A 56,318-nucleotide genomic window follows, 5' to 3' on the forward strand; every position below is an offset into this window, starting at 1 on the left:
GCCTGCGGCGCCGCCTCCGGACTCCAGCTCCTGCTCCGCCCGAAGATCACCCTGTCCCCGTACACCACGGCCCACCCGGCGGTGTTCCTGTGCTCCTCGGCGACCCCGCCGGGACCGGGAGTCCACGGCATGTCCGGCCACAACGCCGCCAAGGCCGTCTGGCGCCACCTGCGGAAGGGGTCCTGATGCCGCCCCGCATCACCCTCGTCCAGGGCGACATCACCGCGGAGCACGCCGACGCCGTGGTCAACGCCGCCAACTCCTCGCTGCTCGGCGGCGGGGGAGTGGACGGCGCCATCCACCGGCGCGGCGGACCGGAGATCCTCGCCGCCTGCGAGCAGCTGCGCCGCTCCCACTACGGCAAGGGCCTGCCGACGGGCCGGGCCGTCGCCACCACGGCGGGGCGGCTGCCGGCCACCCACGTCATCCACACCGTCGGGCCCGTCCACTCGCGCGACGAGGACCGCTCCGGCCTGCTCGCCTCCTGCTACCGGGAGTCGTTGCGGGTCGCGGACGAGCTCGGCGCCCGTACCGTCGCCTTCCCGGCCATCTCGACGGGGGTCTACGGCTGGCCGATGGACGACGGCGCCCGGATCGCGGTGGAGACGGTGCGCGCGACGCCGACCTCCGTGGAGGAGGTCCGCTTCGTCCTCTTCGACGCCGCCGCCTACGCCGCCTTCGCCGCCGCGCTGGGCTGACCCCGCCGGGCGGGTTGGGGGGGGCGCCCCGGCATGACAGGGTAGGGCCATGTCCGTCGAACACGCGTACGCTTCCGCCGTTCCGACGGCGCGGTGGGACGCCGGAACCCACCCCGACCTCCGCGCGGCGAAAGCGCTCGTCTACGACCCCAGCGGGTTCACCTGCACGCAGCCGGTCCCCGAAGCCGAGAGCGCCGACTACGCCGCCCACCACTACACGCTCGACGGCCTTTCCGTCAGGTTCCGCGCGGCGCGGACGACGCCCACCAAGGCGGGCCAGTTCGTCACCGCGTGGCAGCGGTCCCCGGGCGGCCCCATCCGGCCCTTCGACGCCACGGACGCCGTCGACCTGTTCGTCATCAGCAGCCGCGACGGCGACCACTTCGGCCAGTTCGTCCTGCCCCTCGACGTGCTGCGCCGCCGCGGCGTCGTATCGGTGGACGGTTCCGGCGGGAAGCGGGCCCTGCGCGTCTACCCGCCCTGGGTGACCGTCACCAGCCGCCAGGCCGAGCGCACCCAGGCATGGCAGGCGGAGTACTTCCTGCACCTGCGCCCGGACACCCCCGTGGACCCCGCCCGCGCCCGGGAGCTGCACCACCCCCGGCGAACGTGCTGAATTCCCCCGGGGCATATCCCGCGGGCGGTATTCACCCCCAGCTGTTTTCGGCGGAAACCGACGATCCGTGGCCGAATAGAACCCACAACGGGCGAGGGGGAGTTGGGCGTATGACATCATGACCGCGTCGTCTGCCCCGGAGATCAAGAAGCCCGGGCAGGGGAGGGCAGCCGCCGAGTTCCGCCGGAGGACTGAGGGATGAAGATACCGGGCTCAGAGTCGCCGGGATCGGAGGACAGACGGCTCAGGCGCCGGCTCAGGAAGGTCCGCCGTACGTGCGAGGCGATGCTGGTGGAGTGGGGTATGGAGCACGGCTGCGGAATCGACGAACTCCACCGCTATCTCAGCGAGAGCCGCAAGCGCACCATTCATCTGATTCCGACGTCCTTCCCGGAACGCCATTTGCTGGGCCTGTGGCTCAAATTGGACGACTTCGACGTCGTCGCGTTCGAGAAGTCGGCTTCGCCGGCGCACAAAGAACACATCATCACCCATGAACTGGCCCACATCGCCTTCGAGCACCGCGGCTCCGTACCCCTGGACCGCACCCCTTCCGGGCCGCTCCTCCCCAACGTCGACCCGGCCGGCGTACGGGGGCTGCTGATGCGCTCCCGCTACAGCGACGACGAGGAGCAGGAGGCCGAGACCATGGCCTCCCTCATCCTGGCCCGCGCCACCAAGCGCTGGGTCGAACCCGCGTGGGCCGTCCCCGCGGAAGCCGCCGACGTCGTCGCCCGCATCGAGCAGGGCCTCGGCAAGGCGGATCCGCAGTGACCGCCGTCTACACGGCCCTCGCCTGGATCTGCGCCTTCGTCGGGCTGGCCGCCTTCGCGTACCGGCTGCCGGACCTGGTGCGCCGCAAGCACGACATCGCGCTGTGGGCGCTGTGCGTCTACTTCCTGTGCTCCGGGATCAGCTTCCTGGTCGACCTGGACCAACTGCGGCTCCACATCTCGGGATTCTTCGGCGTCCCCAACATCACCTCGCTGATCACCCAGGTCGCGGTCGTCGTCCTGACCGCCGCGCAGCAAGTGGTCCTCGTCCACTGGTCGTCGCCGCCCGCGCAGGCCCGGCGGATGGCACGCCGGCGCGTCCTGTTCTTCGGCGCCGCCCTCTGCGTGCTCGTGACCTCGTCCTTCGTGGTCGGCCCGGTGGCACACTCCGACACCGCGACGTCGACGATCCTGTTGAGCATCCACCACGGCGGATACGCCCTGTACATGTCCTTCTACCTGCTGATATGCGCCGTGGGGCAGGCCGAGACGGTACGGCTGTCGGTGCGCTTCACCAGGGTGGCCAACCGGCAGTGGCTCGCGGCGGGCATGCGGACCGTCACCGTCGGCGCGACGCTCATCCTGGTCTACTGCGTCACCCGGGGCATCCAGATCGCCGGCACCCGGCTGCACTTCGACGGCGCGGGCCTCGACCCGGTCCAATGGGCCTGCGGCAGCATCGGCGCCCTGCTCCAGATCACCGGATGGACCATCCCCGCCTGGGGCATCCGCCTCACCCGCGCCCGGGCCTGGGGCCGCAGCTACCGCGCCTACCTCCGCCTGCGCCCGCTGTGGTGGGCCCTGCACCAGGCGTCCCCCGACATCGCGCTGGACCCGCCCAGGTCCTGGGCACGGGACCTGCTGCCGCCCCGGGACCTGCACTACAGCCTCTACCGGCGCGTGATCGAGATCCGCGACGGGCAGCTGATCCTGCGCACCACGCTCTCCCTCGCCGACTTCTCCCGGGTCGCCCGCTCGCTCGGCCTCCCGGAGGACCCGACCTCGCCACTGGGCGAGGCCCTCCAGGTGTGCGCCGCCCTCAGCCGGAACCCCGACGAACGGGCCGAAGAGGCGGACACCCCGGAGATCCCCGCGCGGCCGCCCTGCGAGGACTTCCGCGACGAGTTGGAGTGGCTGACCGAAGTGGCCTCCTCCTTCACCGCACTCGGCCGCAGCGGCCGCCGGCCCGAAGCGTGGGCGGTGACCCGGTGACCGCCCCGGCGGCGGCACACACCGTGCAGCGGCTGGTGACCCTCGACGCCACGCAGGGCGCGCGGGCCGCGGTCCCCGCCGCCCGCGAGGCCGTACGCCGCCACCCGGAACTCTCCGCCGCGCCCGGCAGCCTGCGCGGCCGGGACAGCGACCGGCTCGCGGCGCTGGCCGAGCTGGCCGAGGTGATCGGCTGGATCCTCTTCGACGCGGGCCTGCACCGGCAGGCGTACCGGGTCAACGCCCACGCCCTCGCCCTCGCCGAACTCTGCGGCGACCGTTGGACCGCCCGGCTGGTACGGCTGAACCACAGCATGCTCCAGACCCACACCGGGCACCCGCGCGCCGCCCTGGAGACCGTCTCGCGCGTCGCCGGACCGCGCCCGCTGCCCGCCCGCGTCAGCAGCCTCGTACTGATCCGCCAGGCCCACGCGACCGCCCTGCTCGGCGCCCACCGGGAGCCCCTGGAGCTGATCGCCCGGGCCCGGAGCCGCTTCCTGGACGGCGTGTCCCGCCGCGACCCGCACTGGGCCTGGTGGATCGACCAGGCCGAGCTGACCGGCCACCAGGGCTGGGTGCTGGCCCGGCTGCGCCAGTGGGACCGCGCCCTGCCCCTGCTGCACTCGGCGGCCACCGCACCCGGCCCCTCCTACCGCCACCTCTTCGCCGCGGAACTCCTCGCCGCCCAGGCCCGGGCCGGGGCCTGGAGCGAGGCGGAGGACCTCATCACCGACCTCGCGCCCCGCGCCGCCCGCACCGGCTCCGCCCGGACGGCCGAGTCGCTCCACCGGACCGCGCACCTCCTGCGCCGGGCCCCGCGCGTCCCCGCGCGGCTGCGGGACGCGGCGGTGTTCCTGCGGGAGCACCTGCCCGGTCCGGCGCCCCTGCGCACCCCGTAGACCACCCCCCAACGACCACCGCCACAGACAGGGACCCCATGCGCCCCATTCGGATATCGATGCCCGCGGCCGCCGCCGTACTCACCGCGGCCCTGCTCTTCTTCGCCTCGGGAAGCCCGGCATCGAACGCCACCTTCGAGTCACCCGCCGCCTCGGCGGTGAGCCAGGACGCCGCCGCGGAACGGGGCAGACCGTACGTCTCCACTTCGCTCTACTTCGGCACCGGCCGGCACAACGGCAACCCGCCGATCACCGAGGAGCAGTTCAACAAGTTCATCGCCGACGTCGTCACCCCCCGCTTCCCGGCCGGACTGACCCTCCAGGAGGGGCGCGGCCAGTGGAGGGACAAGGAGGGTGACATCAACCGCGAGAAGTCGTACGAACTGACGGTGCTCTACCCGGTGACGGAGGCCAGGGCCCGGGACGCCGACATCGAGTACATCCGCAACCTGTACTGCGCCACGTGGGAGCTGGAGTCCGTCGGCCGCGCCGACGCGCGGGTCCAGGTCGACTTCTGACCCGCCCCGGCGGACGGCCCCGGCCGGGCCGTCCGCCGGGAGACGACCGCAGCGCCCCGCGCCGGGCACTCGGCTAGGGTGAACCGGTAGGAAACGGGCCCACCCGGGGTGAGGTCGGTGCATTGGACACTTACCGGTTGACGAACGGTGTACCGGACCAGCCGCCAGGCGTGGTCGGGTACGCGGGCGTCCTGCGGGAGCTGCTGCCGATCGCCCTGTGGCGCGAGGACGCCGACGGACGCGTCGTGGAGTGGTCCCTGGCCGCCCAGGACCTGCTCGGCCACCGACCCGCGGACATCCTCGGCCGCCCCGGCAGCGCCGTCCTCGTCCCCGACGCCAACCGCGAGCTCGCCGACCAGCTGACCCGCCGGGTGCAGGCGGGCGAGACCGTCGTCGGGACCCTGCCCGTACGCCACCGCGACGGGCACCGCGTGACGATGGAGATGTGGATCGTGCCCGCCGCCGATCCGCGGGGCCGTCCGGGCGCCATGCTCATCGCCGTGGAGACCTCCGAGGTCCTCCACATGCGGGACTCCCTCGCCGCCCTGCAGAGCCTGTTCACCCAGTCCCCGATCGGCCTCGCCACCCTCGGCACCGACCTGCGCTTCCTGCGCGTCAACGACGCCCTGGCCCGGATGAACGGCGTCTCGGCCGCCGCCCACCTGGGCAAACGGCTCACCGAGGTGGTCCCCGGCGTCAACGCCGCCGCCCTGGAGGCGACGATGCGGCAGGTGCTGGAGCGGGGCACCGCCGTCGTCGACGTCCGCCGCACCGGCCGCACCCCCTCCGATCCCGACCACGACCGGACCTGGTCCTGCTCCTACGCCCCGCTGCTCGACGCGAGCGGCCGCCCCCTCGGCGTGATCGCCTCCCTCATCGACATCACCGAAGGCCAGCGGGCGCAGCTGGAGGCCGAGCGGGCCCGCAGGCGGTTCGCGCTGCTCGCCGAGGCCGGCACCCGCATCGGGACGACGCTCGACCTGGGCCAGACCGCCCGGGAGACCGTGGACCTGCTGGTGCCGCAGCTCGCCGACTCCGCCGACGTACAGCTCCTGGAAGCCGTCCTCGGCCCCGACGACGCCGCGGTCTCCAACCGCGGGGTCCTGCGCCGGATCGCCGTCACCTTCCCCGACCCGGCCGCGCCGACGGCCGTCCTCGCCCCCGGCCAGACCTTCCGGATCCCCGCCGGGACCGTCTACGAACGGGTCATCGCCGAAGGCCGGCCCATGAACCTGTACGCCACCGACGTGCCGGCGCTGATCACCGACGCGCGCGCCGAACCCCTGCGCAGGTACCTGGCCGGCCTCGGGTCGGCGCGGCTGGTCCCGCTGGTCGCGCGCGGCACGGTGCTCGGCGCGGTCACCGTGACCCGGCTGCGCGGGCGCGGGCCCTTCGACGAGCAGGACTGCGTCCTGATCGACGAGCTGGTGGCCCGCGCGGCCCTCAACATCGACAACGCCCGCATGTACACCGCCCAGCGGCGGGCGGCCCTCACCCTCCAGCGCAGTCTCACCAACAGCGCCCTGCCCCGGGTCACCGGCCTGGAGCTGACCGGCCGTTACCAGCCCGCCAGCGCGCACGACGTCGGCGGTGACTGGTTCGACGTCATCCAGCTGCCCCGGGGCCGGACCGGACTGGTCATCGGCGACGTGATGGGCCACGGCATCCACGCGGCGGCCGTCATGGGCCAGCTCCGTACGGCGGTACGGACCCTCGCGCGCCACGACGTGCCACCCGAGCGGATGCTGCGCTCACTGGACGCAGCCGTGGCGGACCTGGGCGAGGACGAGATGGCGACCTGCGTCTACGCCGTCCACGACCCGGTGGCCGGCGGCTGCGTGATCGCCCGGGCCGGCCACCCGCCGCCCGCGGTGGTCGGCGCCACGGGGACGGTGACCTTCCTGGACGGGCCGCCCGGTACCCCGCTCGGCTCCGGCGGCACGGACTTCCGCACCGAACTGGTGCCGCTGCCGCCCGGCAGCCTCCTGGCGCTCTACACGGACGGGCTGATCGAAGCCCGCGACCGGGACCTCGACCAGGGCCTGGACCAGCTGGCGCGGGCCCTCGGGCAGCCGGGCCGGCCGCTGGAGCAGCTGTGCGACGAGGTCCTGGAGCGGCTGCTGCCGGCCGCGCCGCAGGACGACGTGGCGGTGCTCCTGGCCCGTACGACGGCCGCGTAGCCGCCCGGCCCCGGCACCTGGCCCGGGCGCCGTCACCAGGCCAGCCCCTCCAGTTCGTCCAGATCCAGGGTGAGCGCCGCCAGCGGCTCCGCGCTGCCGCCCGTCAGCGGCAGCTCCGCCCAGATCACCTTCCCCCGTTCGGTGTACCGGGTGCCCCACCGTTCGGCGTACTGCGCGACGAGGAACAGGCCGCGGCCGCCCTCGTCGGTGGAGGCCGCGTACCGCAGGTGCGGGGCGGTGCTGCTGCCGTCGGACACCTCGCAGATCAGGGTGCGGTCACGCAGCAGCCGGACCCGGACGGGCTCGGACCCGTACCGGATGGCGTTGGTGACCAGCTCGCTGAGGATCAGTTCCGCGGTGAACGCGATGTCGTCCAGACCCCAGGCCTGGAGCTGCGCCGCACCGGCGTTGCGCACCCGCGAGACGGCGGCCGGGTCGTCCGGCACCTCCCACTCCGCGATCCGGTCCGCCTCCAGGATCCGGGTGTCGGCGACCAGCAGGGCGATGTCATCGCTGGGCGAGGGGAACAGCAGCGCCGCCAGTACGTCCGCGCAGGCCTGCTCGGGACTGCGCCCGGTCCCCGACAGGGCCTCCCTGAGCAGGGCCAGTCCGGCGTCGAAGTCGCGGTCGCGGTCCTCCAGCAGCCCGTCGGTGAACAGGGCGAGCCGGCTGCCCTCCGGCAGCCGCAGCTCGGCCGTCTCGAAGGGCATCCCGCCCACGCCCAGCGGCAGCCCCGTCGGCAGCTCGGGGAACTCCACCCGGCCGTCGGGGTGGACCAGCGCGGGCCCCGGATGGCCCGCGCTCGCCACCGAACACCGGCCGGAGACCGGATCGTAGACGGCGTACAGGCACGTCGCGCCGGTGACGCCGGCCGGATCGTCGCCGATGTCGGCGGCCTCTTCCGGGGAGCCGGTCTCGTCCCGGTCGATCCGGTCGATCAGCTCGTCCAGGTGCCCCAGCAGCTCGTCCGGCGGCAGGTCCAGCGTCGAGAAGTTGTGCACGGCGGTGCGCAGCCGGCCCATCGTCGCCGCGGCGTGCACCCCGTGCCCGACCACGTCACCGACCACCAGCGCCACCCGGGCGCCCGGCAGCGGGATCACGTCGAACCAGTCGCCGCCCACCCCCGCCTGCGCGGGCAGGTACCGGAACGCCACGTCCACCGCGCTCAGCTCCGGCAGCACCCGGGGCAGCAGACTGCGCTGGAGCGTCACCGCGGTGGCGTGCTCGCGGGTGAAGCGCCGGGCGTTGTCGATCGAGACGGCGGCGCGCGCCCCCAGCTCCTCGGCGAAGGACAGGTCCTCCTCGTCGAAGGCGTCCGGGGTGTCGGCCCGCCAGAAGTTCGCCATGCCCAGCACCACCCCGCGGGCCTGGAGCGGCACCGAGATCAGCGAGTGGAACCCGTACTCCAGCGCCAGCCGGGTGCCCTCGGCGTCCTGGGCCCGCCAGCCGAAGGCGGTGTTCAGGTCCGCCGCCAGCACCGCCCGCCCGGCCGCCAGCGCCGCCGCCATCGGCGCCGTCGGCACCACGAACCGGATGATCTCGCCGACCGACTGCAACGGCTGGTCGGAGCGCACCCCGGTCATCGCGGCCCGCCGCATCTCGCTGTAGGCCCCCGACACCGCCGAGGGCTCCTCCCCGTGCAGCACCGGCTCCAGCAGCTCGACGGTGACGAAGTCCGCGAAGCGCGGCACAGCCACCTCCGACAGCTCCTCGGCGGTGCGCACCACGTCCAGGGTGGTACCGATCCGTACCCCCGCGTCGTACAGCAGCTGGAGCCGCCCCCGGGCCACCTCGGCGCGGCCGGAGAGGGCGGCGAGCTCGGTGGAGTCGCGCAGCGTCATGACGACGCCCTGGGGCATGCCCCGGTACGGCTTGGTGGGCCGGACGTTGACGGCGAGGAGGCGGTCCCCCGACAGGTGGACCTCGTCCGTCACGGTCCGCCCGGACACCAGGAGGTCCGCCGTACGGGGATCCAGGCCGAGGTCGGTGACGTGCCGCTGCTCGGCGTCCGGCGGCAGGTCCAGCAGCCGCCGCGCCTCGTCGTTGGCCAGCACCAGCCGGTGATCGGCGCCGATGATGAGCACGCCCTCGCGCACGGCGTGCAGGACCGCCTCGTGGTGCTCGTTCATCCGGGTCATGTCGGCTTCGCCGAGGCCCCGGGTCTGGCGCCGCAGCCGGCGGCTGACCAGGGCCGCGCCGCCGGTGCCCAGCAGCAGCGCGCCGGCCGCCGAGCCGAGCAGCAGGGGCAGCTGTTTGCCCACCACCTCGCCGACGTTGGCGACCTCGATTCCGGTGGAGACGAGGCCGACGACCGCGCCCGAGGCGTCCCGTACGGGGACCACCGCCCGCACCGCGTCGCTGGGGGCGCCCTTGAACGTCTCGGTGAAGGCCTGCCCGTGGACCGCGCGCGAGAGGTCGCCGGTGGCGCGCTTGCCGATGAGATCGGGCCGGGCGTCGGTGTAGCGGATCCCGTCGGTGTTCAGCACGGCGATGAAGTCGACGCCGGAGCCCAGGCGGGCGGCGTTGGCCAGGGGCTGGAGTGCGGCCGTAGGGTTCGGCGAGCGCAGTGCTGCGGGCAGCCCGGGAGCGTGGGCGAAGGCTTCTGCGGCCGCGAGGGACCGGTTGCGGGCGTCGCGGGTGCTGTCGTACCGGGCCTGGAACACCAGGGCCAGGGTGGCGGCGGTGATCAGCACGAGCACGATCACGGCCTGGAGCAGGAACACCTGGCCCGCGACGCTCCCGGGGACGTGCGCGAAGCGCGCGAGCAGGCCCGAGCCCGCCGGCGGCGATCCCCTGGGGCGACCCGAACGTCCGGTCATGAGCCATTTCTAACACTGTCGCGGTGATTGTGGATGGCGGCCGCCGCCGCGCGGTAGGCGCGCGGGCTCTGGCCGACGTGGGCGGTGAAGTGCTGGCGGAAGGTGACCTCGCTCCCGAACCCGGCCCGGCGGGCCACTTCCGGGACCGGATGGTCGGTGCGCTCCAGGAGCCTGCGGGCGGCGTCGAGACGGTGGCCGAGCAGCCACTTGTGCGGGGTGGTTCCCGTCGCGGCGGCGAAGTGCCGGGCGAAGGAGCGCGGTGACATCCCGGCCCAGCCGGCCAGCGTGGCCACGTCCAGCGGCTCGTGCAGCCTGCGCAGCGCCCGCTCCCGTACGGCGGCCAGCGCCTCGGCCGTCCGGTCGGCGGCCGGGGTGGGCCGGTCGAGGTACTGGGCGTGGTCCCCGGTGCGGAAGGGGCCCGTCACCATGGAGCGGGCGACCGCCGCGGCGGCCTCCGCGCCGTGGGCCCCGCGCACGAGGTGCAGGCACAGGTCGATGCCCGAAGCCACCCCGGCGGAGGTCCAGATGCCCCCGTCCTCCACGTACAGCGGGGCCTCCTCGACCAGGATCCCGGGGTAGCGGGCGGCCAGCCGCGGGGCCAGCCACCAGTGCGTCACCGCCCGGCGGCCGGTCAGCAGCCCCGCCTCCGCCAGGACGAACGCGCCGGCGCACAGCGCGGCCACCGGCACGCCCCGGGCGTGCGCCTCCCGCAGGGCGGCCAGCACGGGCCCGGGACTCGGGTCGTCGGGCTCCGCCAGCGCCGGTACGACGACCAGATCGGCCTCGAGGAGCCAGTCGAGGCCCCGGTCGGGCGTGAGGGTGAGCCCGCCGGGCAGGGCCACCGGGTCGGGCGTCGGCGCGCAGCGCCGCAGCTCGAAGGGCGGGACGCCGGAGCGGCTGCGGTCCGGGCCCCACACCTCGGTGATGACGGCGAGGTCGAAGGCCCTGATCCCGGGCTGGATGACGATCGCTACGCGCTGCATGCCGTGATCCTTCCAGAGTCCGCACCGGAACTGCCAGCCTGGCGGGATCCCATCGTTCGGGGACGTCGGTGGCCCTGTCGGGGCGGGGCGCGCGGCGACAGCATGGAGCCATGACGACGAACGAGATCGAGATCGCCCCGAACAGTGCCCTGCTGGTCATCGACGTACAGCGGGGGTTCGACGACGCGTCCTTCTGGGGGCCGCGCAACAACCCGGCCGCCGAGGCCAACATCGCCGCCCTGATGGACGCCTGGCAGGAGTCCGGACGCCCGGTGGTGCTCGTCCAGCACGCCTCGCGGACCGGCTCCGTCCTCGCCCCCGACCAGCCCGGTCACGCCTTCAAGGAGTTCGTCGAGGAGCGCTGCGCGGCGGCCGCGCTGCACATCACCAAGACGGTGAACTCCTCCTTCTACGGCACCCCGGACCTCGCCGAGTGGCTCACCGCCCAGGGCATCGGCCAGCTGGTCGTCGCCGGGATCCAGACCAACATGTGCGTCGAGACCACCGCCCGGATGGCGGGGAACCTGGGCTACGACGTCCTCGTGCCCCTCGACGCCACGCACACCTTCGACCTCGCGGGCCCCGACGGCGTCCGGCTGAGCGCCGACGAGCTGGCCGCCGCCACCGCCGTCAACCTGCACGGCGGCGGCTTCGCCCGCGTCCTCGCCACCGCTCAGCTGCTCGCCGCGTCCCGGGCCCAGCTGACCGCGTAGTACCGCAGCCGGCCGTCCTGGCGTACGCACCGCATCCCGGCGGCGGTCATGACCCGCTGCGAGGCGGTGTTCGCCCGGTCCGTGTCACCGTCCACACCGCTGGCGCCGTGCCGCCGGGCGTGCTCCAACAGGCCGCGCAGGGCTTCGGCGGCGTACCCCAGGCCCCGTGCGGCGGGGATCAGTCCGTAGCCGACGGTGACCCGGCCGCGTGCGTCGGCGGGGCCGTGGAAACCGGCTCCGCCGATGGTCGTCCCGTCGGCGCGGAGCTCGATCTCGTAGGCGCCGAACGGCCCCGGACCGCCATGGTCCGCCAGTACCCGCAGGAACCGTTCGGCCCCGGCCCGGTCACCCGGTTCCGGATAGCCGGGCCCCCAGCGGGCCGCCGGGCCGGGCCTGCCGGTGATGATCCGCCGGGCCCCGGCCGCTTCGAGCGGGCGCAGCAGCAGGCGGGGGGTCGGGATCGGGTCGGCGCTCGGTTCCTCCATGCCCCCTGCCTAGCACGGCGGGCCGCCCGGGCGCGGCCGGTTTTCCGCCACCGGACACGAAAAGGGCCGGCCCCGCCCGGGACCGGCCCTTCGTCCTGTGCGAACGGACCCGTCGGTTGCGAGCGACGTATCCGGACGGGTCAGAGCATGTCGGCCGCGATGTTGGCCGCCACCTGCTCCAGCAGGGGACCGGCGTTCGCGATGCTCTTCGCCGGGTCCGGCTCGATCTCCGTCAGCGGGTACGCGCGCCGGATCCCGGCCGCGCGCAGCGCCTCCGGCTCCAGCAGCAGCCGGCCGCACACCGCCACGACCTCCTTGCCCGCCGCCCGGGCCGCCGCCGCGACCCCGGCCGGGGCCTTGCCGTGCAGCGTCTGCTCGTCCAGCGAACCCTCGCCGGTGATGACCAGGGTGGCCCGCTCCAGCGCCGGGGCGAAGCCCAGCACCTCCAGCATCAGCTCGATGCCGGGCCGGAACGTCGCCCCGAGCAGCAGCGCACCGTAGCCGATGCCGCCCGCGCCGCCGGCGCCCGGCAGCAGCGCGCACTCGGCGGCCTTCGTCCCGATCGCCTTCTCCAGCACCACCGCGAAGTGCGCCAGCGCCGCGTCCAGCGCCGCCACGTCCTCGGGGGAGGCGCCCTTCTGCGGGCCGTACACCGCCGGCGCGCCCTTCGGCCCCGTCAGCGGGTTGTCCACGTCGCTGGCCAGCACGAACTCCACGTCCGCGAAGCGCGGGTCGATGCCGGACAGGTCCGCCGAGGCCAGGGCGGCCAGCGCGCCACCGCCCGGGCCGACCGGTTCGCCGTTCGCGTCCAGGAACACCGCGCCGAGCGCGGCGAGCATGCCCGCGCCGCCGTCGGTGGTGGCGCTGCCGCCCACGCCGAAGACGATGGAGCGCGCGCCCGCGTCGAGGGCGGCCTTGAGCAGCTCGCCCGAGCCGTACGTGGTCGCCGTCAGCGGGGCGAAGACGCCCTGGGGGAGCAGCTGGAGCCCGGAGGCCTCCGCCATCTCGACCACGGCGGTTCCGTCGCGGAGCGCGAAAGCGGCCGTGACCTGGTCGCCGAGTGGCCCGGTGACCCGTACCTCACGGCGTTCGAAACCGGCCGCCACGGCGGCCGCGACCGTACCGTCGCCGCCGTCCGCGACGGGGAGGGTCTCGATCTCCACGCCCGGTACGGCCTTGCGAAGGCCGGCCGTCACCCGCTCCGCGACCTGTACGGCCGTGAGCGAGCCCTTGAATTTGTCCGCGGCGATGAGTACGCGCGCGGCCTCAGTTACTGCTCCGTCCGTCACCTTTGCTGATCCCTTGCTATCGAACAGTGCAGTCGCGCCCCCATGAGCCTATCCGGAGGATCCTCCTATGCCCATGGGTGGCCTGAGCCACACCGGCGCGCCATGCCCCCAAATGGGGACATAAGGTTGCATAGTGTGGCCGCATGAGCGCGGATTCCCTGGACGAGGCGTCCGGACAACCCGGGCGGGCCCCCGACGAGCCGGCGGCCGACGCCCCCGACCGCACCGTGGCGTCAAGGACTCCACCGGCGTCGAGCTGATCATCATCGTCTCGCTCGCCGCCGCTCTCGTGCTCTCCGCCTTCTCCGCCCTGCACAAGGGCGTGAAGTGGCTCAGCACCGTCAACATCGTGCTCGCCGCCGCCCTGGTGCTCTTCGTCTTCGTCCTCGGCCCCACGGTCTACGTCCTCGACGTCATCCCGGCGAGCGTCGGCAGCTACCCGCACAACCTGCTGCCCATGGCCACCCGGACCGGCGCCTTCACCGACAGCGCCTGGCTCGGCGCGTGGACGATCTCCTACTGGGCGTGGTGGCTCTCCTGGGCCCCGTTCGTCGGCACCTTCACCGCCCGCATCTCCCGCGGCCGGACCATCCGCGAGTTCCTCATCGGCGTCCTGCCGGTCCCCAGCGGCGCCACCGTCGTCTGGTTCTGCGTCATGGGCGGCACCGCCGTCCGCCTCGACTCCACCGGGGCCTCCGACCTCGCGGGCAAGGCCAAGGAAGGGCCGGAGGCCGCGCTGTTCGCGATGCTCGACGCGATCCCGCTCGGCACGCTCACCTCCTGGTTGGCGATGGCCCTCGTCATGACGTACTTCGTCACCAGCGCCGACTCCGCCTCCCTCACCGGCCGCGGCTCGCTCCACCCGCCCACCTGGCTCGTGGTGACCTGGGGCGTGCCGGTGGCCGCGGTGGCCGCGGTACTCCTCGTCGCGGGCGGCCTGAGGACCCGGGCGCGGGGCCGGCGCGCGCCCGCCCGCTGCACGGCGTGCGCGACGCCGTGACGGCGATGGTCGGCGACGCCGTCAGCGAGCAGGGCCAGGCCCGCCACGTGCGGCTGCGGCGCCTCGCGCAGTCCACGGGCCGGGACCGCGGGGACGGCGGCCCCGGTATGCCGGAGGCGTGAGCCGCGCCCCTCGGACGTCCGGTTAGGGTGGCGGCGTGACCACGACGGATGACTACGCCACGTACATCGCGAGCCTGCCCCGGGTGCTGGCCGGCGCGGCCGCCCTCTTCCGGGACGCCGAGGGCCGGGTGCTGCTCGTCGAACCCAATTACCGCGAGGGGTGGGCCCTGCCCGGCGGCACCATCGAGTCCGACCGGAACGAGTCGCCGCGGACCGCCGCCCGGCGCGAGAGCGCCGAGGAGATCGGCATCGACCAGCCGCTCGGCCGGCTGCTCGCCGTGGACTGGAGCGTGGGGGTGGGCCGTCCCCCGCTGGTCGCGTACCTCTACGACGGCGGTGTGCTCGACGCCGGGCAGCTCGCCTCGATCAGGCTCCAGGAAGCGGAACTGCTCTCCTGGAAGCTGGTCGCGCCGGCCGAACTGCCCGCGTACCTCCTCGGATCGCTCGCCCGCCGGGTCCAAGAGGCCTACCGGGTGCTGGAGTCGGGCGGGAGCACCGTCGAGCTGGAGAACGGCCGCCGCCCCGTGGAGGCGTAACACCCGTTACCCGAGGCCTACTCCGGTCAGGACAGAATGCAGCACATGATCACGATGTACGCCTGGCCGAGCACGGCTGAGGGACCGGACGCCCTCCCCATGGTCCACTTCACCACCGACGAGCAGGCCGGCGGCGAGGTCACCCCCGAGGGGACGCCGGTCTGGATGTTCGACGGAGCGATCCGCGACGGCGGCTGGGCCGAGTTCGCCGACTTCGAGGCGTGGTCGGTCCCGGCCACCGACTGGCAGGCCTTCTACCGCCGCGAGGACGACCTCCTCGCCGTGACCGGGCCCGGCAGCTGCGAGGGCTGGTACCAGGGCAAGCTGGGGGCCGACGAGGAATGGGTGGCGGCGGCGGCCGGGCAGGGGAGCGTGGTGCTGCTGGCCGCGCCGGTCCAGCACCCCTCGCTGTACGCCTACGCGGTCGAGGCGGGCGCCGGCTTCGCCCTGCTGGTCCCGCTCGCGGTCATCTAGACGTAGGCCGGCGCAGGGGGGTTCAGACCGGCAGGGACCGCTCGCCCGCCTCGAAGGCCAGCAGCCGGACCTTGCGCTCGACGCCGCCGCCGTAACCGGTCATCGAACCCGAGGCGCCGATCACCCGGTGGCACGGGACGATGATGCCGACCGGGTTCTTGCCGTTGGCCAGGCCCACGGCCCGCGACGCCCCCGGCTTGCCGAGCCGCGCGGCGAGTTCCCCGTAGGACCACGTCCGCCCGTAGGGGATGCGCACGAGCTGCTCCCACACGCTGCGCTGGAACGCCGTGCCCTCCAGCCGGACCGGGACGGTGAACTCGGTGAGCTCCCCGGCGAAGTACGCGGTCAACTGCCGTACGACCTCGGGGAACGGCTCCTCGGCGGGCGGGACCCGCTCGCCGAAGGACTCCTCCTGCGGGCGGTGGCGCTGGCCGGCCATGTAGAGGCCGCTGAGGACGCCGTCCGTGGCCACGAGGGTCAGCGGGCCGTAGGGGCTGTCGACGACGGTGTGCTGCTTGCTGCTGCTGTTCATGACTGGTCGTACTCCTCAGACGGGCAGGTGGTTGATGGGGTGGCCGTCGGTGGCCCACAAGTACTGCACGGCGTACGCGCGCCAGGGCCGCCAGCCGGCCGCCCGCGCCGTGAGCGCGGCGGGGGTCGACGGCAGCCCCAGCCCGGCGGCGGCGCGGCGGACCCCGAGGTCGGAGGGGAGGAAGGCGTCCGGGTCGCCGAGCGCCCGCATCGCGATGACCTCGGTGGTCCACGGGCCGAAGCCGGGCAGCGCGGCCAGCTGCGCGCGGGCCGCCTCCCAGTCGCTGTCCACGCCCAGCGGGAGCGAGCCGTCCGCGAGCGCCGAGACCAGGGTGGTCAGGGTCGCGCGGCGGCTGCGCGGAAGGGCGAGCGACTCGGGATCCAGCGCGGCCAGCGCCTGCGGCGACGGGAACAGGTGGGTCAGCCCGCCTTCGGGGTCGGGGTCGGCGATGGGCTCGCCGTGCGCGGTGACCAGCCGGGCCGCGTGCGTACGGGCGGCCGCGGTGGACACCTGCTGGCCGAGCACGGCCCGGACGGCGAACTCGGCCGCGTCGACCGTACGGGGGACCCGGCGCCCGGGGGCCTTGTCGACCAGCGGAGCCAGCAGCGGGTCCGAGCGGAGCTGCTCGTCGACGGCCTCGGGATCGGCGTCGAGGTCGAGCATCCAGCGGCAGCGGCTGATCGCGATGGTGAGGTCGCGCAGGTCGGTCAGGGCGAGCTGACAGGCGATGTGGTCGGGGCGCGGGGCGAGCGCGACGACGCCGGTGCCGTACGGGAGGCGCAGCGTGCGGCGGTACGCGCCACCGCGCCACTCCTCGACGCCGGGCACGGCGGTCGCGGCGAGGTGGCCGAAGAGGTTGTCGGGGTGGAGGGGTGCGCGGAAGGGGAGGCGCAGGCTGATCGTGCCGGGGATCCGGGGCTGATCGCGGCGGGCGCCGGCGGTGCGGGTGCGCAGCTCGCTCGGGGAGAGCGCGAAGACCTCGCGGACGGTGTCGTTGAAGGCGCGGATGGAGGAGAACCCGGAGGCGAAGGCGACGTCGCCCATGGGGAGGGCGGAGGTCTCGATCAGCAGCCGGGCGGTCTGCGCGCGCTGCGCCCGGGCGAGGGCGAGGGGGCCGGCGCCGAGCTCGGCGTTGAGCTGCCGCTCGACCTGGCGGGTGGAGTACCCGAGCCGGGCCGCCAGCCCCGGTACGCCCTCGCGGTCGACCACGCCGTCCTGGATGAGCCGCACGGCGCGGGCGACGGCGTCGGCGCGGGCGTTCCACTCGGGGGAGCCGGGGCTGGTGTCCGGCCGGCACCGCTTGCAGGCCCGGAACCCGGCCTGCTGGCAGGCGGCGGCGCTGGGCAGGAAGGTCATGTTCTCGACCTTGGGCGGCACGGCGGGGCAGCTGGGCCGGCAGTAGATCCGGGTGGTCAGGACGGCGGTGAAGAACCAGCCGTCGAAGCGGGCGTCCTTCGACTGCACGGCCCTGACGCAGCGGTCGGTGTCGGTGTACATGGCTCCAGCATCCCGGCCGGGCCCGTGCGGGGCTGGCGGTTTTCCGACATCAAGCGTAGCCCGCCGGGGGTGTCCGCCCCGCCGTGCGCCTCAATCGCCGGCGGGGCTGGTTGAAGCTGCGCCCCCGGGCTCCGCGTCGGCGCGGGTGGGCCCGTGCCTGCGGGCGTGCTGCGGGGCTCCGCCCCGCGCCCCGCGCCTCAATCGCCGGCGGGGCTGGAAGGGTCCGCCGCCGGGGCTGGGTGGTCCACTGGCCAGGTTGGGTGGTCCGCCGAGGGGGCTGGGTGGGAGCTGCGCCCCGGGCTCCGCGTCGGCGCGGGTGGGCCCGTGCCTGCGGGTGTGCTGCGGGGGCCCGGCTGCGCCGGGTTCTGCGGGGCTCCGCCCCGCGCCCCGCGCCTCAATCGCCGGCGGGGCTGGAGGGGTCCGCCGGCGGGGCTGGGTGGTTCGCCGGTCGGGCCGGGTGGTCTGGCGGTGGGGCTGGGTGGTCCGGGCACCCCGGGCTCGAGCCAGGCCGGGTGGTCCGCCGGGGGGGGGGCTGGGTCCGGGCGGGGCCGGGATGGGCGAGGGCCCCCGGGCGCCGAAGCGGCCGGGGGCCCTGACTGCACGAACAGCGGCCAGCGCTACGGCTGGGCCGCCCGCGCCTCGCGGCGGTTGTGGCGGAACGTGTTCGCGCGACGGGTCGTCGCGAACAGCGGGATCGTCGCCGCCAGCGCGATCTGCAGCGCGCACCCCGTCTGGAGCAGCAGCTGACCGCCCGGGGCGTCGAACGCCCAGGCCGCCAGCAGCCCCATCGCCCCGACGATCCAGCTCAGCATCGCCACCGCGAGAACGCCCCGCGGCTTGGGGTACTCGACCCGGCTCACCATCAGCCAGGCCACCCCGATGATCGCCAGCAGCGTCGGGATGAACGGAAGCCCCAGCAGCACGACGGACACGACCGTCAAGGCTCCGAAGGGGCTCGGCATGCCCTGGAACATGCCGTCCTTCATCGTCACGCAGCTGAATCTCGCCAGGCGCAACACGACGGCGAGCAGGACCACGATCGCCGCCAGTGCCGACATCTTCTGGTGCGCGTCGTCCGCGACCATGCCGTACACCAGCACGAAGTACGCCGGCGCCAGGCCGAAGCTGATCAGGTCCGACAGGTTGTCCAGCTCCGCGCCCATCGGCGAGCTGCGCAGCTTGCGGGCCACGATGCCGTCGAAGAGGTCGAAGACCGCCGCGAGCAGCATCAGTATCACCGCGGTCGCCGCGCTGTGCCGGGCCATGCCGGACTCGCCGCTGCCGGTGAGGTGCGGGATGAGGATCCCGGTGGTGGTGAAGTACACCGCCATGAATCCGCAGGTCGCGTTGCCGAGGGTGAGGGTGTCCGCTATCGACAGCCGCAGGGAGAGCGGCATGTCTTCCGCGTCCGCGTCCTCGTCCTTGGCCTCGGGCACCCAGCCTGTGGCAGGGGTCTCAGGGTCAGTCACGGTCAATTCGGGTCACCCCCGCGGTGGTGGCCTGACCGACCTCGACCGCGACCTCGACGCCCTCGGGGAGGTAGATGTCGACGCGCGAGCCGAAACGGATCAGACCGATGCGTTCGCCCTGCTCCACCTTGGTGCCGGCCGGCAGGTAGGGGACGATGCGACGCGCGACGGCTCCGGCGATCTGCACCATCTCGATGTCGCCGAGCTCGGTGTCGAAGTGCCAGACGACGCGCTCGTTGTTCTCGCTCTCCTTGTTGAACGCCGGGACGAACCCGCCGGGGATGTGCTCCACGGACGTCACCGTGCCGGCCAGGGGCGCACGGTTGACGTGGACGTTCAGGGGGCTCATGAAGATCGCGACGCGAGTGCGCCCGTCCTTCCACGGCATGATGCTCTGCACCACACCGTCGGCGGGCGAGATGACGCGGCCCTGGGCGATTTCGCGCTCCGGGTCGCGGAAGAACCACAGCATGCCCGCCGCGAGAGCGGTGGCGGGCACGGCCGCCGCGGCCCAGCGTCCGGACTTGCGGGCCCGGGTGAGGCTGAGGGCCGCGGTGGCGACGGTCGGCAGGAGCCACGGCGATGCTCCGCGCGCGAGGCGTCCACCGAGGAGGCCGACGCGAGGTGCAGAGGTTTGGCTGTGGGGCATGGATGACCTTCGTAGCGGGTGATGCCGCGCCGCAAACGGGGGGACGGGACGGCGGCTTTACTGGAATGCTATCGGTTGCACGCAACAACTGGGCAAGCCAGAAGCCGAGTCGATGACCGTCGGCCAGTGACTGCTAGTGACCCTGCTGCGGAAAATCTTCCTGCGATTCACCGCAAAAGGGACTTTCAACCCTGGAGCCGGTACTCCTCGAGCAGGCGCCGCCCGATGATCATTTTCTGGATCTCGGCGGTACCTTCACCGATCAGCAGCATCGGGGCTTCCCGGTAGAGGCGCTCGATCTCGTACTCCTTCGAGAACCCGTACCCGCCATGGATACGGAAGGCGTCCTCCACCACCTCCTTGCAGTACTCGGAGGCGAGGTACTTCGCCATACCCGCTTCGAGGTCGTTTCGTTCCCCGGAGTCCTTTTTGCGTGCTGCGTTCACCATCATCGCATGGGCGGCTTCGACCTTGGTAGCCATCTCGGCCAGCTTGAACTGGATGGCCTGGTGCTCGGCGATCGCCTTGCCGAAAGTATGACGTTGCTGGGCATAGGAGACACCCAGCTCGAACGCACGCTGAGCGACGCCGCAGCCACGCGCCGCCACGTTGACGCGGCCGACCTCGACCCCGTCCATCATTTGGTAAAACCCTCGGCCCGTCTGTCCGCCCAGGACGCGATTGGCCGGAATGCGCAGTCCGTCCATGATGAGCTCGGTCGTGTCGACGCCCTTGTAGCCCATCTTGTCGATCTTGCCCGGGATGGTCAGGCCCGGACGGACCTCACCGAAGCCGGGCTCCTTCTCGACCAGGAAGGTCGTCATCGACTTGTGCGGGGCGGTGCCCTCCGGGTGTCCTTCGTCACTCCGGACGAGCACGGCCACCAGCGTGGACGTGCCGCCGTTCGTGAGCCACATCTTCTGGCCGTTCAGGACGTACTCGTCACCGTCCTTCACCGCCTTGGACGTGATGGCCGACACGTCCGAGCCCAGGCCCGGCTCGGACATCGAGAAGGCGCCGCGGACCTCACCCAGCGCCATGCGCGGGAGGAAGTGGTCCTTCTGCTCCTGCGTACCGTGCTGCTTGAGCATGTACGCCACGATGAAGTGGGTGTTGATGATGCCCGAGACGGACATCCAGCCGCGTGCTATCTCCTCGACGCACAGCGCGTAGGTGAGCAGCGACTCACCCAGACCGCCGTACTCCTCGGGGATCATCAGGCCGAACAGGCCGAGTTCCTTGAGACCGTCGACGATCTGCTGCGGGTACTCGTCGCGGTGCTCCAGCTCGGTCGCGACCGGAATGATCTCCTTGTCGACGAACTCGCGGACCGTCTTGAGGATCTCGCGCTGGACCTCGTTCAGGCCGGCGGTCTGGGCAAGTCGGGTCATGGCTCTTACTTCCCCTGTTCCTTGAGCTGCGGGCGCCCGGGCTGCTCGCCGCCGCGCTCCTTGATGTACGTCTCGGTCGGGACCATCACCTTGCGCCGGAAGACGCAGACCAGGGTGCCGTCCTGCTTGTAGCCCTTGGTCTCCACGTAGACGATCCCGCGGTCGTTCTTCGACTTCGAGGGCGTCTTGTCGAGCACCGTGGTCTCGCCGTAGACGGTGTCGCCGTGGAAGGTCGGCGCCACGTGCCGCAGGGACTCGATCTCCAGGTTGGCGATGGCCTTCCCGGAGACGTCGGGGACCGACATGCCGAGCAGCAGCGAGTAGATGTAGTTGCCGACGACCACGTTCTTGCCGAAGTCGGTGGTGTTCTCGGCGTAGTTGCTGTCCATGTGCAGCGGGTGGTGGTTCATGGTCAGCAGGCAGAAGAGGTGGTCGTCGTACTCCGTGACCGTCTTCCCGGGCCAGTGCTTGTAGACCGCCCCGACCTCGAACTCCTCGTACGTGCGTCCGAACTGCATGGCCCTACGCCTCCGCCGTCTTCTCGATCGAGGGGTGTTCGAACTTGGTGGTCCGCTGCATGCCCGCCGCGCGGCCCTTGCCCGCGATGACCAGGGCCATCTTGCGGCTGGCCTCGTCGATCATCTCGTCGCCGAGCATCGCCGAGCCCTTCTTGCCGCCGGCCTCGGACGTGCACCAGTCGTACGCGTCGAGGATCAGCTCCGCGTGGTCGTAGTCCTCCTGGGACGGGGAGAACACCTCGTTCGCCGCGTCGACCTGACCGGGGTGCAGCACCCACTTGCCGTCGAAGCCGAGGGCCGCGGCCCGCCCGGCGACCTCGCGGTACGCGTCCACGTCGCGGATCTGGAGGAAGGGGCCGTCGATCGCCTGGAGGTCGTGCGTACGGGCCGCCATCAGGATCCGCATCAGGATGTAGTGGTAGGCGTCCGCCGGGTAGCCGGGCGGCTGCATGCCCACGACCAGGGACTTCATGTTGATGGAGGCCATGAAGTCGGCCGGGCCGAAGATGATGGTCTCCAGCCGGGGGGAGGCGGCGGCGATCGCGTCGACGTTCACCAGGCCCTTCGCGTTCTCGATCTGCGCCTCGATGCCGATCTTGCCGACCTCGAAGCCCATGGTCTTCTCGATCTGCGTCAGCAGCAGGTCGAGCGCCACGACCTGCTGGGCGTCCTGCACCTTCGGCAGCATGATGCAGTCGAGGTTCTGGCCGGCGCCCTCGACGACCGTGATGACGTCACGGTAGGTCCAGTGCGTGGTCCAGTCGTTGACGCGCACCACGCGGGTCTTGCCGGTCCAGTCGCCGTTGTTCAGCGCGTCCACGATCGTGTGGCGCGCGCCCTCCTTGGCGAGGGGGGCGCAGGCGTCCTCCAGGTCGAGGAAGACCTGGTCGGCCGGCAGGCCCTGGGCCTTCTCCAGGAAACGCGGGTTCGAACCCGGCACCGCGAGGCAGGAGCGGCGCGGCCGCAGCCGGTTCACCGGGGAAGCGGGCGTGGTCATGCGGGAACCTCCATGGGGTCGAGCTTGTTCGCTTTGCGGATCTCGTCGACGATACGGCCGATGATCTCCGTGATGCCGAAGTCCTTGGGTGTGAACACGGCGGCGACTCCGGCCGCCTTCAGTGTCACCGCGTCGGCGTTCGGGATGATGCCGCCCACGATGACGGGTATGTCGCCCGCCCCCGCGAGGCGCAGGCGTTCCAGCACGTCCGGGACGAGCGCGCAGTGCGAGCCGGACAGGATGGACAGTCCCACGCAGTGCACGTCCTCGGCCAGCGCGGCCGCGGAGATCTCCTCCGGCGTCAGCCGGATGCCCTGGTAGACCACCTCGAAGCCGGCGTCGCGGGCGCGGACCGCGATCTGCTCGGCGCCGTTGGAGTGCCCGTCCAGGCCGGGCTTGCCGACCAGCAGCCGCAGCCGGCCGGAGCCGAGCTCCTCGGCCGTCCGGGCGACCTTCTCCCGGACGAGGGCCATCGGGGTGCCCTCCTCGGCGGTGACCGCCACCGGGGCCGAGGAGACCCCGGTCGGGGCGCGGAACTCGCCGAACACCTCGCGCAGCGCGCTCGCCCACTCCCCGGTGGTGACACCGGCGCGGGCGCACTCCAAGGTGGCCTCCATCAGGTTCTCGGTCCCGGCGGCGGCCTCCTTCAGCCGCTCCAGGGCCTGCCGGGTGGTGGGAAAGACGAACGGGTCGCCGTTGCCCTGGCGGTCCGAGGACTCCTCGCGCTCGGCGCGCCAGCGGCCGATGCGCTCGACGATCTGCGCCTCCACCGCCCCGTCCACCGTCATGATGGCGCCGTCCAGGTCGGCGGTGAGCGGGTTCTCCTCCGTCTGCTGGAAGCAGTTGACGCCGACGATCTTGTCCTCGCCGGCCTCGATCCGGGCCCGCCGCTCGGCGTGCGAGGAGACGAGCCGGGACTTGAGGTAGCCGGACTCGACGGCGGCCATCGCGCCGCCCATCTCCTGGATCCGGTCGATCTCCGCCAGGCACTCGGCCACCAGCGACTCGACCTTGGCCTCGATGACGTGGGAGCCGGCGAAGATGTCCTCGTACTCCAGCAGGTCGCTCTCGTGCGCGAGGACCTGCTGGATGCGCAGCGACCACTGTTGGTCCCAGGGCCGGGGCAGGCCCAGCGCCTCGTTCCAGGCGGGCAGCTGCACCGCGCGGGCGCGGGCGTCCTTGGAGAGGGTGACCGCGAGCATCTCCAGCACGATGCGCTGGACGTTGTTCTCCGGCTGGGCCTCGGTCAGGCCCAGGGAGTTGACCTGGACGCCGTACCGGAAGCGCCGCTGCTTGGCGTCCTGGATGCCGTAGCGCTCGTGGGTGACCTGGTCCCAGATCCGGCCGAAGGCGCGCATCTTGCACATCTCCTCGATGAAGCGGACGCCCGCGTTCACGAAGAAGGAGATCCGGGCGACGACCTCACCGAAACGTTCCTCCGGGACCTGCCCGGAGTCGCGCACCGAGTCCAGGACGGCGATCGCGGTGGACATCGCGTACGAGATCTCCTGGACCGGGGTCGCCCCCGCCTCCTGGAGGTGGTACGAGCAGATGTTGATCGGGTTCCACTTCGGGATGTGGTTGACCGTGTACGCGATCATGTCCGTCGTCAGGCGGAGCGAGGGTCCGGGCGGGAAGACGTGCGTCCCGCGCGAGAGGTACTCCTTGACGATGTCGTTCTGGGTGGTGCCCTGGAGCTTGGAGATGTCCGCGCCCTGCTCCTCGGCGGCCACCTGATAGAGCGCCAGCAGCCACATGGCCGTGGCGTTGATCGTCATCGAGGTGTTCATCTGCTCCAGCGGGATGTCCTGGAACAGCCGCCGCATGTCGCCCAGATGGGAGACCGGGACCCCGACCCGGCCGACCTCGCCGCGGGCGAGGATGTGGTCGGGGTCGTAGCCGGTCTGCGTCGGCAGGTCGAACGCGACCGACAGGCCGGTCTGGCCCTTGGCGAGGTTGCGGCGGTACAGCTCGTTGGACGCCTCGGCCGTGGAGTGGCCGGCGTACGTCCGCATGAGCCACGGACGGTCTTTCTGGCGCTCTGTCATCTCAGGCTGTCCCTTTGGCCCTCGAACGGTCTCAGATGTTCCGGAAGCGGTTGATGGCGTCCAGGTGCGTGGCGCGCATCTCGTGGTCGCGCACGCCCAGGCCCTCCTCGGGGGCCAGCGCGAGGACGCCGACCTTGCCCTGGTGGAGGTTGCGGTGGACGTCGTAGGCGGCCTGGCCGGTGTCCTCCAGGGAGTAGACCTTGGACAGCGTGGGGTGGATCTTGCCCTTGGCGATCAGGCGGTTGGCCTCCCACGCCTCGCGGTAGTTGGCGAAGTGCGAGCCGATGATCCGCTTGAGCGACATCCACAGGTAGCGGTTGTCGTACTCGTGCATGTAGCCCGAGGTGGAGGCGCAGGTGGTGATGGTGCCGCCCTTGCGGGTGACGTAGACGCTCGCGCCGAAGGTCTCGCGGCCCGGGTGCTCGAAGACGATGTCGATGTCCTCGCCGCCGGTCAGCTCGCGGATGCGCTTGCCGAAGCGCTTCCACTCCTTCGGGTCCTGGGTGCGCTCGTCCTTCCAGAACTTGTAGCCCTCGGCGTTGCGGTCGATGACCGCCTCGGCGCCCATGGCGCGGCAGATGTCCGCCTTCTCCGGGCTGGAGACGACGCAGATCGGGTTGGCGCCGCCGGCCAGGGCGAACTGGGTGGCGTACGAGCCGAGGCCGCCGCTCGCGCCCCAGATCAGGACGTTGTCGCCCTGCTTCATGCCGGCGCCGTTGCGGGAGACCAGCTGGCGGTAGGCGGTGGAGTTCACCAGGCCGGGCGAGGCGGCCTCCTCCCAGCTGAGGTGGTCCGGCTTGGGCATCAGCTGGTTCGACTTGACCAGGGCGATCTCCGCGAGGCCGCCGAAGTTGGTCTCGAAGCCCCAGATGCGCTGCTCGGGGTCGAGCATCGTGTCGTTGTGGCCGTCGGAGGACTCCAGCTCGACCGACAGGCAGTGCGCGACGACCTCGTCGCCGGGCTGCCAGGCGTTGACGCCGGGGCCGGTGCGCAGCACGACGCCCGCGAGGTCGGAGCCGATGACGTGGTACGGCAGGTCGTGGCGCTTGGTGAGCTCCGACAGCCGCCCGTAGCGCTCCAGGAAGCTGAAGGTGGAGACCGGCTCGAAGATCGAGGTCCACACGGAGTTGTAGTTGACCGAGGAGGCCATCACGGCCACCAGGGCCTCGCCCGGGCCGAGTTCGGGGACCGGGACCTGGTCGAGGTGCAGGGACTTGCGCGGGTCCTTCTCGCGCGTGGTGAGCCCGGCGAACATCTCCGCCTCGTCCTTGTGCACGGTTATCGCGCGGTACGAGTCGGGGAGCGGCAGGGCCGCGAAGTCGGCGGCCGTTGCGGCCTGCGACTGGATCGCGTCCAGGATGTCCTTCACGGTGTTGCCTCCGGCTAAGCGCTGATGAGGGTGCGCTGAGGGGATACGCGGCTGCGTGGTGCGGGTGTGGTGTGGTGCCGTCGGTCCGGCGAAAGCGGTGGTGCGGCGACGCCCGTGGTGGGGCGTACGTGGCCTGGTGACGCAGGCATCCGGGGCGCGGTCCGTGCCGGGTGGACGTGGACCGCGGGGACATCCGGACCACTTCAACGTATGGCACCCCGTGTCACTCAGCAAGGCACCGCGTGCCAAAACTTTCTCTCATTTGCCTATTGACCTGCGCAGATGAGCGATGATCGATCAGAGTTACCGGCGAGTAGGGGCAACCCGGACAAACGGAAGGGCCGCCCCCGGATCGGGAGGCGGCCCTGTGTGACCGGAGTCGCTACTTGTTCCTGAGCGCCTCTTCGATGGTCCGCATGACCTCGTCGAGGGGCGCGTCCGTGCGGGCCACCGCCACCAGCACCTCGCCCTCCGTGCGCACCGCCGCCGGGGCGGCCGGCGGACCCGTCAGGGTGCGGCCCGCGCCGATCCCCGAGCCGAAGGTCTTGCGCACGATCGAGAAGGCGTGGTCCAGCTGCGCCTCCACGTCCCCCTGGCCGCCCGCGCGCAGCCAGCGCCGCAGCACGTGGTTGTGGGCCGTGACCACGGCCGAGGCCGCGACTTCCGCGAGCAGCGGGTCGTCGTTGCCGTCGTTGTGGTCCTGCTCGTCGAAGTGGGCCAGCAGGTAGCGGGTGAACAGCCGCTCGTACCGGGCCACCGAGGCGATCTCCCGCTCCCGCAGCGCCGGTACCTCACGGGTCAGCCGGTAGCGCTCCACCGACACCGCGGGCGAGGCGGCGTACATCTTCATGACTTCCTTGATCCCCCGGCACACCGTGTCGAGCGGGTGCTCGTGCGCCGGGGCCACGTCGAGGACGGCCTCGGCGCGGGTCAGGGTGTCGTCGTGGTCCGGGAAGATCGCCTCTTCCTTGGACCGGAAGTGCCGGAAGAAGGTCCGGCGGGCCACCCCGGCGGTCGCGGCGATCTCGTCGACCGTCGTGGCCTCGTACCCCTTCGTCGCGAACAGCTCCATGGCGGCAGCCGCCAGCTCGCGGCGCATCTTGAGCCGCTGAGCGGCCGCCTTGGTGCCGGCCGCGCTCTCCGGGGCGTCGGAGGCCGTGGCGGCGCGGGGCGAGGTCTTGGCGGGCTGGGACATAGAGCGAAAGTACTTCATTCGCGCAGGAGAGCGCGCCTGAGGGGGGTGGGACAGGGGTGGATGCGGGGGAGGACCGGCACTGGGCACACAGTGCTCATCGGGAGGGTTCGTCCGCCGTGAGGGTCCGGCGGACCCGAGGAGCCCTCCCCACGCATCCGGCTCGCGGGCCCGGGCGTCAGGGCGCCCGGGCGGCTGATCACCGGCGGGCGTACTCACGGAATCCGCGGCCGGTCTTCCGGCCCAGGCAGCCCGCCGCGACCAGGTGCTCCAGCAGCGGCGAGGGCGCCAGGCCCGGGTCGCGGAACTCCTGGTGGAGGACCTTCTCGATGGCCAGGGACACGTCCAGGCCGACCACGTCGAGGAGCTCGAAGGGCCCCATCGGGTAGCCGCCGCCCAGCTTCATCGCGGCGTCGATGTCGTCGATGCCCGCGTAGTGCTGCTCGACCATCTTGATCGCGTTGTTCAGGTACGGGAACAGCAGCGCGTTGACGATGAAACCGGCCCGGTCCCCGCAGTCGACCGCGTGCTTGCGGACCTTGCCGCAGACCTCGCGGACCGTGGCGTGCACGTCGTCCGAGGTCAGGACGGTACGCACGACCTCGACCAGCTTCATGGCCGGCGCCGGGTTGAAGAAGTGCATGCCGATCACGTCCTGCGGACGAGAGGTCGCGCGCGCCACGGCGATCACCGGCAGCGAGGAGGTGGTGGTGGCCAGCACCGCGCCCGGCTTGCAGACCTTGTCCAGGCCCGCGAACAGCTCCTGCTTGACCGCCAGGTCCTCGGCGACGGCCTCCACGGCCAGGTCCACCTCGGCGAAGGCGTCCAGCGAGCCCGCCGGGGTGATCAGCGCCAGGGTCTTCGCCGCGCCGTCCTCGGTCAGCCGGCCCTTGGACACCGCACGGCCCAAGGACTTGCCGATCGCGGCCTTCGCGGCCTCCGCCTTCTCCTGGCTGCGGGCCGCCAGCACCACCGGGTAGCCGGCCTGCGCGAAGACCTGCGCGATACCGCTCGCCATGGTGCCGGAGCCGGCCACGCCGACCGAGGCGACGGCGCGGCCCGCGCCCAGCAGCGCCCCGTCCAGCGGGGTCTGTAGGTCCCGCACGATCACCGGGCTGCCCGGCGCCTCGTAGGTGTAGAAACCGCGCCCCGCCTTCTGTCCCGTCAGGCCCGCCTCGGCGAGGTGCCCGAGGATGAGGGCCGGGGCGTGCAGCCGGTCGCCGGAGGAGGCGTACATGGCCTCCAGGACGGTCCGGGCGGTGTCCACGCCGATCAGGTCCAGCAGCGCCAGCGGGCCCATCGGCAGGCCGCAGCCGAGCCGCATCGCCGCGTCGATGTCCTCGCGGGAGGCGTACTTCGACTCGTACATGGCGGCGGCCTGGTTCAGGTAGCCGAAGAGCAGGCCGTCCGCGACGAAACCGGGACGGTCGCCGACCGCGACCGGCTCCTTGCCGAGCTCGCGGGCCAGTTCGGTGACCGCCTGGACGGCGGGCGGGGCCGTCAGCACGCAGGAGACGACCTCGACCAGCTTCATGGCCGGCGCCGGGTTGAAGAAGTGCAGGCCCAGGACCCGCTCGGGGCGCTGGGACTCGGCGGCCATCCGGGTCACCGACAGGGCGTTGGTGCCGGTGGCCAGGATGGTGTCCGGGCGGACGATCGCGTCGAGCTCGCGGAAGAGCCGCTGCTTGAGCGCGTAGTCCTCGGGGACGACCTCGATGACGAGGTCGGCGTCGGCGGCGGCGCTCAGCTCGGTGAACGTGCGGAACCGGGCGAGCACGCTGTCGCGCTCGGCCTCGGTGAGCCGCTGCCGGGCGACGGAGCGGGCCGTCGCGGCGGCGAGCGCGGCGCCGGCCCGGCGGGCGGCGGCTTCGCTGACGTCGATGCCGATGACCTCGCGGCCGGCCCGGGCGAGGACCTCGGCGATGCCGGTGCCCATCGTGCCGAGACCGATGACGGCGACGGTCTGGAGGGTGGGTTGACTGGACGTGGACGGACGGTCCATCGCGGGACTCCAGTGGAAGAGGGTGACGACTTGAGGGCGCGGCGCGCGGCGCACAGCACGCGGCCGGGGTGCGCACGGAGAAGCCCGGAGGGCTGAGAACGGCCGACCCTGTCCCGGGGCCGAGCCGTACCTGAAACGCCGTACCCGGACCTGCGGTACGGAACGCGCGGTACCTGGGGTACCGGACCGACTGGTACGGGGCGGCTGCGTCACCAGGCCGGTCCCGTACGTGTTGAGGGGAGCGTAACTCGTCGGTAACCCGTTGGCCAGAGCACGGGAACGGGGAACGGGTGTGACGTACACCGCTGCGGCCCTAGGGTGGCAGCGTGAACGACGTACTGGAGCGCCTGCGCGGCGAAGCGGTCGGGTCGGCGGAGTACGAGGCGCTGCTGGCGGCCGGCCCCGACGGGCTGGCGGCCGCGCTGACTTCGCCCGGGCGGCCGCTGTGGGCCCGCGAACTGGCCGCGTACCGGCTGGGGATGGCGGGGGACCGGCGGGCCTTCGAAGCGCTGGTGCTGCTGCTCAACCACCGCGACCCGCCCCGCTGCGAGGCCGCCGCCCAGGCGCTGGCCGTGCTCGGCGACCCGCGCACCGCCCGCGCGGCGGCGGCCCTGGCGACGAACGAACTCCGCACCGCCTACGCCCTGCACCCGGTCCGCCTGCTCACCGCCCTGCGGGCACCCGAGTCGGCCCCCGCGCTGATCCGCACCCTCTCCCGGCTCCTCGCGCCGCACGACCCGTACTGGCGCGTGGCCCTGGCCTGCGTGGAGGGCCTCGGTGCCCTGGCCGACCCGCGCGCCCGCGAGGTGCTGACCCGCGCCCAGTCCCACCCCCGCCTCGCGGTGGCGGCCACCGCGTCCCTGCGCGCGCTGCCCGCCCCCGAGGGGGCGGGCAGCTGACCGGCCGGCCCCGCCGGCGTCAGCCCCGGAAGCCCAGCAGCCCGTGCAGGGCCGCGCCGCCCGCCGAGTGCGGGAGCGCGCGGGTGGCCGCGGCCGGCGTCGGGGCGGGCAGGGCCGGGCAGGTGGCGTCCGCCGCCCTGCCCGTCCGCAGGTAGGCCGCCAGCTTGTCGTCCAGGCACTTGTTGCCGCTCAGCGCGATCCCGTGGTTGCCGCCGCCCTCCTCGACCACCAGGGCCGCGCCCTTGAGCTTCTCCCGCATGCTCAGCGCACCGCCGAACGGCGTCGCCGCGTCCTCCGTCGCCTGGAACAGCAGCGCCGAGGAGAGCCCGGTGGTGGTCACGTCCGGGGCGGCCAGCGGGTCGGTCTTCCAGAACGCGCACGGCGCGTTGTACCAGGCGTTGTTCCAGGTCATGAAGGGCGCCTCGGCGTGCGTGCGCCACATGTCGGCCCGCCAGGTGCCCCAGTCCTTCGGCCACGCCGAGTCCCGGCACTGCACCGCCGTGTACACGCTGTAGCCGTTGCCCGCCGCGGGTTCCACGGCGCCGAACCGCTCGTACGCGGCGACCAGCGGCTTCTCGTCCCCGGCCACGGAGTACGCGGAGAACGCCTCGGCCAGGTTGGGCCAGTAGCCGTTGTAGTAACCGCCCGGCATGAAGGTGTCCTCCAGCTCGGACGCGCCGACCTTCCCGCCCGCAGGCGATTCCCGCAGCGCCTCGCGCATCTCGTACCAGCGCCGCTCGACCTCGGCCGGGTCGCCGCCGAGCCGGTACTTCTCGTCGTACTGGGCCACCCACGCCGTGAACGCCTTGTGGCGGGCGTCGAAGGCCCGGTCCTGGGCGAGGTTGTCCTCGTACCAGACCCCGCCCGGGTCGACGACGGAGTCCAGGACGAGGCGGTGCACCCGGTCCGGGTGGAGCTTGGCGTACACCGCGCCCAGGTAGGTCCCGTACGAGTAGCCGAAGTAGCTGAGCTTCGCCGCGCCCAGGGCGGTGCGCAGCACCTCCAGGTCGCGGGCGGCGGAGATGGTGTCGATGTACGGGAGCACGTCCGCGTGCTTGGCCTGGCAGGACTCGGCGAAGGACTTGACCCGGTCCAGGTTGGCCTGCTCGGCGCGCCCGTCGGTGGGGACGGAGTCCGGCCGCACCGGGGCGAAGTACCCGTCGGCGCAGTCCAGGGCCGGCTCGCTCCTGCCCACGCCCCGGGGGTCGAACCCGATCACGTCGTAGGCGGCCGCCACGTCCTTGGGCAGGGCGGCGGCGACGAAACCGGCCAGCGCCCGGCCGCTGCCGCCCGGCCCGCCGGGGTTGACCAGCAGCGGGCCCTGTGACTTCGCCGCGGTGTGCGGGACGCGGGTCAGCGCCAGGGTGATCTGCCGGCCGCCGGGGTCGTCGTGGTCGAGCGGGACCTTGAGGGAGGCGCACTGGAGCGAGGGGTAGCGGGCGGTCGCGCAGCCGGTCCAGCGCGGCGCCGCAGCCGAGCCGGCCGGGGCCGCCGGGGCCGCCGGGGCGGCCGTGACCGGCGTGGCCAGGGCGGCGGCGACGGTCGCGACCGAGAGCAGCACGGCGGCGCGGCTCCTGAGCGCGCCGCGCCGCCCGGGCCCACCGGTCGCCGGGCCGCCGTCCGTCGGGCTGCTGTTCGTCGGTCCGCTCTCCTTCATGGAGCCGCGCGGGTTCAGGGGGTCGAGCATGGGGCCTCCCAGCCGAGGGTTCTGGGCGGAATCGTCCCGGAAACCACGCCCCGAAACCCGGATTGCGCCGCCCATTGGCCCGATCTGATGAGCGTTCAGGGGCCGTACGGGGCGCCCGGAGCCGGCCGGACCCGATTTGGGCGCCCGCCCCCGAGGTGGTTGGCTTGCCGCGACGAGCGGACACAACTGCTGGAGGAACAGCTATGGCGCAGGTCGAGGCCACCACGGAGCGGATCATCGCGGCCGACGCGGAGACCGTGTTCGACGCGCTTGCGGACTACACCGGGACCCGGGGCAAGCTGCTGCCCGAGCACTTCAGCGAGTACGAGGTGCGCGAGGGCGGCGACGGCGAGGGCACCCTGGTCCACTGGAAGCTCCAGGCCACCAGCAAGCGCGTACGGGACTGCCTGCTGGAGGTCAGCGAGCCCACCGACGGGCAGCTCGTGGAGAAGGACCGCAACTCCTCCATGGTCACCACCTGGACCGTGACGCCGGCCGGCGAGGGCCGGTCCAGGGCCGTCGTCTCCACCGTGTGGAACGGCGCCGGAGGCATCGGCGGCTTCTTCGAGCGCACCTTCGCCCCCAAGGGCCTGGGCCGCATCTACGACACGGTGCTCACCAACCTCGCGGCCGAAGTCGAGGGCTGAGCAAGGCCGTTGCCGCGAGGGCCACCGGGCGGCTCACCGGTTCGGGTGGAATTCCCGGAGACCGGCGAGTACGCCCGGGCCCCGGGCGTGGCCCCGGGCTTTCGGGGGGAAGACGGCCTAGGCTGGACCGTCCGCGACCCGACCGACCGGGGGCCCGATGAAGATCCTCATCTCCGCCGACATGGAAGGCGCCACCGGCGTCACCTGGCCCGCCGACGTACTGCCCGGGACCCCGCAGTGGGAACGCTGCCGCTCCCTGTTCACCTCCGACGTCAACGCGGCCGTCCTCGGCTTCTTCGACGGCGGGGCCGACGAGGTGCTGGTCAACGAGGCCCACTGGACCATGCGCAACCTGCTGCTGGAGCAACTCGACGAACGCGCCGAGATGCTCACCGGCCGGCACAAGTCCCTGTCCATGGTCGAGGGCGTCCAGCACGGCGACGTCGACGGCATCGCCTTCGTCGGCTACCACACCGGCGCCGGCGCCGAGGGCGTACTCGCCCACACCTACCTCGCCAACACCATCACCGGCGTCTGGCTCAACGGCGTCCCCGCGAGCGAGGGCCGGCTGAACGCGCACGTCGTCGCCGAGTACGGCGTCCCCGTCGTCCTGGTCACCGGTGACGACCTGACCTGCGCCGACGCCGCCGGTTACGCGCCCGCCGCGGAGTGCGTCGCCGTCAAGGACCACGTCTCGCGCTACGCGGCGGTGTGCCGCACCCCCGCCCGGACCGCCGCCGACATCCGTACCGCCGCCGGGCGGGCGACCCGGCTGGCCGCCCGCCACGAACCGCACGCGCACGGTCCCTACACCGTCGAGGTGGAGTTCGACGCCGCACACCTGCCGGCGGCCGCCACCGTGATCCCCGGCGTCGCCCGTTCCGGCGAGCGCCGGGTCGCGTACACCAGCGAGACCATGTACGAGGGCATCCGCACCTTCAAGGCGGTCACGACGGTCGTCTCCGCGGCCGTGGAGGAGCAGTATGGCTGACATGCAGCCCATGCGATCGACCGCCGGCCCCACGGACGACAGCGTGGACCGGGCGGCGCTCGACGAAGCGGTCGAGTTCACCTCCGGCCTCATCCGCATCGACACCACCAACCGCGGCGCCGGCGACTGCCGGGAACGGCCCGCCGCCGAGTACGTCGCCGAGCGGCTCGCCGCCACCGGGCTGGAGCCGGTCCTGCTGGAGCGCACGCCCGGGCGCACCAACGTGGTCGCCCGGATCGAGGGCAGCGACCCGTCCGCCGAGGCCCTCCTCGTCCACGGCCACCTCGACGTGGTCCCGGCCGAGGCCGCCGACTGGAGCTTGGACCCCTTCTCCGGGGAAATCCGCGACGGTGTGGTCTGGGGCCGCGGGGCCGTCGACATGAAGAACATGGACGCGATGGTGCTGGCCGTCGTACGGGGCTGGGCCCGGACCGGCACGAAGCCCCGCCGGGACGTCGTGCTCGCCTTCACCGCCGACGAGGAGGACAGCGCCGTCGACGGCTCGGGTTTCCTCGCCGACCACCACCCGCACCTGTTCGAGGGCTGCACGGAGGGCATCAGCGAATCCGGCGCCTTCACCCTGCACACCGGCCCGGGCCGCCCCCTCTACCCGATCGCCGCCGGCGAGCGCGGCACCGCCTGGCTGAAGCTGACGGCGCACGGCACCGCCGGCCACGGCTCCAAGCCCAACCGTGCCAACGCCGTCACCCGCCTCGCCGCCGCCGTCGCGCGGATCGGCGCCTACGAATGGCCCGTCCGGCTCACCGGCACCGTCGCCGCCTGCCTCACCGAACTCGCCGCCCACCAGGGCCTGTCCGTGAACCCGCGCGCCCGCGGCTTCGACCTCGACGCGCTCCTCGGCAAGCTCGGCCCGGCCGCCGCCCTGGCCGAGGCCGCGCTGCGCAACAGCGCCAACCCGACCATGTTCAGCGCCGGTTACAAGCTGAACGTCATCCCGGAGCACGCCACCGCCTACGTCGACGGACGAATGCTGCCCGGCGGCGAGGAGGAGTTCATCGCCACCCTCGACGAACTCACCGGCCCCGACGTGCACTGGGAGTTCCACCACCGGGAAGTGGCACTCGAAGCGCCCGTCACCGGCCGGACGTACGGGATCCTGCGCGAGAGCGTCGAGCACTTCGACCCCGAAGGGCACGTGGTGCCGTTCTGCATGGCGGGCGGCACCGACGCCAAGCAGTTCTCCCGGCTCGGCATCACCGGCTACGGCTTCTCCCCGCTCAAGCTGCCGCCCGGCTACGACTACTGGTCCCTCTTCCACGGCGTGGACGAGCGGGTGCCGGTGGACGCCCTGCACTTCGGGGTCCGGGTGCTCGACCGCGCGCTGCGCACCCTGTGACGGGGGCCGGGCGATGACGGCACTCCCGGCCGGGCCCTACGGGAGCTGGCCCTCGCCCATCGACGCCGCGCTGGCCGCCTCGCTCGACGGGCGGCCCGAGTACCTGGGCACCGTCGGCCCGGAGGTGTGGTGGACCGAACCCCGCCCGGCCGAGGGCGGCCGCCGCACCCTGGTCCGCAGGCCCGCCGGCGCAGGCCCCGAGCGGTCGGTGCTGGACGCGCCCTGGGACGTCCGCAGCCGGCTCACCGAGTACGGGGGCCGCCCTTGGGCCGGTACCGAACGCGCCACCGGCGGGCCGCTGGTGGTGTTCGTCCACCACGCCGACCAGCGAATGTACGCGTACGAGCCCGACGCACCCGGCGGCCCCGCGCCCCGGCCGCTCACCCCGCCCGGCTCGCCGCCGGCGGGCCACGGCGGGCTGCGCTGGGCCGATCCGGTGCTGCGCGGCGGCGAAGTCTGGTGCGTGATGGAGGAGTTCACCGGGCCGGCGCCCACCGACGTGCGCCGCGTGGTGGCCGCCGTACCGCTGGACGGGTCGGCCGCCGCCGACCGGTCGCTGGTACGGGAACTGACCGACGACCGGCACCGGTTCACCACCGGACCGCGGATCTCCCCGGACGGGCGGCTCGCGGCCCGGCTGGTGTGGGACCACCCGAGGATGCCCTGGGACGGCACCGAACTGCTGCTGGCCGACCTCACGGACGACGGCCTCGCGCGGGCCCGCACCGTGCTCGGCGGACCCGACGAGGCCGTCGCCCAGGTGGAGTGGGCCGCCGACGGGACCCTCCTCGCGGTGAGCGACCGCGGCGGCTGGTGGAACCCGTACCGCGTCGACCCGGACACCGGCGAGGCCGTCAACCTCTGTCCGCGCGAGGAGGAGTTCGGCGGCCCGCTGTGGAAGCCCGGCCTGGCCTGGCTCGCCCCGCTCCCGGACCGGCTGATCGCCGTCCTGCACGGCCGGGGCTCCTCGGTGCTCGGCGTGCTCGATCCCGACACCGCGGACCTGGTCGACGCGGCCGGGCCGTGGACGGACTGGCGGCCCACCCTCGCGGTCCACGGCACGCGGGTGTACGGGGTCGCCGCCAGCCCGCGCAGCGGGTACGAGGTGGTCGAGCTGGACACCGCCTCCGGCCACGCCCGGGTCATCGGCGCCCGGGCCGCCGATCCCGTGGACCCGGCGTACTACCCGGAACCGCAGAGCCGCACGTTCCCCGGCCCGGGCGGCCGGGAGATCCACGCCCACGTCTACCCGCCGCACCACCCCGACCGCCCGGCGCCCGCCGACGAGCTGCCCCCGTACGCGGTGTGGGCACACGGCGGCCCGACCGACCACGTGCCGCCCGTACTCGACCTGCACATCGCCTACTTCACCTCGCGGGGCATCGGCGTGGTCGAGGTGAACTACGGCGGCTCCTCCGGCTACGGACGCGCCTACCGCGAGCGGCTGCGCGAGCAGTGGGGCGTGGTCGACGTGGAGGACTGCGCGGCCGTGGCCCGGGCGCTGGCCGCCGAGGGCACCGCCGACCCGGACCGGCTCGCGATCCGCGGCGCCAGCGCGGGCGGCTGGACCGCGGCGGCCTCCCTGGCCGCGAACGACCTGTACGCCTGCGCGGCGATCAGCTACCCCGTGCTGGACCTGAGGGGCTTCGCGGCGGAGACCCACGACCTGGAGTCCCACTACGTCGACGGCCTGGCCGGGCCGCCGCAGACCCTGGGCGTGCGCTGCCGCGAACGCTCCCCGGTGGCCCGCGCCGACCGGATCACCGCCCCCTTCGTGCTGCTCCAGGGCCTCGACGACCCGGTCTGTCCGCCCGCCCAGGCGGAGCGCTTCCTCGCCGCGCTGCGGGGCGGCTCGGTGCCGCACGCCTACCTCACCTTCGCGGGCGAGGGCCACGGCTTCCGGCGCGCGGACACCATGGTCCGCGCCCTGGAGGCCGAACTCGCCCTCTACGTGCAGGTGTTCGGGATCGAGCGGGCGGACCTGCCGAACCTGCCCCTGGAACCCTGAGACCGACGGCGGCACGGGGCGCGGCCCCACCCGCCACCGTAGGCTGGGCCGATGGCCGGTCTCCACTACCTCCGCGAGGGGCCCCGCGTCGGGATCCGCGGCTACCGCGCCGCCGACGGGCCCGAGTTCACCACCCGGGTGCAGGAGAGCCGGGACCTGCACCGGCCCTGGCTGTTCCCGCCCGACACGGTCGAGGCCTACGAGCCCTACGCGGCCCGCCTCACCGGTGACGGGCACGCCGGTTTCCTCGTCTGCGAACGCGCCACCGGCGCGCCGGCCGGGTTCGTCAACATCAACAACATCGTCCGCGGCGGGTTCCAGTGCGGCGCCCTAGGCTACGGGGCCTTCGCGCACGCGGCGGGCCGCGGACTGCTCGGCGAGGCGCTCGGCCTCGTCCTGGCCCACGCCTTCGCCCCGGCCGGGGCGAACGGCCTCGGCCTGCACCGGCTCGAGGCCAACATCCAGCCCGGCAACACCGCCTCGATCGCGCTCGTACGCCGGCCCGGCTTCCGGCTGGAGGGTTTCTCCCCCGCCTTCCTGCACGTCGACGGCGCCTGGCGGGACCACGAGCGCTGGGCGCTGACCGCACCGTAGGCCACCGCTTTGCGTAATCCTGACCGGTGGTGATCCGCGGAACCCCTGTGCACCGGCCGGTGCGGCGTGTTCCATTCCTTCATGGCCACCACCGTCCGACGTGCCCAGCTGACCCTCCCCGCCGCCCCGCTCGGCCCCGAGAACCCACTGCCCGCCCTGCGCGCGCCCGCCGAGGTACACGTACTGGACGAGCGGGCGCGGCAGGGGCTGCCGCGCGACATGGCCCGGCAGATCGGCTACGAACCGCTGCGCTCGCTGCTGCCCGTACGGCTCCGCGACGGGTACGAACGCGCCCGGCGCAGGCGCGACTTCGAAGCCGTCGTCATCGAGAACGCCCACCTGCGCGTCACGGTGCTGCCCGGGCTCGGCGGCCGGATCCACTCGCTCCTCCACCTCCCGACCGGCCGCGAACTCCTGTACCGCAACCCGGTGTTCCAGCCCGCGAACTTCGCCCTCAACGGCGCCTGGTTCTCGGGCGGCGTGGAATGGAACATCGGCGCCACCGGGCACACCACCCTGTCCTGCGCCCCGCTGCACGCCGCGCTCGTCCCGGCCCCGGACGGCGGCGTGATGGTCCGGCTGTGGGAGTGGGAGCGGCTGCGCGACCTGCCGTTCCAGGTGGACCTGTGGCTGCCGCAGGAGTCGGAGTTCCTGTACGTGGGCGTCCGCGTGCGCAACCCGCACGAGCGGCCCGCCCCGGTCTACTGGTGGTCCAACACCGCCGTCCCCGACGACCCCGGCAGCCGCGTGCTGGCGCCGGCGGACGAGGCCTGGCACTTCGGTTACGAGCGCTCGCTGCGGCGGATCCCGGTCCCGGACTGGGACGGCGCGGACCGCACCTACCCGCCGCGCGGCGCGCACCCCGCCGACTACTTCTACGAGCTCCCGGCAGACGCCCGGCCGTGGATCGCCTCCCTCGACGCCGAGGGCCGCGGCCTCGTCCAGACCTCCACCGGGCTGCTGCGCGGGCGCAAGCTGTTCACCTGGGGCGCGGGCGACGGCGGCCGGCGCTGGCAGGAGTGGCTCACCGAGCCCGGTACGGGCGGCTACGCCGAGATCCAGGCCGGGCTCGCCCGGACCCAGCTGGAGCACGTACGCCTGGAAGCCGGGGCGGAGTTCAGCTGGCTGGAGGCGTACGGGCCGCTCCGCGCGGACCCCGCCGCGGTGCACGGCCCCGACTGGGCGGCGGCGCGCGGCGCGGCCGCGGCGGCCCTGGAGGCCGCGCTGCCCGCCGAGCGGGTGGAGGCGGCGTACGCGGCATGGCGCGGCTCGGCCGACGCCGAGCCGGGGGAGCGGCTGGCGACCGGCTCCGGGTGGGGCGCGCTGGAGGTGCTCTGCGAGGGTTTCAAGCTGCCCGGGACCCCGTTCCCGGAGGCCACCCTGGGGGAGGCGCAGGCGCCCTGGCTGGAACTGTGGCGGACCGGCGTCTTCCCGGCGCCGCGCCGGGTGGCTCCGCCGGGGGACACCCTGGTGGCCCCGCACTGGCGGGACATGCTGGAGACCGCCCCCGCCGACCCGCTGACCGAGTACCACCTGGGCGTCGCCCAGTGGCACGCCGGGGACGTGGCCCAGGCCGTACGCAGCTGGGAGCGCGGCCTGGCGCTCGCGCCCTCCAGGTGGCCGCTGCTGCGCTGCCTGGCGGTGGCCGACGCGCTGGCCGGTGACGCCGGGCGGGCGGCGGACCGCTACACGGAGGCCTTCGAGGACCTGGCGCAGGAGAGCCGGGGCGGCGAACCGTGGCTCGCTGCGGAATCTGCGCTGGGCCGGGAGGCGCTGACGGCCCTCCTGGCGGCCGGCCGGCTCGCGGCGGCGCGCTCGGTCTGGGACCGGCTGCGGCCCGCCCTGCGCGAACACGGCCGGTTCCGGCTCCTCGCGGCGCGGCTGCTGGCGGCGGAGGGCCACCTCGGCGCGGCCCGGCGGGTCTTCGAGGACGGCTTCGAGGTGCCGGACCTGCGCGAGGGGGAAGAAACCCTGGAACACGTCTGGTCGGCGCTCACGGACCGCCCCCTGCCCCCGGCCTACGACTTCCGCATGCGCCCCAAGTCGCCCTGACCGCTCAGGCGCGGGCCAGGATCTCCCCGTTCAGGACCGAGAACCAGGCGTCCGGGGCCGCGCCCCAGGCGTGCCACGCCTCGGCGATCGCGGTCAGTCCGGCCGGGGTGGCGTGGCCGCCCGACGTCGCGAGCGACGCGTACGCCGAGTCCGTCGTGCGGTCCGCCCACAGGGAGGACCACCAGGCGACCTCCTCCGCGGTGGCGTAGCACCAGGACGTCGCCGAGGACGCCACCTCGGTGAACCCGGCCGCCCGCGCCCACGACAGCAGCCGTCGCCCCGCGTCCGGTTCGCCGCCGTTGGCCCGTGCCACCCGGCGGTACAGGCTCTGCCAGTCCTCCAGGCCCGGCGTCTGCGGGAACCAGGTCATCGCCGCGTAGTCCGCGTCGCGCGCCGCCACGATCCCGCCCGGCCGGCACACCCGCCGCATCTCGCGCAGCGCCCGTACCGGATCCCCGACGTGCTGGAGCACCTGGTGGGCGTGGACCACGTCGAAGGACCCGTCCGGGAAGTCCAGCGCGTGCACGTCCGCGGTGGCGAACTCGACGGGTACGCCGGGTGCGCGCTCCGCCACGTACGCCCGGGCCTGTTCCAGGACTTCGGCCGCCGCGTCGACCGCCGTGACCCGGCCGCCCGGGGAGACCAGTTCCGCCAGGTCCGCGGTGATGGTGCCGGGGCCGCAGCCCACGTCCAGGACCGACATGCCCGGCCGCAGTTCGCCGGTCAGGTACGCGGCCGAGTTCCGGGCGGTGCGCCAGCGGTGCGAACGCAGGACCGACTCGTGGTGGCCGTGCGTGTAGACGGTCTCCTTCATGGCGGTGACTCCTCCTCGTCGAAGCGTGTGATCACCGTAGAGGATCCGCTCGCAATCTGAGATATGCGTTTTGACATATGGACACGCCTGCTGCCTGGCAAGGGCGCTGCCCTGGTCGGTGGCAGGTCAACCGGGGTGCGAGGACAGTGGGCCCCAGGGGGAGCGAGCACGCCCGAGGACGGTGGGACCCATGCCCGGAACCCTGCTCCGACAGCACGCCGAGGCGCTGCGGCTGTTCGGTGCGCGGGTGCGCGCCGTAACGGACGGGCAGTGGGGCGCCCCGACCCCCTGCACCGAGTGGACCGTGCGGGACCTGGTCAACCACGTCACCGGAGAGCAGCTCTGGGTGCCGCCGCTGCTCACCGAGGGCCGCACGGTCGCCGAAGTCGGCGACGAACTCTCCGGCGACCTGCTCGGCGCGGACCCGGTGGCCGCCTGGGACCGGGCGGCCGTCGCCGCGCACTCGGCGTTCGCCGCGCCCGGCGCCCTCGGCAGGACGGTGCGGCTCTCGTACGGACCCGTACTCGGGTCGGCGTACTGCTCGGAACTGACCGCCGACTGCGTCGTCCACGCCTGGGACCTCTCGCGGGCCATCGGCGCCGACGACCGGATGCCGGACGGCCTCGTCGAGTTCTCGCTCAAGGAGGTCCTGCCGTACGCGGACGCGCTCGCCTCCTCCGGGATGTTCGCCGAGCCGCTGGAGGTGCCGCCGGGTGCGGACGCGCAGACCCGGCTGCTGGGGCTGCTGGGGAGGCGGGCCTGACCCGCACGGGCGGGCGATAGCGGGTAAATAACCGTATAAAGGGCATGATCCGGCGGAGAGGTGCCCGGGGACGGAACGACGGAAGGCGGCGGCGCGATGTCGGGGACGGCGGGGCCGGGGCGGAGCACGGCGCAGGAGCGCGGCAACGTCCGCGACGGACCGCCCGCTCCGCAGCCCGGCCTGCCGGTCCTGCCCGAACTCACCGCCGTCCTCGCCCGGGCCGCCGGACGGGCCGCCCCCGAGCCCCCGGGCGGCGGTGCGGCGGTGCGGGGGGCCGCCTGCCGCTTCTGGGCCCGGCGCGGACTGCCCAGCCGGCCCGAAGACGTCGCGGCGGGGCCCGGCGCGCCGGGGCTGCTGCTCGCGCTGCTCGGCGCGTACGGCGGCGACGTGCTGCTGCCCCGGCCCTGTCCCGCCTGGTGGACACCGCAGGTCCGGCTCCTGGGACGGCGCGCCTACCACGTGCCGACGCCCGCCGAGTGCGGCGGCGTACCCGATCCGTACGCCCTGCTGGAAACCGTCCGGCGGGTGCGCGCCGAGGGCGGGGACCCGCGGATCCTGTTGCTGTCCGTCGCCGACGACCCGACCGCCACCGTGCCGCCGCCCGAGATGGTGCGCGAGGCCTGCGAGGCCGCCGAGTCCGCCGGGTTGTTCGTGGTGAGCGACGAGAGCTGGCGCGACACCGTGCACCGGCCGCACGAGACGCTGGTGCTGAGTCCCGCCGAGATGCTCCCCGACCGGGCCGCCGTGCTGGTCGACCTGTCCGGGTCACTGCTGCCCTCCGGCTGGCCCGCGGCGGTGGTCCGGTTTCCCGGCACCGCGCGCGGAAGCGGGCTGCGGGCGCGCACGCTCGACGTCCTCGCCGCCACCGGCGCGCTCGTCGCCGGGCCGGTCGCCGGGGCCGCCGCGCACGCGCTCCACGAGCCCGACGCCGTCTCCGAACGGGCGTACGCGGCCGCCGCCCTGCACGGCACGGTGGCCGCCGCGGCGCACCACGAGCTGCTCGCCGCCGGGGCGTTCGCCCGGCCCCCGCAGGCCGGCCGCCACCTGTACGCGGACCTCTCCCCGCTCCGCACCGGGCTGGCCCGCCACGGGGTGGGCGACGCGATGGACCTGGAGGACTGGCTCGGCGCCCGGCTGGGCGCGCCGACCCCCGGCGGCCAGCGGTTCGCGGACGCACCCGACGCGCTGCGGGTACGCCTGTCGACGGGACCGCTGCTGGGGTCCGGCCCCGAGCAGCGGCTGGCCTCCCTCACCGCCCGGGAGCCCCTGGAGCTGCCGCACGTACGGGCCTGCCTGGACCGGCTCCGGTCGGTGCTGGCGGCCCTGGCCGACTGAACCGACGACCAAGGCGACCGAGCAGGCGAACGGAGACTTCTCGTGAGGGACCAGAAGGACGCCGTCGGGCCCGAGAGGGCGGTCCGGGCCGTACGCGCGGGCGCGGCGCGGCCCGTGCCCGTCCACCCCGAGCCGGCCCCGGCTCCGGCCGCCGCCCCGGCCCCGCCCGCGGGCCCCGCCGCGCCCCCGGCCCCCGCCCTGCCCGCGCCCCGGCCGCTCGGGGAACTCCGCTCCTGGCCCCGCTCGTTCGCCGACCGGCTGACCACCCCGCTGCCCGGCGTACGGGCCCTCGCCCGGCTGGCCCGCGAGGGCGCCTTCCGGCCGGGCGCCGAAGGGCTCACCGGAATCCCCGACCTGCCGTACCGGCCGGCCCCGCTGCCCCCGTCGGCCCCCGGGACGGTGTGCGCCACCTGGGCGGGGCACGCCAGCTGGGTGCTGCGGGCCGGCGGGCTCACCGTACTGACCGACCCCGTGTGGTCCCGGCGGATCCTCGGGACCCCGGCCCGGATGACGCCCGTGGGCGTGCCCTGGGCGCAACTGCCGCCCGTGGACGCGGTGGTGATCAGCCACAACCACTTCGACCACCTCGACGCCCCCACCCTCAAGCGGCTGCCCCGGCACACCGCCGTCTTCGTCCCGGCCGGCCTGGCCCGCTGGTTCCGCCGCCGCGGGTTCACCCGGGTCACCGAGCTCGACTGGTGGGAGGCGGCCGAACTGGACGGCGTACGCTTCGACTTCGTCCCCGCCCACCACTGGTCGAAGCGGACCCTGCTGGACAGCTGCCGGACCCTGTGGGGCGGCTGGGTGCTGACGGACGCGGCCACGGGCAAGAAGGTCTACTTCGCGGGGGACACCGGCTACGGCCACTGGTTCGGCGAGATCGGCCGACGGCACCCCGGTATCGACCTCGCCCTCCTGCCCATCGGCGCCTACGCGCCGCGCTGGTGGCTGCGCGACGTGCACACCGACCCCGAGGAAGCGGTCCGGGCCTGCCTGGACGTCGGGGCCCGCCGGATGGCGCCCATGCACTGGGCCACGTTCGTCCTCTCGGCGGAACCCGTGATCGAACCCCTGCACCGGGTGCGCGCCGCGTGGTCCCGTGCCGGGCTGCCGCGCGAGTGCCTGTGGGACCTGCCCATCGGCGCCTCCCGCGCCTTCTGAGCCACGCCCCCGCAGACCGGCCGCGCCCCGCAGACCGGTCCGGGTCAGGGCGGCGGCCGCAGCCGGTGCCACAGCGCCGGGGCCGCGCTGATCAGCAGGGTCACCCCCACCGCCACGGCCACCCCCTGCCACGGCTGCGCGAACAGCGCCCCGCCCAGGATCCCGATCAGCCCGTATGTGGCCGCCCACACCAGGCACGCCGGCCCGTCGCCCCGCGCGAACCGCCGCAGCGGCAGCCCCGCCAGCAGGCAGGCCAGCATCACCGGGATCCGCCCGGCCGGGACCAGCCGCGAGACCACCAGGACCGTCACGCCGTTCTCGTCGAGCCTGCGCTGCGCCTGCGCCAGCCGCTCCGGCGTGGCCCGGCCCCGCAGCCGCTCCAGCCACCGCGAGCCGCCCCGCGAGCGCGCTCCGCTGCGCCCGAGCCAGTACAGCGCGAGGTCCCCGAGGAACGCCGCGAGCGCGGACACGCCGAACACCAGCAACAGACCGAAGGGCGGCGTCGGCTGATGGAACGCAACCACGGCGGCCGAACTCACCAGCGCCCCGGTCGGGATCACCGGCACCAGTGCGCCCAGTGCCACCAGCACGAACAACGCCGGGTAGCCCACGGCCTGCGGGCTGCTCTCCGCCGCCTCCTGCCACAGCGTCACGGCAGCCGCACCCGATCGCCGTGCGCGAGGGCCCGTACCGTCACCTTCGGGGCCAGCCGGGCCGCGAGGCGGACGAACTCCTCGCCGGGGGAGTGGAACTCGTGCGGCCGGACGGCGTCCATCCCGATCGGCCAGTACGTCCCGTAGTGCACCGGAACCGCCGCCGCCGGAGCCAGCTCCGCGAGCGCCCGCGCCGCCCGGCCCGCGTCCAGGTGCCCCGGGCCCAGGTACGGACCCCAGCCGCCCACCGGGAGCAGTGCCACGTCCACCGGCCCGACCTCCTCGGCCATCGTGTCGAACAGTCCGGTGTCCCCGGCGAAGTACGTCCGCGCCGAGCCCCGCACCACGTACCCGAGCGCCGGGGCCCGGTGCGGGCCGAACGGCAGCCGCCGCCCGTCGTGCCGCGCGCTGACCGCCCGGACGCGCAGCCCGCCGGGTACGGCGACCTCCTCGCCCGGCGCCACTTCCGTCAACGTCAGCCCGCCCGCGGCCGCGAGCCGCGCCAGTGCCGGTACCGCCCGCACCGCCCCCCGCGGCACCAGCAGTCCGGTCCCGGGCGCGAGCCGGGCCAGCGAGGGCAGGTGCAGGTGGTCGGCGTGCAGGTGCGAGACCAGCACCACATCGGCGTCGGCCGCCCGGGGCGGCGGCAGCGCCCCGCGCCGCCGCCTGAGGTGCGCGAGCCGCCGGGCGAACAGCGGGTCCGTCAGCACCCGTACGCCGGAGTCCTCCACCGTGCAGGTGGCATGCCCCCACCAGGTGATCTCCACCGCCACGCGGATCTCCCTCCTCGTCCCCCCGAGAGTAGGCCGAAGCCCGCGCAACCGTGACCGGTCGCCCCCTCCTCCCGGGCCGGGGATCGGAGTAGGGTCTGCCGCCATGGATGCGCTGCGCGTGGCCGCGATCGCCAGCCTGGCCCCGCTCGAGGAACTCGATGCCGACCCCTTCGCCGTGGACACCCGCGGCCAGCACGCCATGTGCGCGCGCTGGGCCGCCGACCGCGGGTACGTCGTGACCCGGCACCTGCTGGTCTACGGCCTGCGGCCCGACCACTGCGGGCTCTGGCGCGACGTCGACGCCGGGCAGGTCGACCTGTTCGTCACCGCCAACCGCCGGGTCCTGGCCCGCGCGCTGCGCTCCGTCGAGGAGTTCACCGCCGAGTGCGCGCGGCGCGGCGTACGGCTGGAGACGGCGGGGCAGGACGAACCCACCTACACCTCCGCCATGAAGGCCGAGGTGCACCGCCGGCTCTCCATGCCGACCGCCGGCTACGACGGCACGTAACCCCCCCCGGGGACCTTCCGCGTCACCCTCCCGGACGACCCGACCCGTGCGACGCTGGCAGGGGAGACGGGAGCGGGGGTGCGGTGTGGGGCGACGGCGGTGGCGGAGCGCGGGCAGTGCGCTGGTGCGGGTGATCCTGGTGTGGGCGGTGTCCACGCTGACCATGCTCGTGCTCGCGGGCGTCCTGCCGGACTTCCGCCTCCAGGCGGCGGGCCCCGGCGGCGACAGCCCCACCCGGATCGGGCTGACGGCCGCCTGGGGCGCGGGGGCCTTCGGCCTGCTGAGCGCGCTGGTGTGGCCGCTGGTCGTGCGGGCCCTGCTGCTGGTGCCCGCGCTGGTCCTCGGCCTGCTCGTGTTCTTCCTCAACGGCTCGCTGCTGCTGCTCGCGATCGGCCTGGTCCCCGACGGCCACGGCGAGGTGGCCCCCGAGACGGCGGTGCTCGTCGCCGCGGCGATGTCCGCGGTGGCGTCGGCGACCTCCACCGCGCTGGCCGTACGGGACGACGACGCGTACCGCCGCAGGCTCTACCGGCTCGCCGACCGGCGTCGCCGCCGCGGGCCCGGGGCCGCGGCCAGCGGTGGGGCCCGGCCGGCGCCCGGCCTGGTCTTCCTCCAGCTGGACGGCGTCGGACACGAGGAACTGCGCCGGGCGCTGGACCGCGGCCTGCTGCCGACGGCGGCCGGCCTGCTGGAGCGGGGCCACCGCCTCATGCCGTGGCGCACGGACTGGTCCAGCCAGACCGGCGCCAGCCAGCTCGGCATCCTGCACGGCTCCACCTTCGACGTACCGGCCTTCCGCTGGTACGAGAAGGACACCGGCGAGGTGATGGTCTGCAACCGCCCGGCCGGCGCCGCCGAACTCCAGCGGCGCGCCATCGCCCGCACCGGGGACGGGGGGCTGCTCACCCTCGACGGGGCCAGCCGCGGCAACCTGTTCAGCGGGGGCGCCGACCAGCTCGCGCTGGTGCTCTCCCTCTCCGCCCGGCGCGGTCGCGCCAACCGCTCCCGTGCGGGCTACTTCGCGTACTTCTCGGACCCGGCCAACGCCGTCCGTACCGCCGTCTCCTTCGTCGCCGAGGTGGGCCGGGAGATCGGCCAGTCGCTGCGTTCCCGGCTCCGGCGCCAGCGCCCGTGCGTCGGCCGCGGCGGCCTCTACCCGCTGATCCGGGCCTTCGCGACCGTCGTGGAACGGGACGTGGTCGTCGCGGCGGTGATCGGGGACATGCTGGCCGGCCGCGCCGCCGTCTACGCCGACCTGGTGGCCTACGACGAGGTCGCGCACCACTCCGGACCGCACGGCCCGGACACCGACCGGGTGCTGGCCCGCCTCGACCGCAGCCTCGCGCTGATCACCCGGGTCGCCGAGCACGCCCCCCGCGCCTACCGGATCGTGCTGCTCTCGGACCACGGCCAGAGCCCGGGGGAGACCTTCCGCGGCCGGTACGGGCTCACCTTGAAGGACCTGGTCCGGGCCGGCTGCGGGCTGCCGGTCTCCCGCCGGGCGGGGCGCACCCGCAGCGGCGCCGAGGCCCGGGCGGCGGTGCTCGCCGCCCTGCACCGGCCGGTGGAGGAGGGGGAGGAGGCGCACCCGGCGACGGGCTCCGAGCCGGTGGTCCTGGCGTCGGGCAACCTCGGGCTGGTCTCCTTCCCGGACCTGCCCGGGCGGGCGGGCCGGGCCTGGATCGAGCGCGCCCACCCCGCCCTGCTGTCCACCCTGGCCAACCATCCGGGGATCGGCTTCCTCCTGGTGGACGGTGAGGTCCTGGGCGCGGACGGCGCGGTGGCCCGGCTGGACCGCCCCGGCGAGGCGGAGGCCCTGCTGGCGGCCTTCGGCCCGGGCGCGGCCGAGGCCGTCCGCCGCACGGACTCCTTCCCGCACGTGGCCGACATCATGGTCAACTCGGCCTGCGACCCGCGGACCGGGGTGGTGCACGCCTTCGAGGAGCAGATCGGCTCGCACGGCGGGCTCGGCGGGGAGCAGGGCCAGGCGTTCTTGATGTGGCCGCCGGAGCTGTCGGATCCGGGACCCGCGCTGGTGGGCGCGGAAGCCGTGCACCACGTCATGCGGCGCTGGCTGCGCGAGGCGGACGGGCCGCAGGTGCCGGTGGAAGCGGCGTCGGAGGTGGCGGAGGCGGCGGCGGAGGATTCCCGGCCGGAGACCGCCCCGAGCGGAATCTTTCCGTCCGCAGGGGTGCCCGTACGGGACGAAAACCGCTGATTTGGTGCGGCTTTTGGTGTGCACGACGATATGTCGACCCGTCCAGCATATGAAACACCTGAGGCGCACCACCCGTGAGCACCACCCTGAACGCCCCGGAAACCGCACCGGAGACCACACCGGAATCCGGCCCCGCCGCCGCTCCCGCCGACGGCGCGGCCGGCCCGCACGCCCGCCGCTTCGGTCTGCCGGTCGCCACCTGCCTGGTCATGGGCAACATCATCGGCGGCGGCATCTTCCTGCTGCCCGCCTCGGTGGCCCCCTTCGGCACGATCAGCCTCGTCGCCTTCGGCGTGCTCACCGTCGGCGCGGTCGCCCTCGCCCTCGTCTTCGGCCGCCTGGCGGAGCGGCTCCCGCAGACCGGCGGCCCGTACGTCTACGCCCGCGCGGCCTTCGGCGACTTCGCCGGGTTCCTCGCCGCCTGGAGCTACTGGATCACCACCTGGGTCTCGAACGCGGCCCTCGCCGTGGCCGCCGTCGGCTACCTCCGGGTGCTCTTCCCGGCGCTCGGGGAGCACACGTGGTCCATGTGCCTGGGCGCCCTCGCCGTGCAGTGGCTGCCGGCGCTCGCCAACCTGGCCGGCACCCGGTACGTGGGCGCCGTCCAACTCGTCTCGACCGTGCTCAAGTTCGCGCCGCTCCTGCTGGTGGCCGTCGGCGGGCTGTTCTCCTTCGACGCGGCGAACCTGGGCCCCTTCCGGGCGACCGGCCAGAGCCCCGTCGGAGCGGTCTCCGCCGCCGCCGCGATCCTGCTGTTCAGCTACCTCGGCGTCGAGTCCGCCGCCGTCAGCGCCGGTGAGGTCCGCGACCCGGCCCGCAACGTCGGCCGGGCCACCGTCCTCGGCACCACGGGCGCGGCCGCCGTCTACCTGCTGGGCACCCTGGCCGTCTTCGGGCTGGTCGCCCACGACAAGCTCGTCACCTCCCAGGCGCCCTTCTCCGACGCCGTCGACGCCATGTTCGGCGGCACCTGGGGCGGCACCCTGGTCGCCTGCGCCGCGGTGATCTCGATGGTCGGCGCCCTCAACGGCTGGACCCTGCTCAGCGCGCAGACCCCGTACGCGGCCGCTCGGGACGGGCTCTTCCCCAAGGTCTTCGAGACGAAGCGGCGCGGGGTCCCGGTGGCCGGCGTCCTGGTGACCGCCGTCCTGGCCTCCGCGCTGACCGTCTACAACTACACCGCCGGCGGCGACGGCGTCTTCGAGGTCCTGGTGCTGGTCACCACCTTCACGGCGACCGTCCCCTACCTGCTGTCCACCGCCGCGCAGGTGTACTTCCTGGCCTCCGGGCAGCGCTCCCGCGTCCGGCGCGGCCGGCTGGTCCGCGACGCCGCCCTGGCCTGCCTGGCCTTCGCCTTCTCCATGTGGCTGGTGGCGGGCTCCGGGTACGCGGCCGTCTACCAGGGCGTCCTGTTCCTCTTCGCGGGCGTCTTCTGCTACGCCGTGATGGCGGCGCGACGGGCCGGCCGGCCGCAGGCGTGAGCCACGAAAACCGGCCCGGGCCCCCGTACGCACGGGGGCCCGGGCCGGTTCGTGTCCGGTCCGATCAGTCCAGGTAGTCGCGCAGCACCTGGGACCGCGACGGGTGGCGCAGCTTCGACATGGTCTTGGACTCGATCTGGCGGATGCGCTCACGGGTGACCCCGTACACGCGGCCGATCTCGTCCAGCGTCTTCGGCTGGCCGTCGTTGAGGCCGTAACGCATGGAGACGACACCCGCCTCACGCTCGGAGAGCGTGCCCAGGATGGACTGGAGCTGCTCCTGGAGGAAGGTGAACGACACCGCGTCGGCCGGGACCACGGCCTCGGAGTCCTCGATGAGGTCACCGAACTCGCTGTCGCCCTCCTCACCCAGCGGGGTGTGCAGGGAGATCGGCTCGCGGCCGTACTTCTGGACCTCGATGACCTTCTCCGGGGTCATGTCGAGCTCCTTGCCCAGCTCCTCCGGAGTGGGCTCCCGGCCGAGGTCCTGGAGCATCTGGCGCTGGACGCGGGCCAGCTTGTTGATGATCTCGACCATGTGCACGGGGATGCGGATGGTGCGCGACTGGTCGGCCATGGCGCGGGTGATCGCCTGCCGGATCCACCAGGTCGCGTACGTGGAGAACTTGAAGCCCTTGGTGTAGTCGAACTTCTCCACGGCGCGGATCAGACCGACGTTGCCCTCCTGGATCAGGTCCAGGAAGAGCATGCCGCGGCCCGTGTAGCGCTTGGCGAGCGAGACCACGAGGCGGAGGTTGGCCTCCAGCAGGTGGTTCTTCGCGCGGCGGCCGTCTTCGACGAGGATCTCCAGCTCGCGCTTGAACGCGGGCTTGTGGTCCTCCTCCTCTTCGAGCTTGTACTCGGAGAACAGGCCCGCCTCGATGCGCTTGGCGAGCTCGACCTCCTGCTCGGCGTTGAGCAGCGGCACCTTGCCGATCAGCTTGAGGTAGTCCTTGACGGGGTCGGCGGTGGCGCCTGCCACCATGACCGTCTGCGCCGGGGCGTCGTCCTCGTCGTCGTCGGACAGCACGAATCCCTGGGTGCCGCCGGCCTTGGGGGCCTCTTCCTCGACCTCGTCGGCGAGGTCCTCGGCCGCCCAGTCCTCACCCTCGACGGCCGGGGTCTCGGCCTCGTCGGAGTCCTTGGCGCCGGTCTTCTTCGCCGCGGCCGTCTTCTTCGTGGCCGTGGCCTTCTTGGCGGCGGTCTTCTTGACCACGCGCTTCTTGGGCTCGGCGGCGGCCTCGGCCGTCACCTCGTCCTCGGCGGTGGCCGGCGCAGCGGATATCGCCGCAGCGGCGGCGGGGGCCGCGCCGGCCGAGGCCTTGCGCGCGCCGATCGGGCGCGGCGCGGCGGTCGCCTTCTTGGTCACGGTGCGGGCAGGCGCGGCCGCCGCCTTGCGGGGCTTCTTGACGGCGGCCTTCGTGGCGGGGGCCGCGCTGACGTGCAGTGCGACACCCTCCTCGTCCAGGACCTGGTTCAGGCTGCGCAGGACCCGCTTCCACTGGTCCACCGGGATGCGGCCGGCCTCGAAGGCCTGACGCACATCGTCACCGTTGATGTGACCCTGCTCGCGGCCGCGCTCGACGAGCGCGACGAGGGCCTCCGATTCGGCGATCTCCGGAGGGAACGTACGGGACGGGCTGAGCGACACAAGGAGCCTCTCGTTGCGAACAAATAAGGGGTGGGCGGGACATCATCGCGCGAACTCGGGAAACAGACCCCAGGGGGCTCTGTATTCCGGGCCGCGCGAGGACACCTGTCGGTTCATCGCACGCCCGAGTCGATTCGTTACGCGCTGAATTGAGTGACCTGCGCCACGCTGTGGCCGCGCAACCCGATCGGGCCCCGATCCGTCCGCCCTCCTCCCGCCCTCCGCTCAGCCCGATTTACGGGCTTCGATGAGAAAACGGGCGGTATGTGCGACGAACGAGCCTTCACGCTCGATCCGTTCGTGCAGCTCGCGCAGCCGGTCGCGGTAGCGCCCGACCGTGAAGCCCGGCACCATCCAGATCACCTTCCTCAAGAAGTAGATCACGGCTCCGACGTCGTGGAACTCCGTGCGCAGCCGCTCCGCGCGCAGATCGGCGATTTCCAGGCCGGCGGCCCGTGCCCCGGCGACGGCGGCGTCCGGGTGCCGGGCCCGCCGCACGTCCTCCGGCTGCGGCCCGAGGAAGTACTCCACCAGCTCGAAGACGCTGGCCGGACCGACCTGCTGCGAGAAGTACGTGCCGCCCGGAGCCAGCACGCGGGCGATCTCGTCCCACCAGACGGTCACCGGGTGCCGACTGCTGACCAGCTCGAAGGCCTCGTCGCCGAACGGCAGCGGCGGCTCGTCGGCGTCCACGACCACGACCGCGCCGAGCGGGTGCAGCAGCCGCGTGGCCTTGGCCACGTTCGGCGGCCACGACTCGGTGGCCGCCGTCAGCCGGGGCAGCGGCCCGGCGCCCGCGAGCACCTCCCCGCCGCCGGTCTGGATGTCCAGGGCGGACCGGACGCCGGCCAGCCGCTCGCCCAGCAGCCTCTGGTACCCCCAGGAGGGCCGCTGCTCGGTGGCCCGGCCGTCGAGCCAGGAGAAGTCCCAGCCGGCCACGGAGACGGAATCCGCCTCCGCGACGAGATCGTCGAAAGTGCGCGTCATGTCCGGATCCTCCCAGCTCGCGCCCGCGTGATCCACCGCTTTCCCGCCGCCCGCCGGGCCCCCGGCAGGTCGACTAGAGTGGGGGCGGGCCGTGACTGGCGTTCGGGTGGATCACCACCGGGGAGCGGCCCGGCGTACTCCGTACGCCTACTGCCGCGCGCCTGGGCGAACCGCGATCCGCAGCGACGCTCAGGAGACCCCCATGACGACTGCCCAGACCCACACCCCGGACCGGACCGCCCGGCTGATGGACGGCACCGCCCTCGCCCGCCGCATCTCCGAGCAGACCGCGGCCCGGGCCGCCGAGCTCACCGAGCGCACCGGTACCGCGCCCTGTCTGGCCACCGTGCTGGTCGGCGAGGACCCCGCGTCCGTCACGTACGTCCGCATGAAGCAGAACCGTTGCGCCAAGGCCGGGATCACCTCCCGCCACGTCGAGCTGCCCGCCGCGACCACCACCGCGGAACTCGTCGCCACGCTCACCGAGCTGTCCGAGGACCCGGAGATCAGCGGCATCCTGCTCCAGCACCCCGTGCCGCACCACATCGACGAACGCGCCGCCTTCGAGGCCATCGCCCCCGGCAAGGACGTCGACGGCGTCACCATGCACTCCTTCGCCGCCATGGGCTTCGGCCTGCCCGGCTTCGTCTCCTGCACGCCCGGCGGCATCATGCGGCTGCTGGAGGAGTACGACGTGGACCTCACCGGCAAGCACGCCGTCGTGGTCGGCCGCAGCGCGATCCTCGGCAAGCCGGCCGGGATGCTGCTGCTGGAGCGCAACGCCACCGTCACCTACTGCCACTCCCGCACCCGCGACCTGCCCTCCCTCGTGCGCCAGGCCGATGTGCTGGTCGCCGCCGTCGGCAAGGCCGAGTTCATCCGGGGCGAGGACATCAAGCCGGGTGCGGTCGTGCTGGACGCCGGGTACAACGAGGGCAACGTCGGCGACGTCCACTTCGAGTCGGCCGCCGCCCGCGCCTCGCTGATCACCCCGGTACCGGGCGGCGTCGGCCCGATGACCATCGCCGTCCTGCTGGAGCAGACCGTCAAGGCGGCCGCCGCCCAGGCCGGCCTCGACTTCACGGAGCTCTGAGCCGCCCCGGCGCGGCCGGTCCGGCCACAGCGGTGGATCCCCGCCCGGGCCGTCGTCGCGGCCCGGGCCGGGACCCGGCAGCCGCCCCGCGCCCGGGCGGTTCAGGGGCTCGGGTCGCGCAGGTACTTCGCCGTCGCCGGGTCGGCCGGCAGCAGGGTCTCGATGGCCAGCTCGGCGACGGTCACGTCCATCGGGGTGTTGAAGGTGGCGATGGACGACACGAAGGACAGGACGTGCCCCTCGTGCTCGATCACCAGCGGAAGCGCGATGTACGCAGCGGCCTGCGCCGGAGCACCGCCGCCGGACCCCTCCGCCACCGGGTACGCCGACACCTCCTCGTACAGCGCGCGCAGCGGCTCCGAGCGGGCCAGCGCGATCTGCCGTTCCATCTGCGCCAGCAGGTGCCCGCGCCACTCGCGCAGGTTGCGGATCCGCGGGGCGAGCCCCTGCGGGTGCAAGGCGAGCCGCATCGCGTTCAGCGGGGGCGCCAGCAGCTGCTCGGACACGCCCTCCAGCAGCTTGGCGATGCCCCGGTTCGCGGCGACCACCTGGTACGTCGCGTCCACCACCAGCGCCGGATAGGGCTCGTACGCGGTCAGCAGCCGCTCCAGCACTTCGCGCAGCAGGCCCAGCTCCGGCGCGTCCAGCGGAGTGCAGGCGTACCGCGGCGCGAAACCGGCCGCCACCAGCAGGACGTTGCGTTCCCGAACCGGTACGTCGAGGTGCTCCGCCAGCCGCAGCACCATCTCCTCGCTCGGCCGGGACCGGCCGTTCTCCACGAAGCTGATGTGCCGGGACGAGGAACCGGCGCGCCCCGCCAGTTCCAGCTGACTGATCCCGCGCCGCTCCCGCCACGTGCGCAGCAGCGCACCCACACTCGCCGAAGTCATGGTCCGACGTTAGGCGGTGGGCTTCGCCGGAAGAAACGGCACGCACCGGTGCGCGGGACCTTCCCCGCGGCGCCCGCTGTGGGAACCTTGACAGCACGTCAGTCAGTGGGGCCGACCGGTCGTGAAGGAGCGTGTGGATGTCGGGCGAGCCGCTTTCCCAGAAGGAGATCGAGGACCGGCTGCGGGAACTTCCCGGCTGGGCCTTCGAGGACGACCGGATCCAGCGTACGTACCGGCTGGGCAGCCACCTCGCGGCGAGCGCGCTCGTCGCCCACATCGCCGTCGTGCAGGACGAGTTGAACCACCACTCGGACCTCACGCTCGGCTACGACTCGGTCCGGGTGTCGGTGAACACCCACAGCGCGGGCGACACGGTGACCGCGAGCGACTTCGCCCTCGCCGAGCGAGTGGAGGCGCTGGCCCCCGCCCACGGGGCCCGCTGAGGCCGGCCCCGGGTCCGGCGCCGCCGGCCGACTACGCCGCGGAGGCCGAGGTCTGCGCCGCCCCCCGCGGCGGCGCCCCGCGCGCCGCGGCGGCCGCCGCCGCCGTCCTCGGCCTGCTCCCGCCCACGGCGGGCACCCTGCTGGACCTGGGCTGCGGCACCGAACGGCTTCGCTGGACGCGGTGATCGCGGTGTGGCTGCTGCACCTGCTGCGGGAACCGGGCGCGGTGGTGGCCGTCATCGCCGAGGCCGCGCGCGTGCCGCGCCCCGGCGGGGTCTTCCTGACCACCGTCGACCAAGGACGCCGCGCACGACTGGGCAGCGACATCGACGAGGTGTTCGCCCCGCACCTGACCGACGCCGCCCGGACGGGGCGGAGCGGGTCACCGCCCACGCAGCCGGGGCGGGGCTGCGGCCGTACGGGGACGCGCTCTTCGCGGGCCGCGGGCAGGGCCGCACCCCGCGCGGCGCGGCCGCCGGGCTGCCGGCCGGGCGCTACGCCTCTGGATCAGCCCCCGCGGTACCACCGCGCGGGAGCTCGCGGACCGGCTGCGGCGGCTGCCCGGCCAGGACACCCCGCCCGGAGAGCCGACGTACCGCCTCCAGGGCTTCGTCAGCGGCTTCGCCGGCTGCTGACGGCCCGCTGAGGTCAGACTGGTTCCAGGCGCCACCACTGCGCCGGCGCGTCCTCGTCCTCGCCCTGCCGGGCCCGGCCCTCCGCGTCCACCTCCAGCGACAGGCCGCTGATGCAGGCGACCAGGGAGACCACGCCCGGATCGTCGAGGTGCTCCTCCACGATCCACTCCTGCGCGCCGAACGCGTTCGGCTTCCACACCTGCACCCGGGCACCGCTCTCCGTCGACGCGTTCGCCACGTCCAGGCGCCGCTCGGCGCGGACGCTGACGATGTGGACGATCCCGCCCCCGCTGTGGACGGGCGAGATCTCCCACTCCTGCGCGGCGTCCGGGCCCTGTGCACCCTCCGGGCCCACGCCGACCCGGTTCCCGCTCTCGACCCGCAGCAACAGACCACAGGCCACGCTGCGAATCCGGTAGACCCCCCGGGGGACGCTCATGCCCCGGCCCCTCAGACGTCGAAGACGGCCGGGTCCGGGCCGATCCGCCGGGCCGAGGGGCCGGAGCCCAGCGCGTCCAGCGCGGCCGTGTCCGCGGCGTCCAGCTCGAAGCCGAAGACGTCCAGGTTCTCCCGGATCCGGGCCGGGGTGACGGACTTCGGGATCACCACGTGCCCCGCCTGGAGGTGCCAGCGCAGCACCACCTGCGCCGCGCTGCGCCCGTGCTTGGCGGCGACCGCGGCGACCGCGGGCAGCGTCAGCAGCTCCTTGCCCTGACCCAGCGGCGACCACGCCTCGGTGGTGATGCCCAGCCGGGCGTGCACCGCGCGCAGCTCGTCCTGTGGGAAGAGCGGGTGCAGCTCGATCTGGTTCACCGCCGGTACCAGGGCGGAGTCCTCGCCGAGCCGCTCCAGGTCCGCCGGGCGGAAGTTCGATACGCCGACCGCCTTCGCGCGGCCGCTCGCGGCGATCTCCTCGAAGGTCTTCCAGATGCCGGGGACGTCGTCGCGCATCGGGCGCGGCCAGTGGATCAGGTACAGGTCGACGTAGTCGAGCGCCAGCTTGCCGAGCGAGTCGTCGAACGCGCGCAGCACCTCGTCCCGGCCCCAGCGCCGCGAGGGACCGTTCCACAGCTTGGTGGTGACGAACAGCTCCTCGCGCGGCAGCCCGGACGCGGCGAGCGCCTGGCCGGTGCCCCTCTCGTTGCCGTAGATCGCCGCCGTGTCGACACTGCGGTAGCCCGCCTCCAGCGCCGTGCCCACCGCCCGCTCCGCCTCGTCGTCCGGGACCTGCCAGACGCCGTAGCCGAGCTGGGGCATGAGGGAGCCGTTGTTGAGCTTGATGCCGGGGACCTGGTTCACGTCGGGGAGTTCCTCGCGGTCGGGACGGGTTGGGGGCGGCGCTCCGGTACCGGCTCCGGCGCTGCTCGTGCCGGTGCGCCCGCGGCGCGCGTCGTCGGGCCACAACCGGCGGTACGAGCGGCGTATTCCCGCCACCCGGGTGGTCTTGGGGCCGCCTTCGGGTCGTCCTCGGTCCTCCGTCCGGCACATGTCCCGCCGGACCCGCCGTCAGCGCCGGTACATGGCCGAGACTTCCGCCGCGTAGGCCTTCTCGATCGCCCTCCGCTTGAGTTTCAGCGACGGGGTCAGCAGCCCGCCTTCCTCCGTGAACTGCCCGGCCAGCACCCGGAACGTGCGGATCGCCTCCGCCTGGGAGACCAGGGTGTTGGCGGCGACCACGGCCCGCCGCACCTCCGCCGTCA

The 56,318-nt window shown here is 73.7% G+C and carries 51 protein-coding genes, 1 pseudogene and 1 riboswitch (2 of these 53 cut by a window edge); of the genes and pseudogenes, 27 read left to right on the forward strand and 25 right to left on the reverse strand.

Translation table 11 applies throughout. The features are described 5' to 3' along the window. The 8 genes from ACZ4M3_RS00700 to ACZ4M3_RS00735 all read left to right on the forward strand — a co-directional run. A protein-coding gene (locus ACZ4M3_RS00700; RefSeq protein ID WP_467728873.1) for a phytoene desaturase family protein crosses the window boundary here: on the forward strand, nt 1–186 show its 3' portion. The gene continues 1,233 nt to the left of window position 1, outside the view; only the last 186 of its 1,419 coding nucleotides appear in the window; the start codon falls outside the window, past its left edge; the stop codon is at nt 184–186. Further along, nucleotides 186–698 carry an O-acetyl-ADP-ribose deacetylase gene (locus ACZ4M3_RS00705; protein WP_467728875.1) on the forward strand — a complete coding sequence of 171 codons (513 nt, stop codon included), beginning with the start codon at nt 186–188 and terminating at the stop codon, nt 696–698. Before ACZ4M3_RS00700 ends, ACZ4M3_RS00705 begins: the two co-directional genes overlap by 1 nt. Nucleotides 699–747: 49 nt before the next feature. Next, a complete protein-coding gene (locus ACZ4M3_RS00710; RefSeq protein ID WP_467728877.1) occupies nt 748–1,314 on the forward strand; it encodes a MepB family protein in 567 nt (188 codons plus the stop codon). A gap of 285 nt (nt 1,315–1,599) precedes the next feature. Next, entirely contained in the window at nt 1,600–2,088 is a 489-nt protein-coding gene (locus ACZ4M3_RS00715; protein ID WP_467728878.1) for a toxin, read from the forward strand. Next, a complete protein-coding gene (locus ACZ4M3_RS00720) occupies nt 2,085–3,299 on the forward strand; it encodes an MAB_1171c family putative transporter (protein ID WP_467728880.1) in 1,215 nt (404 codons plus the stop codon). The genes ACZ4M3_RS00715 and ACZ4M3_RS00720 overlap by 4 nt, the downstream gene beginning before the upstream one ends. Then, nucleotides 3,296–4,195, forward strand: a complete 900-nt coding sequence (locus tag ACZ4M3_RS00725; RefSeq protein ID WP_467728882.1) for a DNA-binding protein — start codon at nt 3,296–3,298, stop codon at nt 4,193–4,195. The genes ACZ4M3_RS00720 and ACZ4M3_RS00725 overlap by 4 nt, the downstream gene beginning before the upstream one ends. Nucleotides 4,196–4,233: 38 nt before the next feature. After that, nucleotides 4,234–4,713, forward strand: coding sequence for a DUF3574 domain-containing protein (locus tag ACZ4M3_RS00730; RefSeq protein WP_467728884.1), 480 nt, complete (start codon nt 4,234–4,236; stop codon nt 4,711–4,713). Between the two features lie 137 nt (nt 4,714–4,850). Then, nucleotides 4,851–6,893, forward strand: a complete 2,043-nt coding sequence (locus ACZ4M3_RS00735; protein ID WP_467728885.1) for a SpoIIE family protein phosphatase — start codon at nt 4,851–4,853, stop codon at nt 6,891–6,893. Nucleotides 6,894–6,925: 32 nt separating this feature from the next. Here ACZ4M3_RS00735 and ACZ4M3_RS00740 read toward each other — a convergent pair whose 3' ends face one another. Both ACZ4M3_RS00740 and ACZ4M3_RS00745 read right to left on the reverse strand, forming a co-directional pair. Further along, nucleotides 6,926–9,712, reverse strand: a complete 2,787-nt coding sequence (locus ACZ4M3_RS00740; RefSeq protein ID WP_467728887.1) for a SpoIIE family protein phosphatase — start codon at nt 9,710–9,712, stop codon at nt 6,926–6,928. Further along, nucleotides 9,709–10,695 carry a GlxA family transcriptional regulator gene (locus ACZ4M3_RS00745; protein ID WP_467728888.1) on the reverse strand — a complete coding sequence of 329 codons (987 nt, stop codon included), beginning with the start codon at nt 10,693–10,695 and terminating at the stop codon, nt 9,709–9,711. The genes ACZ4M3_RS00740 and ACZ4M3_RS00745 overlap by 4 nt, the downstream gene beginning before the upstream one ends. Before the next feature lie 110 nt (nt 10,696–10,805). On the opposite strand from ACZ4M3_RS00745, the gene ACZ4M3_RS00750 reads away from it, so the two are divergent. After that, nucleotides 10,806–11,408: a cysteine hydrolase family protein gene (locus ACZ4M3_RS00750; RefSeq protein WP_467728889.1), complete on the forward strand. Its 603-nt coding sequence runs from the start codon at nt 10,806–10,808 to the stop codon at nt 11,406–11,408. Here the strand turns inward: ACZ4M3_RS00750 and ACZ4M3_RS00755 are convergent. Continuing rightward, entirely contained in the window at nt 11,369–11,893 is a 525-nt protein-coding gene (locus ACZ4M3_RS00755) for a GNAT family N-acetyltransferase (RefSeq protein WP_467728891.1), read from the reverse strand. The genes ACZ4M3_RS00750 and ACZ4M3_RS00755 overlap by 40 nt on opposite strands. A gap of 140 nt (nt 11,894–12,033) precedes the next feature. Next, nucleotides 12,034–13,182 carry a glycerate kinase gene (locus ACZ4M3_RS00760; protein WP_467728893.1) on the reverse strand — a complete coding sequence of 383 codons (1,149 nt, stop codon included), beginning with the start codon at nt 13,180–13,182 and terminating at the stop codon, nt 12,034–12,036. Between the two features lie 229 nt (nt 13,183–13,411). On the opposite strand from ACZ4M3_RS00760, the pseudogene ACZ4M3_RS00765 reads away from it, so the two are divergent. From ACZ4M3_RS00765 to ACZ4M3_RS00775, 3 genes and pseudogenes are all read left to right on the forward strand, one after another. Beyond that, nucleotides 13,412–14,304: pseudogene (locus ACZ4M3_RS00765) on the forward strand (BCCT family transporter); the annotation flags it as partial. A 35-nt stretch (nt 14,305–14,339) separates the two neighbouring features. Further along, nucleotides 14,340–14,840, forward strand: a complete 501-nt coding sequence (locus ACZ4M3_RS00770) for an NUDIX domain-containing protein (protein WP_467728894.1) — start codon at nt 14,340–14,342, stop codon at nt 14,838–14,840. A gap of 45 nt (nt 14,841–14,885) precedes the next feature. Further along, nucleotides 14,886–15,314: a hypothetical protein gene (locus ACZ4M3_RS00775; protein ID WP_467728895.1), complete on the forward strand. Its 429-nt coding sequence runs from the start codon at nt 14,886–14,888 to the stop codon at nt 15,312–15,314. Nucleotides 15,315–15,336: 22 nt separating this feature from the next. Here the strand turns inward: ACZ4M3_RS00775 and ACZ4M3_RS00780 are convergent, their stop codons facing one another. The 11 genes from ACZ4M3_RS00780 to ACZ4M3_RS00830 all read right to left on the reverse strand — a co-directional run bounded on the left by ACZ4M3_RS00780 (nt 15,337) and on the right by ACZ4M3_RS00830 (nt 28,978). Next, nucleotides 15,337–15,846 carry a methylated-DNA--[protein]-cysteine S-methyltransferase gene (locus tag ACZ4M3_RS00780; RefSeq protein ID WP_467728897.1) on the reverse strand — a complete coding sequence of 170 codons (510 nt, stop codon included), beginning with the start codon at nt 15,844–15,846 and terminating at the stop codon, nt 15,337–15,339. 15 nt (nt 15,847–15,861) lie between these two features. After that, nucleotides 15,862–17,343, reverse strand: coding sequence for an AlkA N-terminal domain-containing protein (locus ACZ4M3_RS00785; protein WP_467728899.1), 1,482 nt, complete (start codon nt 17,341–17,343; stop codon nt 15,862–15,864). Between the two features lie 617 nt (nt 17,344–17,960). After that, the gene (gene pssA, locus ACZ4M3_RS00790; protein WP_389661905.1) at nt 17,961–18,779 is read right to left on the reverse strand and encodes a CDP-diacylglycerol--serine O-phosphatidyltransferase; all 819 of its coding nucleotides are present in this window, start codon (nt 18,777–18,779) and stop codon (nt 17,961–17,963) included. A 25-nt stretch (nt 18,780–18,804) separates the two neighbouring features. Beyond that, nucleotides 18,805–19,461 (reverse strand): phosphatidylserine decarboxylase, encoded by a 657-nt coding sequence (locus ACZ4M3_RS00795; RefSeq protein ID WP_136212902.1) that lies wholly within the window; start codon nt 19,459–19,461, stop codon nt 18,805–18,807. A gap of 185 nt (nt 19,462–19,646) precedes the next feature. Further along, entirely contained in the window at nt 19,647–20,852 is a 1,206-nt protein-coding gene (locus tag ACZ4M3_RS00800; protein ID WP_136212901.1) for an acyl-CoA dehydrogenase family protein, read from the reverse strand. A 5-nt stretch (nt 20,853–20,857) separates the two neighbouring features. Next, nucleotides 20,858–21,370: a MaoC family dehydratase gene (locus ACZ4M3_RS00805; RefSeq protein ID WP_362299656.1), complete on the reverse strand. Its 513-nt coding sequence runs from the start codon at nt 21,368–21,370 to the stop codon at nt 20,858–20,860. A gap of 4 nt (nt 21,371–21,374) precedes the next feature. Beyond that, nucleotides 21,375–22,367 (reverse strand): HpcH/HpaI aldolase/citrate lyase family protein, encoded by a 993-nt coding sequence (locus ACZ4M3_RS00810; RefSeq protein WP_467728902.1) that lies wholly within the window; start codon nt 22,365–22,367, stop codon nt 21,375–21,377. Further along, nucleotides 22,364–24,415 (reverse strand): protein meaA, encoded by a 2,052-nt coding sequence (locus tag ACZ4M3_RS00815; protein ID WP_467728903.1) that lies wholly within the window; start codon nt 24,413–24,415, stop codon nt 22,364–22,366. Before ACZ4M3_RS00815 ends, ACZ4M3_RS00810 begins: the two co-directional genes overlap by 4 nt. Nucleotides 24,416–24,446: 31 nt before the next feature. Beyond that, nucleotides 24,447–25,784: a crotonyl-CoA carboxylase/reductase gene (ccrA, locus tag ACZ4M3_RS00820; RefSeq protein WP_467728905.1), complete on the reverse strand. Its 1,338-nt coding sequence runs from the start codon at nt 25,782–25,784 to the stop codon at nt 24,447–24,449. Nucleotides 25,785–26,166: 382 nt separating this feature from the next. Beyond that, complete coding sequence (locus ACZ4M3_RS00825) at nt 26,167–26,979, reverse strand: TetR family transcriptional regulator (protein ID WP_467728906.1); 813 nt, start codon at nt 26,977–26,979, stop codon at nt 26,167–26,169. Between the two features lie 196 nt (nt 26,980–27,175). Next, on the reverse strand, nt 27,176–28,978 hold the full coding sequence (locus ACZ4M3_RS00830) for a 3-hydroxyacyl-CoA dehydrogenase family protein (RefSeq protein WP_467728908.1): 1,803 nt from the start codon (nt 28,976–28,978) through the stop codon (nt 27,176–27,178). A 326-nt stretch (nt 28,979–29,304) separates the two neighbouring features. Here ACZ4M3_RS00830 and ACZ4M3_RS00835 point away from each other — a divergent pair, with 326 nt between their 5' ends. Continuing rightward, nucleotides 29,305–29,877 carry a HEAT repeat domain-containing protein gene (locus ACZ4M3_RS00835; RefSeq protein ID WP_467728910.1) on the forward strand — a complete coding sequence of 191 codons (573 nt, stop codon included), beginning with the start codon at nt 29,305–29,307 and terminating at the stop codon, nt 29,875–29,877. Nucleotides 29,878–29,896: 19 nt separating this feature from the next. Here ACZ4M3_RS00835 and ACZ4M3_RS00840 read toward each other — a convergent pair whose 3' ends face one another. Next, complete coding sequence (locus ACZ4M3_RS00840) at nt 29,897–31,564, reverse strand: alpha/beta hydrolase (RefSeq protein ID WP_467728912.1); 1,668 nt, start codon at nt 31,562–31,564, stop codon at nt 29,897–29,899. Nucleotides 31,565–31,767: 203 nt separating this feature from the next. Here ACZ4M3_RS00840 and ACZ4M3_RS00845 point away from each other — a divergent pair, with 203 nt between their 5' ends. The 6 genes from ACZ4M3_RS00845 to ACZ4M3_RS00870 all read left to right on the forward strand — a co-directional run bounded on the left by ACZ4M3_RS00845 (nt 31,768) and on the right by ACZ4M3_RS00870 (nt 39,213). Beyond that, on the forward strand, nt 31,768–32,211 hold the full coding sequence (locus ACZ4M3_RS00845; RefSeq protein ID WP_467728914.1) for an SRPBCC family protein: 444 nt from the start codon (nt 31,768–31,770) through the stop codon (nt 32,209–32,211). A gap of 157 nt (nt 32,212–32,368) precedes the next feature. Continuing rightward, entirely contained in the window at nt 32,369–33,202 is an 834-nt protein-coding gene (locus tag ACZ4M3_RS00850; RefSeq protein ID WP_467728916.1) for a M55 family metallopeptidase, read from the forward strand. A gap of 10 nt (nt 33,203–33,212) precedes the next feature. Next, nucleotides 33,213–34,559 carry a M20/M25/M40 family metallo-hydrolase gene (locus tag ACZ4M3_RS00855; RefSeq protein ID WP_467728918.1) on the forward strand — a complete coding sequence of 449 codons (1,347 nt, stop codon included), beginning with the start codon at nt 33,213–33,215 and terminating at the stop codon, nt 34,557–34,559. 13 nt (nt 34,560–34,572) lie between these two features. Then, nucleotides 34,573–36,567 (forward strand): S9 family peptidase, encoded by a 1,995-nt coding sequence (locus ACZ4M3_RS00860; protein WP_467728920.1) that lies wholly within the window; start codon nt 34,573–34,575, stop codon nt 36,565–36,567. A 51-nt stretch (nt 36,568–36,618) separates the two neighbouring features. After that, complete coding sequence (locus ACZ4M3_RS00865; protein WP_467728922.1) at nt 36,619–37,161, forward strand: GNAT family N-acetyltransferase; 543 nt, start codon at nt 36,619–36,621, stop codon at nt 37,159–37,161. A gap of 81 nt (nt 37,162–37,242) precedes the next feature. Next, complete coding sequence (locus ACZ4M3_RS00870) at nt 37,243–39,213, forward strand: DUF5107 domain-containing protein (RefSeq protein WP_467728924.1); 1,971 nt, start codon at nt 37,243–37,245, stop codon at nt 39,211–39,213. A 4-nt stretch (nt 39,214–39,217) separates the two neighbouring features. Here ACZ4M3_RS00870 and ACZ4M3_RS00875 read toward each other — a convergent pair whose 3' ends face one another. After that, a complete protein-coding gene (locus tag ACZ4M3_RS00875) occupies nt 39,218–40,027 on the reverse strand; it encodes a class I SAM-dependent methyltransferase (RefSeq protein ID WP_467728926.1) in 810 nt (269 codons plus the stop codon). A 190-nt stretch (nt 40,028–40,217) separates the two neighbouring features. On the opposite strand from ACZ4M3_RS00875, the gene ACZ4M3_RS00880 reads away from it, so the two are divergent. From ACZ4M3_RS00880 to ACZ4M3_RS00890, 3 genes are all read left to right on the forward strand, one after another. Next, complete coding sequence (locus tag ACZ4M3_RS00880; RefSeq protein WP_467728928.1) at nt 40,218–40,790, forward strand: TIGR03086 family metal-binding protein; 573 nt, start codon at nt 40,218–40,220, stop codon at nt 40,788–40,790. A gap of 96 nt (nt 40,791–40,886) precedes the next feature. Beyond that, on the forward strand, nt 40,887–42,125 hold the full coding sequence (locus tag ACZ4M3_RS00885; protein ID WP_467728929.1) for an aminotransferase class I/II-fold pyridoxal phosphate-dependent enzyme: 1,239 nt from the start codon (nt 40,887–40,889) through the stop codon (nt 42,123–42,125). A gap of 114 nt (nt 42,126–42,239) precedes the next feature. After that, the gene (locus ACZ4M3_RS00890) at nt 42,240–43,286 is read left to right on the forward strand and encodes an MBL fold metallo-hydrolase (RefSeq protein WP_467730082.1); all 1,047 of its coding nucleotides are present in this window, start codon (nt 42,240–42,242) and stop codon (nt 43,284–43,286) included. Between the two features lie 44 nt (nt 43,287–43,330). Here the strand turns inward: ACZ4M3_RS00890 and ACZ4M3_RS00895 are convergent, their stop codons facing one another. Both ACZ4M3_RS00895 and ACZ4M3_RS00900 read right to left on the reverse strand, forming a co-directional pair. Beyond that, entirely contained in the window at nt 43,331–43,939 is a 609-nt protein-coding gene (locus ACZ4M3_RS00895; RefSeq protein WP_467728931.1) for a DedA family protein, read from the reverse strand. After that, nucleotides 43,936–44,712, reverse strand: a complete 777-nt coding sequence (locus tag ACZ4M3_RS00900) for an MBL fold metallo-hydrolase (protein ID WP_467728933.1) — start codon at nt 44,710–44,712, stop codon at nt 43,936–43,938. The genes ACZ4M3_RS00895 and ACZ4M3_RS00900 overlap by 4 nt, the downstream gene beginning before the upstream one ends. Before the next feature lie 103 nt (nt 44,713–44,815). Between ACZ4M3_RS00900 and ACZ4M3_RS00905 the strand changes: the two genes are divergently transcribed. From ACZ4M3_RS00905 to ACZ4M3_RS00915, 3 genes are all read left to right on the forward strand, one after another. Continuing rightward, nucleotides 44,816–45,220: a hypothetical protein gene (locus ACZ4M3_RS00905; RefSeq protein ID WP_467728934.1), complete on the forward strand. Its 405-nt coding sequence runs from the start codon at nt 44,816–44,818 to the stop codon at nt 45,218–45,220. Nucleotides 45,221–45,305: 85 nt separating this feature from the next. Further along, on the forward strand, nt 45,306–47,438 hold the full coding sequence (locus ACZ4M3_RS00910; protein ID WP_467728936.1) for a phage holin family protein: 2,133 nt from the start codon (nt 45,306–45,308) through the stop codon (nt 47,436–47,438). 86 nt (nt 47,439–47,524) lie between these two features. Next, the gene (locus ACZ4M3_RS00915) at nt 47,525–48,919 is read left to right on the forward strand and encodes an amino acid permease (protein WP_467730084.1); all 1,395 of its coding nucleotides are present in this window, start codon (nt 47,525–47,527) and stop codon (nt 48,917–48,919) included. Between the two features lie 64 nt (nt 48,920–48,983). On the opposite strand, the gene ACZ4M3_RS00920 is transcribed toward ACZ4M3_RS00915, so the two are convergent. Together ACZ4M3_RS00920 and ACZ4M3_RS00925 are read right to left on the reverse strand one after the other, a co-directional pair. Continuing rightward, nucleotides 48,984–50,570, reverse strand: a complete 1,587-nt coding sequence (locus ACZ4M3_RS00920) for an RNA polymerase sigma factor (protein ID WP_467728937.1) — start codon at nt 50,568–50,570, stop codon at nt 48,984–48,986. A gap of 225 nt (nt 50,571–50,795) precedes the next feature. Continuing rightward, nucleotides 50,796–51,557 (reverse strand): methyltransferase domain-containing protein, encoded by a 762-nt coding sequence (locus ACZ4M3_RS00925; RefSeq protein ID WP_467728939.1) that lies wholly within the window; start codon nt 51,555–51,557, stop codon nt 50,796–50,798. Nucleotides 51,558–51,638: 81 nt separating this feature from the next. Next, nucleotides 51,639–51,731: riboswitch (ZMP/ZTP riboswitch) on the forward strand. A gap of 28 nt (nt 51,732–51,759) precedes the next feature. On the opposite strand from ACZ4M3_RS00925, the gene ACZ4M3_RS00930 reads away from it, so the two are divergent. Further along, a complete protein-coding gene (locus tag ACZ4M3_RS00930; RefSeq protein ID WP_467728940.1) occupies nt 51,760–52,650 on the forward strand; it encodes a bifunctional 5,10-methylenetetrahydrofolate dehydrogenase/5,10-methenyltetrahydrofolate cyclohydrolase in 891 nt (296 codons plus the stop codon). A 101-nt stretch (nt 52,651–52,751) separates the two neighbouring features. Here ACZ4M3_RS00930 and ACZ4M3_RS00935 read toward each other — a convergent pair whose 3' ends face one another. Continuing rightward, nucleotides 52,752–53,540: a helix-turn-helix domain-containing protein gene (locus tag ACZ4M3_RS00935; protein ID WP_467728941.1), complete on the reverse strand. Its 789-nt coding sequence runs from the start codon at nt 53,538–53,540 to the stop codon at nt 52,752–52,754. Between the two features lie 137 nt (nt 53,541–53,677). Here ACZ4M3_RS00935 and ACZ4M3_RS00940 point away from each other — a divergent pair, with 137 nt between their 5' ends. Then, nucleotides 53,678–53,983, forward strand: a complete 306-nt coding sequence (locus ACZ4M3_RS00940; RefSeq protein WP_467728943.1) for a 4a-hydroxytetrahydrobiopterin dehydratase — start codon at nt 53,678–53,680, stop codon at nt 53,981–53,983. A gap of 648 nt (nt 53,984–54,631) precedes the next feature. Here ACZ4M3_RS00940 and ACZ4M3_RS00945 read toward each other — a convergent pair. The 3 genes from ACZ4M3_RS00945 to ACZ4M3_RS00955 all read right to left on the reverse strand — a co-directional run. Further along, entirely contained in the window at nt 54,632–55,057 is a 426-nt protein-coding gene (locus tag ACZ4M3_RS00945) for an RICIN domain-containing protein (RefSeq protein WP_467728944.1), read from the reverse strand. A gap of 11 nt (nt 55,058–55,068) precedes the next feature. Beyond that, the gene (locus ACZ4M3_RS00950; RefSeq protein ID WP_467728946.1) at nt 55,069–55,917 is read right to left on the reverse strand and encodes an aldo/keto reductase; all 849 of its coding nucleotides are present in this window, start codon (nt 55,915–55,917) and stop codon (nt 55,069–55,071) included. Nucleotides 55,918–56,124: 207 nt separating this feature from the next. After that, nucleotides 56,125–56,318, reverse strand: the 3' end of a protein-coding gene (locus tag ACZ4M3_RS00955; RefSeq protein WP_467730086.1) for an AMP-dependent synthetase/ligase. Its footprint extends 1,630 nt past the window's final position; the window shows 194 of its 1,824 coding nt (coding positions 1,631–1,824); the start codon falls outside the window, past its right edge; the stop codon is at nt 56,125–56,127.

Source organism: Streptomyces sp. NPDC026522 (genome assembly GCF_055567555.1).

Coding starts and splice junctions, on each gene's coding strand:
- ACZ4M3_RS00705 (WP_467728875.1), top strand. CDS start 186: ATGCCGCCCCGCATCACCCTCGTCCAGGGCGACATCACCGCGGAGCAC.
- ACZ4M3_RS00710 (WP_467728877.1), top strand. CDS start 748: ATGTCCGTCGAACACGCGTACGCTTCCGCCGTTCCGACGGCGCGGTGG.
- ACZ4M3_RS00715 (WP_467728878.1), top strand. CDS start 1,600: ATGCTGGTGGAGTGGGGTATGGAGCACGGCTGCGGAATCGACGAACTC.
- ACZ4M3_RS00730 (WP_467728884.1), top strand. CDS start 4,234: ATGCGCCCCATTCGGATATCGATGCCCGCGGCCGCCGCCGTACTCACC.
- ACZ4M3_RS00740 (WP_467728887.1), bottom strand. CDS start 9,712: ATGACCGGACGTTCGGGTCGCCCCAGGGGATCGCCGCCGGCGGGCTCG.
- ACZ4M3_RS00745 (WP_467728888.1), bottom strand. CDS start 10,695: ATGCAGCGCGTAGCGATCGTCATCCAGCCCGGGATCAGGGCCTTCGAC.
- ACZ4M3_RS00750 (WP_467728889.1), top strand. CDS start 10,806: ATGACGACGAACGAGATCGAGATCGCCCCGAACAGTGCCCTGCTGGTC.
- ACZ4M3_RS00755 (WP_467728891.1), bottom strand. CDS start 11,893: ATGGAGGAACCGAGCGCCGACCCGATCCCGACCCCCCGCCTGCTGCTG.
- ACZ4M3_RS00775 (WP_467728895.1), top strand. CDS start 14,886: ATGATCACGATGTACGCCTGGCCGAGCACGGCTGAGGGACCGGACGCC.
- ACZ4M3_RS00780 (WP_467728897.1), bottom strand. CDS start 15,846: ATGAACAGCAGCAGCAAGCAGCACACCGTCGTCGACAGCCCCTACGGC.
- ACZ4M3_RS00785 (WP_467728899.1), bottom strand. CDS start 17,343: ATGTACACCGACACCGACCGCTGCGTCAGGGCCGTGCAGTCGAAGGAC.
- ACZ4M3_RS00795 (WP_136212902.1), bottom strand. CDS start 19,461: ATGCCCCACAGCCAAACCTCTGCACCTCGCGTCGGCCTCCTCGGTGGA.
- ACZ4M3_RS00800 (WP_136212901.1), bottom strand. CDS start 20,852: ATGACCCGACTTGCCCAGACCGCCGGCCTGAACGAGGTCCAGCGCGAG.
- ACZ4M3_RS00805 (WP_362299656.1), bottom strand. CDS start 21,370: ATGCAGTTCGGACGCACGTACGAGGAGTTCGAGGTCGGGGCGGTCTAC.
- ACZ4M3_RS00810 (WP_467728902.1), bottom strand. CDS start 22,367: ATGACCACGCCCGCTTCCCCGGTGAACCGGCTGCGGCCGCGCCGCTCC.
- ACZ4M3_RS00815 (WP_467728903.1), bottom strand. CDS start 24,415: ATGACAGAGCGCCAGAAAGACCGTCCGTGGCTCATGCGGACGTACGCC.
- ACZ4M3_RS00825 (WP_467728906.1), bottom strand. CDS start 26,979: ATGTCCCAGCCCGCCAAGACCTCGCCCCGCGCCGCCACGGCCTCCGAC.
- ACZ4M3_RS00830 (WP_467728908.1), bottom strand. CDS start 28,978: ATGGACCGTCCGTCCACGTCCAGTCAACCCACCCTCCAGACCGTCGCC.
- ACZ4M3_RS00840 (WP_467728912.1), bottom strand. CDS start 31,564: ATGCTCGACCCCCTGAACCCGCGCGGCTCCATGAAGGAGAGCGGACCG.
- ACZ4M3_RS00845 (WP_467728914.1), top strand. CDS start 31,768: ATGGCGCAGGTCGAGGCCACCACGGAGCGGATCATCGCGGCCGACGCG.
- ACZ4M3_RS00850 (WP_467728916.1), top strand. CDS start 32,369: ATGAAGATCCTCATCTCCGCCGACATGGAAGGCGCCACCGGCGTCACC.
- ACZ4M3_RS00855 (WP_467728918.1), top strand. CDS start 33,213: ATGCGATCGACCGCCGGCCCCACGGACGACAGCGTGGACCGGGCGGCG.
- ACZ4M3_RS00860 (WP_467728920.1), top strand. CDS start 34,573: ATGACGGCACTCCCGGCCGGGCCCTACGGGAGCTGGCCCTCGCCCATC.
- ACZ4M3_RS00865 (WP_467728922.1), top strand. CDS start 36,619: ATGGCCGGTCTCCACTACCTCCGCGAGGGGCCCCGCGTCGGGATCCGC.
- ACZ4M3_RS00870 (WP_467728924.1), top strand. CDS start 37,243: ATGGCCACCACCGTCCGACGTGCCCAGCTGACCCTCCCCGCCGCCCCG.
- ACZ4M3_RS00875 (WP_467728926.1), bottom strand. CDS start 40,027: ATGAAGGAGACCGTCTACACGCACGGCCACCACGAGTCGGTCCTGCGT.
- ACZ4M3_RS00880 (WP_467728928.1), top strand. CDS start 40,218: ATGCCCGGAACCCTGCTCCGACAGCACGCCGAGGCGCTGCGGCTGTTC.
- ACZ4M3_RS00885 (WP_467728929.1), top strand. CDS start 40,887: ATGTCGGGGACGGCGGGGCCGGGGCGGAGCACGGCGCAGGAGCGCGGC.
- ACZ4M3_RS00905 (WP_467728934.1), top strand. CDS start 44,816: ATGGATGCGCTGCGCGTGGCCGCGATCGCCAGCCTGGCCCCGCTCGAG.
- ACZ4M3_RS00925 (WP_467728939.1), bottom strand. CDS start 51,557: ATGACGCGCACTTTCGACGATCTCGTCGCGGAGGCGGATTCCGTCTCC.
- ACZ4M3_RS00930 (WP_467728940.1), top strand. CDS start 51,760: ATGACGACTGCCCAGACCCACACCCCGGACCGGACCGCCCGGCTGATG.
- ACZ4M3_RS00935 (WP_467728941.1), bottom strand. CDS start 53,540: ATGACTTCGGCGAGTGTGGGTGCGCTGCTGCGCACGTGGCGGGAGCGG.
- ACZ4M3_RS00940 (WP_467728943.1), top strand. CDS start 53,678: ATGTCGGGCGAGCCGCTTTCCCAGAAGGAGATCGAGGACCGGCTGCGG.
- ACZ4M3_RS00945 (WP_467728944.1), bottom strand. CDS start 55,057: ATGAGCGTCCCCCGGGGGGTCTACCGGATTCGCAGCGTGGCCTGTGGT.